This window comes from Streptomyces sp. NPDC005576 (genome assembly GCF_042871745.1).
Classification (GTDB): Bacteria; Actinomycetota; Actinomycetes; order Streptomycetales; family Streptomycetaceae; genus Streptomyces.
In genome coordinates, this window is the sequence record NZ_JBIAJC010000002.1 from 57,672 (window position 1) to 115,342 (window position 57,671).

General features: G+C 70.8%; 50 protein-coding genes and 1 pseudogene (2 of these 51 cut by a window edge). 28 read left to right on the forward strand and 23 right to left on the reverse strand.

Annotated elements, in window-relative coordinates; genetic code table 11:
* The 5 genes from ACFYPN_RS03545 to ACFYPN_RS03565 all read right to left on the reverse strand — a co-directional run.
* A protein-coding gene (locus ACFYPN_RS03545) for a SpoIIE family protein phosphatase (protein ID WP_358760499.1) crosses the window boundary here: on the reverse strand, positions 1–217 show its 5' portion. Its footprint begins 1,697 nt before the window's first position; the window shows 217 of its 1,914 coding nt (coding positions 1–217); its start codon is at positions 215–217; its stop codon lies off the left edge, out of view.
* A 471-nt stretch (positions 218–688) separates the two neighbouring features.
* On the reverse strand, positions 689–1,375 hold the full coding sequence (locus tag ACFYPN_RS03550; RefSeq protein WP_389296605.1) for a DUF402 domain-containing protein: 687 nt from the start codon (positions 1,373–1,375) through the stop codon (positions 689–691).
* Positions 1,376–1,483: 108 nt separating this feature from the next.
* On the reverse strand, positions 1,484–2,887 hold the full coding sequence (locus tag ACFYPN_RS03555) for a class II fumarate hydratase (RefSeq protein ID WP_389296606.1): 1,404 nt from the start codon (positions 2,885–2,887) through the stop codon (positions 1,484–1,486).
* A gap of 221 nt (positions 2,888–3,108) precedes the next feature.
* Positions 3,109–4,413, reverse strand: coding sequence for a M18 family aminopeptidase (locus tag ACFYPN_RS03560; RefSeq protein ID WP_389296607.1), 1,305 nt, complete (start codon positions 4,411–4,413; stop codon positions 3,109–3,111).
* Positions 4,414–4,995: 582 nt separating this feature from the next.
* Complete coding sequence (locus ACFYPN_RS03565) at positions 4,996–6,672, reverse strand: fumarate hydratase (protein WP_358760503.1); 1,677 nt, start codon at positions 6,670–6,672, stop codon at positions 4,996–4,998.
* A gap of 203 nt (positions 6,673–6,875) precedes the next feature.
* Between ACFYPN_RS03565 and ACFYPN_RS03570 the strand changes: the two genes are divergently transcribed.
* Positions 6,876–7,574: a DUF1707 domain-containing protein gene (locus ACFYPN_RS03570; RefSeq protein WP_358760504.1), complete on the forward strand. Its 699-nt coding sequence runs from the start codon at positions 6,876–6,878 to the stop codon at positions 7,572–7,574.
* Between the two features lie 255 nt (positions 7,575–7,829).
* The gene (locus ACFYPN_RS03575) at positions 7,830–8,204 is read left to right on the forward strand and encodes a WhiB family transcriptional regulator (protein WP_358760505.1); all 375 of its coding nucleotides are present in this window, start codon (positions 7,830–7,832) and stop codon (positions 8,202–8,204) included.
* 106 nt (positions 8,205–8,310) lie between these two features.
* On the opposite strand, the gene glpX is transcribed toward ACFYPN_RS03575, so the two are convergent.
* Entirely contained in the window at positions 8,311–9,342 is a 1,032-nt protein-coding gene (gene glpX / locus ACFYPN_RS03580) for a class II fructose-bisphosphatase (RefSeq protein ID WP_358760506.1), read from the reverse strand.
* Between the two features lie 156 nt (positions 9,343–9,498).
* On the opposite strand from glpX, the gene ACFYPN_RS03585 reads away from it, so the two are divergent.
* Entirely contained in the window at positions 9,499–10,017 is a 519-nt protein-coding gene (locus ACFYPN_RS03585) for a DUF4245 domain-containing protein (protein WP_358760507.1), read from the forward strand.
* Positions 10,018–10,202: 185 nt separating this feature from the next.
* Here the strand turns inward: ACFYPN_RS03585 and ACFYPN_RS03590 are convergent, their stop codons facing one another.
* From ACFYPN_RS03590 to ACFYPN_RS03605, 4 genes are all read right to left on the reverse strand, one after another.
* The gene (locus ACFYPN_RS03590; protein WP_358760508.1) at positions 10,203–10,793 is read right to left on the reverse strand and encodes a malonic semialdehyde reductase; all 591 of its coding nucleotides are present in this window, start codon (positions 10,791–10,793) and stop codon (positions 10,203–10,205) included.
* Positions 10,794–10,907: 114 nt separating this feature from the next.
* Positions 10,908–11,159 (reverse strand): exodeoxyribonuclease VII small subunit, encoded by a 252-nt coding sequence (locus tag ACFYPN_RS03595; RefSeq protein WP_358760509.1) that lies wholly within the window; start codon positions 11,157–11,159, stop codon positions 10,908–10,910.
* Positions 11,160–11,237: 78 nt separating this feature from the next.
* Positions 11,238–12,449 (reverse strand): exodeoxyribonuclease VII large subunit, encoded by a 1,212-nt coding sequence (gene xseA / locus ACFYPN_RS03600; RefSeq protein ID WP_358760510.1) that lies wholly within the window; start codon positions 12,447–12,449, stop codon positions 11,238–11,240.
* A gap of 98 nt (positions 12,450–12,547) precedes the next feature.
* Complete coding sequence (locus ACFYPN_RS03605) at positions 12,548–13,942, reverse strand: APC family permease (RefSeq protein ID WP_389296608.1); 1,395 nt, start codon at positions 13,940–13,942, stop codon at positions 12,548–12,550.
* 163 nt (positions 13,943–14,105) lie between these two features.
* Here ACFYPN_RS03605 and ACFYPN_RS03610 point away from each other — a divergent pair, with 163 nt between their 5' ends.
* Together ACFYPN_RS03610 and ppgK are read left to right on the forward strand one after the other, a co-directional pair.
* Positions 14,106–15,095: a 4-hydroxy-3-methylbut-2-enyl diphosphate reductase gene (locus ACFYPN_RS03610; protein WP_358760512.1), complete on the forward strand. Its 990-nt coding sequence runs from the start codon at positions 14,106–14,108 to the stop codon at positions 15,093–15,095.
* Between the two features lie 164 nt (positions 15,096–15,259).
* Positions 15,260–16,003: a polyphosphate--glucose phosphotransferase gene (gene ppgK, locus ACFYPN_RS03615; RefSeq protein WP_358760513.1), complete on the forward strand. Its 744-nt coding sequence runs from the start codon at positions 15,260–15,262 to the stop codon at positions 16,001–16,003.
* A gap of 393 nt (positions 16,004–16,396) precedes the next feature.
* Here ppgK and ACFYPN_RS03620 read toward each other — a convergent pair.
* Positions 16,397–16,928: pseudogene (locus ACFYPN_RS03620) on the reverse strand (DUF6542 domain-containing protein); the annotation flags it as partial.
* Positions 16,929–17,235: 307 nt separating this feature from the next.
* Here ACFYPN_RS03620 and ychF point away from each other — a divergent pair.
* Entirely contained in the window at positions 17,236–18,324 is a 1,089-nt protein-coding gene (gene ychF / locus ACFYPN_RS03625; RefSeq protein WP_389296609.1) for a redox-regulated ATPase YchF, read from the forward strand.
* 121 nt (positions 18,325–18,445) lie between these two features.
* On the opposite strand, the gene ACFYPN_RS03630 is transcribed toward ychF, so the two are convergent.
* Entirely contained in the window at positions 18,446–18,838 is a 393-nt protein-coding gene (locus ACFYPN_RS03630) for a DNA-binding protein (RefSeq protein WP_358761274.1), read from the reverse strand.
* A complete protein-coding gene (locus tag ACFYPN_RS03635) occupies positions 18,838–19,089 on the reverse strand; it encodes a hypothetical protein (RefSeq protein WP_358761275.1) in 252 nt (83 codons plus the stop codon). Before ACFYPN_RS03635 ends, ACFYPN_RS03630 begins: the two co-directional genes overlap by 1 nt.
* 158 nt (positions 19,090–19,247) lie before the next feature.
* On the opposite strand from ACFYPN_RS03635, the gene ACFYPN_RS03640 reads away from it, so the two are divergent.
* Entirely contained in the window at positions 19,248–19,523 is a 276-nt protein-coding gene (locus ACFYPN_RS03640; RefSeq protein ID WP_389296610.1) for a hypothetical protein, read from the forward strand.
* An 811-nt stretch (positions 19,524–20,334) separates the two neighbouring features.
* On the opposite strand, the gene ACFYPN_RS03645 is transcribed toward ACFYPN_RS03640, so the two are convergent.
* A complete protein-coding gene (locus ACFYPN_RS03645) occupies positions 20,335–20,604 on the reverse strand; it encodes a hypothetical protein (protein ID WP_358761277.1) in 270 nt (89 codons plus the stop codon).
* A 512-nt stretch (positions 20,605–21,116) separates the two neighbouring features.
* Here ACFYPN_RS03645 and ACFYPN_RS03650 point away from each other — a divergent pair.
* From ACFYPN_RS03650 to ACFYPN_RS03660, 3 genes are all read left to right on the forward strand, one after another.
* A complete protein-coding gene (locus ACFYPN_RS03650) occupies positions 21,117–21,320 on the forward strand; it encodes a cold-shock protein (RefSeq protein ID WP_358761278.1) in 204 nt (67 codons plus the stop codon).
* A 335-nt stretch (positions 21,321–21,655) separates the two neighbouring features.
* Complete coding sequence (locus ACFYPN_RS03655; RefSeq protein WP_389296611.1) at positions 21,656–23,167, forward strand: DEAD/DEAH box helicase; 1,512 nt, start codon at positions 21,656–21,658, stop codon at positions 23,165–23,167.
* 221 nt (positions 23,168–23,388) lie between these two features.
* Positions 23,389–23,700, forward strand: a complete 312-nt coding sequence (locus ACFYPN_RS03660) for an SCO5918 family protein (protein WP_358761280.1) — start codon at positions 23,389–23,391, stop codon at positions 23,698–23,700.
* Between the two features lie 105 nt (positions 23,701–23,805).
* Here ACFYPN_RS03660 and ACFYPN_RS03665 read toward each other — a convergent pair whose 3' ends face one another.
* The 6 genes from ACFYPN_RS03665 to ACFYPN_RS03690 all read right to left on the reverse strand — a co-directional run bounded on the left by ACFYPN_RS03665 (position 23,806) and on the right by ACFYPN_RS03690 (position 28,785).
* Positions 23,806–24,165 (reverse strand): hypothetical protein, encoded by a 360-nt coding sequence (locus ACFYPN_RS03665; protein ID WP_358761281.1) that lies wholly within the window; start codon positions 24,163–24,165, stop codon positions 23,806–23,808.
* 66 nt (positions 24,166–24,231) lie between these two features.
* The gene (locus ACFYPN_RS03670) at positions 24,232–24,354 is read right to left on the reverse strand and encodes a hypothetical protein (protein ID WP_389296612.1); all 123 of its coding nucleotides are present in this window, start codon (positions 24,352–24,354) and stop codon (positions 24,232–24,234) included.
* A 200-nt stretch (positions 24,355–24,554) separates the two neighbouring features.
* Complete coding sequence (locus ACFYPN_RS03675) at positions 24,555–25,115, reverse strand: hypothetical protein (RefSeq protein WP_358761283.1); 561 nt, start codon at positions 25,113–25,115, stop codon at positions 24,555–24,557.
* A gap of 143 nt (positions 25,116–25,258) precedes the next feature.
* Positions 25,259–26,497: a hypothetical protein gene (locus ACFYPN_RS03680; protein WP_389296613.1), complete on the reverse strand. Its 1,239-nt coding sequence runs from the start codon at positions 26,495–26,497 to the stop codon at positions 25,259–25,261.
* Positions 26,498–26,569: 72 nt separating this feature from the next.
* Entirely contained in the window at positions 26,570–27,985 is a 1,416-nt protein-coding gene (locus ACFYPN_RS03685; RefSeq protein WP_389296614.1) for a PP2C family protein-serine/threonine phosphatase, read from the reverse strand.
* Complete coding sequence (locus ACFYPN_RS03690) at positions 27,982–28,785, reverse strand: alpha/beta hydrolase (protein ID WP_358761286.1); 804 nt, start codon at positions 28,783–28,785, stop codon at positions 27,982–27,984. The genes ACFYPN_RS03685 and ACFYPN_RS03690 overlap by 4 nt, the downstream gene beginning before the upstream one ends.
* A 486-nt stretch (positions 28,786–29,271) precedes the next feature.
* Between ACFYPN_RS03690 and ACFYPN_RS03695 the strand changes: the two genes are divergently transcribed.
* The 6 genes from ACFYPN_RS03695 (at position 29,272) to ACFYPN_RS03720 (ending at position 36,670) form a co-directional block, all read left to right on the forward strand.
* On the forward strand, positions 29,272–30,024 hold the full coding sequence (locus ACFYPN_RS03695; protein ID WP_358761287.1) for a GntR family transcriptional regulator: 753 nt from the start codon (positions 29,272–29,274) through the stop codon (positions 30,022–30,024).
* Positions 30,025–30,437: 413 nt separating this feature from the next.
* Positions 30,438–32,237: a purine-cytosine permease family protein gene (locus tag ACFYPN_RS03700; protein ID WP_389296615.1), complete on the forward strand. Its 1,800-nt coding sequence runs from the start codon at positions 30,438–30,440 to the stop codon at positions 32,235–32,237.
* A gap of 207 nt (positions 32,238–32,444) precedes the next feature.
* A complete protein-coding gene (locus ACFYPN_RS03705; protein WP_358761289.1) occupies positions 32,445–32,645 on the forward strand; it encodes an SPOR domain-containing protein in 201 nt (66 codons plus the stop codon).
* Positions 32,646–32,865: 220 nt separating this feature from the next.
* The gene (locus ACFYPN_RS03710; protein WP_358761290.1) at positions 32,866–33,267 is read left to right on the forward strand and encodes an NUDIX domain-containing protein; all 402 of its coding nucleotides are present in this window, start codon (positions 32,866–32,868) and stop codon (positions 33,265–33,267) included.
* Positions 33,268–33,433: 166 nt separating this feature from the next.
* The gene (locus tag ACFYPN_RS03715; protein ID WP_358761291.1) at positions 33,434–33,874 is read left to right on the forward strand and encodes an ATP-binding protein; all 441 of its coding nucleotides are present in this window, start codon (positions 33,434–33,436) and stop codon (positions 33,872–33,874) included.
* Positions 33,875–34,063: 189 nt separating this feature from the next.
* Positions 34,064–36,670: a SpoIIE family protein phosphatase gene (locus ACFYPN_RS03720; RefSeq protein ID WP_358761306.1), complete on the forward strand. Its 2,607-nt coding sequence runs from the start codon at positions 34,064–34,066 to the stop codon at positions 36,668–36,670.
* 96 nt (positions 36,671–36,766) lie between these two features.
* On the opposite strand, the gene ACFYPN_RS03725 is transcribed toward ACFYPN_RS03720, so the two are convergent.
* The 3 genes from ACFYPN_RS03725 to ACFYPN_RS03735 form a co-directional block, all read right to left on the reverse strand.
* Positions 36,767–37,480, reverse strand: a complete 714-nt coding sequence (locus ACFYPN_RS03725) for a PspA/IM30 family protein (RefSeq protein ID WP_358761292.1) — start codon at positions 37,478–37,480, stop codon at positions 36,767–36,769.
* A gap of 113 nt (positions 37,481–37,593) precedes the next feature.
* Positions 37,594–39,741, reverse strand: coding sequence for a TPM domain-containing protein (locus ACFYPN_RS03730; protein WP_389296616.1), 2,148 nt, complete (start codon positions 39,739–39,741; stop codon positions 37,594–37,596).
* Positions 39,742–39,862: 121 nt separating this feature from the next.
* Positions 39,863–40,030: a hypothetical protein gene (locus tag ACFYPN_RS03735; protein ID WP_389296617.1), complete on the reverse strand. Its 168-nt coding sequence runs from the start codon at positions 40,028–40,030 to the stop codon at positions 39,863–39,865.
* 313 nt (positions 40,031–40,343) lie between these two features.
* Between ACFYPN_RS03735 and ACFYPN_RS03740 the strand changes: the two genes are divergently transcribed.
* The 12 genes from ACFYPN_RS03740 to ACFYPN_RS03795 all read left to right on the forward strand — a co-directional run.
* Positions 40,344–40,823, forward strand: coding sequence for a MarR family winged helix-turn-helix transcriptional regulator (locus ACFYPN_RS03740; protein WP_389296618.1), 480 nt, complete (start codon positions 40,344–40,346; stop codon positions 40,821–40,823).
* Positions 40,820–42,301, forward strand: a complete 1,482-nt coding sequence (locus tag ACFYPN_RS03745; protein ID WP_389296619.1) for an MFS transporter — start codon at positions 40,820–40,822, stop codon at positions 42,299–42,301. Before ACFYPN_RS03740 ends, ACFYPN_RS03745 begins: the two co-directional genes overlap by 4 nt.
* Positions 42,302–42,428: 127 nt before the next feature.
* Positions 42,429–42,983, forward strand: coding sequence for an isochorismatase family protein (locus tag ACFYPN_RS03750; protein WP_358761297.1), 555 nt, complete (start codon positions 42,429–42,431; stop codon positions 42,981–42,983).
* Positions 42,984–43,331: 348 nt separating this feature from the next.
* Positions 43,332–45,767 (forward strand): ABC transporter family substrate-binding protein, encoded by a 2,436-nt coding sequence (locus ACFYPN_RS03755; RefSeq protein ID WP_358761298.1) that lies wholly within the window; start codon positions 43,332–43,334, stop codon positions 45,765–45,767.
* Positions 45,768–46,123: 356 nt separating this feature from the next.
* Complete coding sequence (gene typA / locus ACFYPN_RS03760; RefSeq protein WP_358761299.1) at positions 46,124–47,995, forward strand: translational GTPase TypA; 1,872 nt, start codon at positions 46,124–46,126, stop codon at positions 47,993–47,995.
* 817 nt (positions 47,996–48,812) lie between these two features.
* Positions 48,813–49,841, forward strand: coding sequence for an ABC transporter permease (locus ACFYPN_RS03765; protein WP_358761300.1), 1,029 nt, complete (start codon positions 48,813–48,815; stop codon positions 49,839–49,841).
* Between the two features lie 98 nt (positions 49,842–49,939).
* A complete protein-coding gene (locus tag ACFYPN_RS03770) occupies positions 49,940–51,736 on the forward strand; it encodes an ABC transporter substrate-binding protein (RefSeq protein ID WP_358761301.1) in 1,797 nt (598 codons plus the stop codon).
* Between the two features lie 105 nt (positions 51,737–51,841).
* Complete coding sequence (locus ACFYPN_RS03775; RefSeq protein WP_358761302.1) at positions 51,842–52,819, forward strand: ABC transporter permease; 978 nt, start codon at positions 51,842–51,844, stop codon at positions 52,817–52,819.
* 10 nt (positions 52,820–52,829) lie between these two features.
* Positions 52,830–53,891 carry an ABC transporter ATP-binding protein gene (locus tag ACFYPN_RS03780; protein WP_358761303.1) on the forward strand — a complete coding sequence of 354 codons (1,062 nt, stop codon included), beginning with the start codon at positions 52,830–52,832 and terminating at the stop codon, positions 53,889–53,891.
* 14 nt (positions 53,892–53,905) lie between these two features.
* Positions 53,906–55,006, forward strand: coding sequence for an oligopeptide/dipeptide ABC transporter ATP-binding protein (locus ACFYPN_RS03785; protein ID WP_358761304.1), 1,101 nt, complete (start codon positions 53,906–53,908; stop codon positions 55,004–55,006).
* Between the two features lie 237 nt (positions 55,007–55,243).
* Positions 55,244–56,881, forward strand: a complete 1,638-nt coding sequence (locus ACFYPN_RS03790) for an ABC transporter substrate-binding protein (protein WP_389296620.1) — start codon at positions 55,244–55,246, stop codon at positions 56,879–56,881.
* 154 nt (positions 56,882–57,035) lie between these two features.
* Positions 57,036–57,671 carry the 5' portion of an ABC transporter permease gene (locus ACFYPN_RS03795; RefSeq protein ID WP_358762451.1) on the forward strand. Its footprint extends 288 nt past the window's final position, so 636 of the gene's 924 nt are visible here — the first part of the coding sequence; it begins with the start codon at positions 57,036–57,038; the stop codon falls past the right edge of the window.

Here is a 57,671-nt window from a genome sequence, read left to right on the forward strand (position 1 = left end):
ACCGGAGCCGGTCGCCCTCGCGCCGCGACACCGCCTGCGGGTCGGGCACGCCGACGGCCGGGGCGGCGGCGGAGGCTCTGGGAGCTCCGGCGGGTCCCGGGATGGCCGCGGGTGCGGCGGCGCCCGCCGCGGCGTCCTGCTGCCTGGGCCGCGTGCGTTCCTGCGGCCGGGCGGCGAGAGGCCGGTGGCCTTCGTGGGAGGTGGGATGCTCCGTCACGCGTGGGGTTCCGTCCGTCCGGGCCGGTTGGATGAGGCAGTCACCTCGTGGGGCGACACTCTGCCCCGGTGAGAGCGGTGGGAACAACGGCGCTCACCCGCGGCCGTCGTGCGCGGGGCCGAAACCGTGCGCAAGCGCGGCCGGGCGCTGACAACGTTCTCACGGTGCGCCGAGTGCGTGGCGGGCGCGGTCCGTATGTTCGCGGTGCCCGGCCCGCACACGGTCCCGGCCGGGCGGAACGGGCCGGCCGGGAGGGCGGCCGTACCGGTGTGTCCACCCGCTCGTGCGAGCACCACGCCTCCACCCCCTCGTAGTGGCGTCCGCCGCCGTGCGGCCCCGTGCGGGGTGGTACGGCGCGTGCGGTATCGCCTGTGACTTTCGGTCAGGACCGGTGAACCGTACGTGGGTTGTCCCGCACGGACCCTCGGGAGGCTGATCCTACGGGCGCCCCCCACGGGTGATTCAAGAGTCTCACGACGGTGTACGCGCGCGGGTGCGGTCCCAGTCATCCGGAAGCGCCGGGACGGGCCAGGCCGGATCGGGTCGCCAGTGCTCCCAGCCGTCCCGGAACGGGGACCCCCACGCATCGATCACCGAGACCGCCGCACGCCCCGCCCGGCGCACCCGCCCGGCCGTCCCGGGGTCCATCAGACCGACCCGCTGGGCCTGTGCGAACTCGTCCTCGTCGAGCCACTTCCAGCTCCGGTCGGGGCTCACCGAGATGTCGAGGAAGTGGTCCTCCGAATCGACGCCGGAACTCCAACGAGTGAGAGGCTCTTCGAAGTTGACATACCAGTTGCGGAAGACCCAGCCGCGGTCCCAGAAGAGCCAGACCGACCAGGGCTCACCGGGCCGGGCCAGCTTCAGTACGCCCATGCCCCACCAGGTGTACCGGTCCGTGGTGCGCGGCACCGTGTAGCGGGTGGCGAGGGGTTCCGTGTGCACCTCGGCGCCGCTCGCGAGCACCGGCCGTACGCACTCGGTGCCCGGAGCCATCCATACGGCGAGGAGGTCCTCGGTGTCCTGGACGACCGTGACCGGACGGCAGATGCGCAGCGGTGTCGCGTCCGCGGGCCCGTCGTCGCTCCCCTTGTCCCGGTAGCGCCAGAGGATGTGGTCCCCGGGCGCCCAGCGTGTGTGCTCTCCCGTACCTGCCATGAACAGATCTTACGGACGCCCACGCGCGGGCGCTGCGATACGGATCACCCGGCACCCCGCACCCCGGACGGGTCGTCAGACATGTCCGGGGGCCCGTCCGGGGCGGCCTCACGGCCTGGTCATGCGCAGGACGTCCAGCGCCTCGTCCAGCTGCTCCACCGTCAGGTCGCCGCGCTCCACGTACCCGGAGGCGAGGACGGTCTCGCGGATCGTGGTGCCGTCGGCCAGCGACCTCTTGGCGACCTTGGCGGCCTCCTCGTACCCCAGGTACTTGTTCAGCGGCGTCACCACCGAGGGGGAGGACTCCGCGTAGGCACGCGTCCGGGCGGGGTCGGCGGTGATGCCGTCCACCGTGCGGTCCGCCAGCAACCGCGAGGCGTTGGCGAGCAGGCGTACCGACTCCAGCAGGTTCTTCGCGATGACCGGCATCATGACGTTCAGCTCGAAGTTGCCGGCGGCGCCGGCTGCCGCGACCGTCGCGTCGTTCCCCGTGACCTGCGCGGCGACCATCAGCACCGCCTCGGGGATCACCGGGTTCACCTTGCCCGGCATGATCGAGGAACCCGGCTGGAGGTCGGGCAGCGCGATCTCGGCCAGCCCGGTGCGCGGTCCGGAGGCCATCCACCGGAGGTCGTTGCAGATCTTGGTCAGCGAGACCGCGACCGTACGCAGCTGTCCCGAGACCTCCACCAGCCCGTCCCGGGCGCCCTGTGCCTCGAAGTGGTTGCGGGCCTCCGTCAGCGGCAGTCCCGTCGCCCCGGCGATCTCGGCGATCACCGCGGCGGAGAAACCGGGCGGGGTGTTGATCCCGGTGCCGACCGCCGTCCCGCCCAGCGGGAGTTCGGCGAGCCGGGGGAGGGAGGCGCGCAGGCGCTCGATGCCGTAGGAGATCTGCGCCGCGTACCCACCGAACTCCTGTCCAAGGGTGACGGGCGTCGCGTCCATGAGGTGGGTACGCCCCGCCTTCACCACCTGCGCGAACTCCCTGGCCTTGCGCTCCAGGGAGGCCGCCAGATGCTCCAGGGCCGGGACGAGATCGGCGGTCACGGCGGCGGTCGCGGCGATGTGGATCGAGGAGGGGAAGACGTCGTTCGAGGACTGCGAGGCGTTGACGTGGTCGTTGGGGTGCACGTCGCGGCCGAGCCGTTCGGTGGCGAGGGTGGCGATCACCTCGTTGGTGTTCATGTTGGACGAGGTCCCCGACCCGGTCTGGAACACGTCCACCGGGAAGTGGTCGTCCCACCGGCCCTCCGCGACCTCGGCGGCGGCCCCGCGGATCGCCTCGGCCACCTCCGGGTCGAGCACCCCCAGACCGGCGTTGACCTTGGCGGCTGCGGCCTTGATCCGGGCCAGTGCCTCGATGTGGGCACGCTCCAGACGCTGGCCGGAGACGGGGAAGTTCTCCACCGCCCGCTGGGTCTGCGCGCGCCACTTGGCGTCCGCCGGGACCCTCACCTCGCCCATCGAGTCGTGCTCGACACGGAATTCCGCCGGGTCCTGTGCTTCGGTCATGTTGTTCGAACCTCCTGTGCGGTTGAGCTGTGCGGTTGAGCGCGCGCCGTCGCGGGGCTATTCCCCTCGCCTTCCCCCCGCCCTCCCACAGCCACCCTCTCCCGCGCCCGTACCCCGCGCGCACGCGGCACGCGCGACGCACGGGACCCGGGACCCGGGACACGGCGGGTACGGCGGATACCCGCAGGGTGCGGGGGCCCAGGGCGGCGCACGCCCTTCGCTCAGGCGGCCGTCAACACGGCGCGCAGGGCCGCCGCCAGGTGGGCCGGATCCTGCGCCCCGCACAGCTCGCGCGCCGAGTGCATGGAGAGGCCGGGCACCCCGACGTCCAGCGTGGTCACGCCGAGCCGGGCGGCGGTGAGCGGGCCGATCGACGTACCGCAGGGCATCGCGTTGTTGGCCGCGAAGGACTGCCACGGGACCCCGGCCCGTTCGCACGCCTCGCGGAAGAGCGCCACCCCGGTGCCGTCGGTGGCGTACCGCTGGTTGGTGTTGACCTTCACCGTCGGGCCGCCGTTCGGCAGCGGGAGGTGACCCGGATCGTGGCGCTCCTGGTAGTTGGGGTGCACGGCGTGGGTCATGTCGGCCGAGACGCAGAAGGAGCCCGCCAGCGACCGCGCCCACTCCTCGGCGCCGCCCCCGCGCGCTGCCACCGCGCGGGAGAGCACCCGCTCGAGCAGCGGGCTCTGCGCGCCGGTCTGCGAGGCGCTGCCGACCTCCTCGTGGTCGAAGGCGGCCAGCACCGGGATGTACCGGGGCTGTTCGACGGATATGGCGGTGTCCACCAGCGCCGTGACGCCCGCGTGCACGGAGACCAGGTTGTCGAGTCGGGGCGCGACCACGAACTCCTGACCGAGGCCCAGGTATCCGGGCGGCTGGACGTCGTGCAGCATCAGGTCCCAGCCCAGTACGTCCGCCGGGTCCTCACCGGCCGCCGCCGCCACCCGGCGCAGCAGCGCACCCTCCTCGGGGGCGCCGAGCGACCACACCGGCGCCAGATGGCGCTGCGGGTCCAGCAGCGCGCCCTCGTTGACCTTCCGGTCGAGGTGGATGGCGAGCTGGGGTACGCGCAGCAGCGGTTCGTCGATCCGTACCAGCAGGTCGCGCGGGGTGCCGGGGGTGCCGCCCCGCAGGGTGAGCCGGCCGCTGATGCCCAGGTCGCGGTCGAGCCAGGTGTTCAGCGGCACCCCGCCGTAGATCTCGACGCCGATCTGCCGCCAGCCCGCCGTCCCGGTGTCGGGGTTCGGCTTCACCCGCAGGTTCGGGGAGTCGGTGTGACAGCCGACGATCCGCAGCGGCGTGTGCGCGGGCGCGCCCTCGGGGACGTACCACGCGATCAGCGCGCCGGCGCGGGCGACGTAACTGCCGCCCGTCGTGCCGCTCCAGTCGTCGGTGCCCCGCAGTTCGCGGAATCCCGCCTTCGCCAGGCGCGTCGCGGCGCTCGCCACCGCGTGGTACGGGGAGGGGCTGGCGGCGATGAAGGCCAGCAGGTCGTCGGTGTGGCTTCGGTGGGGGGCCGGCGTCATGCGTCGTCCGCCTTTCCGGTGGGGTGCGACCGCGAGGGTGGGGGCACGGGGGGCTGTGGCGATCTCCCCGCCGCTCGCGGTACGCGGGTGCGTCCGGCGCACACGGCCGTACGGGCGGTGAGGGCGCCCGGCGGATCGGGGCCGGACGGGCCCCAACCCACCGCAGACCACGGGGGCCGCGCAAGCCCGGCGCGGGGCCCGCTGCGGGAAAGGGGCGGTGGTCCGGGCGCCGGCCCGCACCTCTCCCGGGGGAGCGCGGGGTGGGAGGAAGCGAGGGGACACGAGAACCCCCCGCCCTCGTGACCGGCCGAACCCGCTGTCCGCGTGCGCCGGACGCCCCGGCGCGTGCCCGCGCCGCCGGGAGTGGCGATCCACCCGCGCGCCGCCGCTCCGCCGGCCCGGGAGAACGGCCGTCACCCGTCGTCATGACCCGAGATTGGCTTGATTTCGCCGGTGGGTTCCGGTGGGTTCCGGTGGATCCCGAGACGCTCCGGAGAAACGGACGGGGGCGCCCCGACCGGAGAGTTCCGGCCCGGACGCCCCCGGGTGGGCCTGGGGATCAGGCTCCGTGGACTCCGCGGATCAGGCGAGGCCGGGACCGCGCACGGGGATGCTGGTGAAGGTCGGCGCCGGAGCGGGTTCGGTGAAGAAGTCGTTGCCCTTGTCGTCCACCACGACGAACGCGGGGAACTCCTCGACCTCGATCCGCCAGACCGCCTCCATGCCGAGCTCCTCGTACTCGACGACCTCGACCTTCTTGATGCAGTCCTGCGCGAGGCGGGCCGCGGGGCCGCCGATCGAGCCCAGGTAGAAGCCGCCGTGCGTGCCGCACGCGTCGGTGACCTGCTTGCTCCGGTTGCCCTTCGCCAGCATCACCTTGGAGCCGCCCGCCGCCTGGAACTGCTCGACGTAGCTGTCCATCCGGCCGGCCGTCGTCGGGCCGAACGAACCGGAGGCGTACCCCTCGGGCGTCTTCGCCGGGCCCGCGTAGTAGACCGGGTGGTCCTTCAGGTACTGCGGCATCTCCTCGCCCGCGTCCAGCCGCTCCTTGATCTTGGCGTGCGCGATGTCGCGCGCCACGACCAGCGGACCGGTCAGCGAGAGGCGGGTCTTGACCGGGTACTTGGTCAGCTCGGCGAGGATCTCGTCCATCGGACGGTTGAGGTCGATCCGCACCACGTCATCCGAGTCGGCGCTCTCGCTCAGGTGCTCGTCCGTGGTGTCCGGCAGGAAGCGCGCCGGGTCGGTCTCCAGCTGCTCCAGGAAGACGCCCTCGGCGGTGATCTTCGCGGTCGCCTGGCGGTCGGCGGAGCAGGAGACGGCGATGGCCACCGGCAGCGAGGCGCCGTGCCGGGGGAGGCGGACCACGCGCACGTCGTGGCAGAAGTACTTGCCGCCGAACTGTGCGCCGATCCCGATCTTCTGCGTCAGTTCGAAGACCTTCTCCTCCAGCTCCTTGTCCCGGAAGCCGTGCCCGGTGGGGGAGCCCTCGGCGGGCAGCTCGTCGAGGTAGTGCGCGGAGGCGTACTTGGCGGTCTTCAGAGCGAACTCCGCCGACGTACCGCCGACCACGATCGCCAGGTGGTACGGCGGGCAGGCCGCGGTGCCCAGCGAACGGATCTTCTCCTCCAGGAACTTCATCATGGAGGCCTCGTTCAGGACCGCCTTCGTCTCCTGGTAGAGGAAGGACTTGTTCGCCGAGCCGCCGCCCTTCGCCATGAAGAGGAACTTGTAGGCGCCGCCGTCGGTCGCGTACAGCTCGATCTGCGCCGGGAGGTTGGAGCCGGTGTTCTTCTCCTCCCACATGGTGATCGGGGCCATCTGCGAGTAGCGCAGGTTGAGCTTGGTGTACGCGTCGAAGATGCCGTGCGACAGCGCCTCCTCGTCACCGCCCTCGGTCAGCACGTTCTGCCCGCGCTTGCCCATGACGATGGCCGTGCCGGTGTCCTGGCACATCGGGAGCACGCCGGCGGCGGCGATGTTGGCGTTCTTCAGCAGGTCGAGCGCCACGAACTTGTCGTTCGAGGACGCCTCCGGGTCGTCGATGATCCGGCGCAGCTGCGCGAGGTGGGCGGGGCGCAGGTAGTGGGAGATGTCGTGCATCGCCTCGGCGGCCAGCGTGCGCAGCGCCTCGGGCGCCACCTTGAGGAACGTACGGCCGTCGGCCTCGAAGGTCGAAACGCCTTCGGAGGTCACCAGCCGGTACGGCGTGGTGTCCTCTCCCACGGGGAGCAGATCGGAGTACGCAAACTCTGGCATTTCGGCCATTCCTCACTTGGTGACAGCGGCTGACCTCCCTTGGGCAGCGCACCCACCAGCGTAGGGCTCGGGAGGACGGCCGGGCTTGTGAGGTAGGGCTCACCCGGCACGGTGCCCCGGGAGGACCGGACCGCTCGCGCCCGGCGTCATCGATCCGAACGGCGGCCTAGTCGCGATCTATCGCGTTTGGGTACGCTGGGCCGGTGGACCTCGAAAAGCAGCCTCAGCAGTCCCCGCGGCCGACGGCCACGGCCGCCGCCCCGCCCTCCGGGCCCTCCGGCTTCCGCGCGTCCGACGCCGACCGCGACCGGATCGCGGACATCCTGCGCGAGGCCGTGGCCGAAGGCCGGCTCACCGCCGAGGAGCACGCGGAGCGGGTGGAACTCGTCTACCGCGCCAAGACCGTCGGCGAGTTGGAACCCCTGGTGAGCGATCTCCCCGGGGTCGGGACCCCTTCCGCCCCGGGCCGGGCGGCCGGAAGCCCCTTCGTGTACGAGCCGGGTGTCGCCTCCGCCGACGCCGAGAAGCTCGTCGCTGTCTTCAGCAGCGCGACGCGCAGGGGCCGTTGGCGGGTCGGCGGGCGCACTCACGCGTTCGCGCTCTTCGGCACGGTGGAGATCGACCTGACCGAGGCGCTGTTCGGGCAGCGGCTCACGGTCATCAACGCGACGTCGATTTTCGGCAATGTAGAAGTCAAGGTCCCGGAGAACATCACCCTGCGCGGCAGCGGTACGGGGATCTTCTCCAACTTCGAGGTGGTGAACACCGAGTCCCCCGACCCGGAGGCGCCGGTCGTCGTCGTCAACGGCTATGCGGTCTTCGGAAACGTCGAGGCCAAGCCCAAGCGGGGCAAGCTGATCGAGAACCTCCAACGCCAGCTGCGCAAGCACCTCGGCCACTGAGCGAACACCCGTGGCGTATCCGCCGACGGGTGCGCGGCGGGCGTGCGGCAGGCGTGCGGCAGGCCCTCGGCGGAGGAACAGGGGCGGGGTGAGGCGGGGTGAGGCGGGGTGCGAGGGGCACTATCCGGCCAGAGCCGGGGGTGAGCCCTCTTGCATGCCCCGTTCGGCGGTGCCACTCAGCGCATAGCCGTGCGTACAGCGGGTAAAGAATCCTGCATCGTCTCTCGCTCGCGAAGCCGTCGTCAGGAGTAGACCGTGCTGCAACTGCCTCATCACTCCGTGCAGGTCGCCGCTGTGCCCTCTCAGCGCACTCCCGCACGGGAGGACCAGGCGGCCCCCTGGCATTCCGAGGCCGTGTGCCGCCGGGACGAAGCCGGGCTTTTCTTCGCTCCGTCGAAGGAGCCGACAGCCGCCCGGCTGTCCCGTGAGGACGCCGCCAAGCGGGTCTGCGCCCGCTGCCCCGTCATGGTGGAGTGTCAGGAGCATGCCCTGATGCAGCCGGAGCCGTACGGGGTCTGGGGCGGCCTCACCGCAGCCGAACGCCGGGTCGTGCTCGCCCGCAGGCGCCGGCGCGAGATGGAGCTCAAGGCGGCGGCGGCTGCCAAGGGGTCGATCGCCGCCGCCGGCTGACCCACGGACGACGCGAAGGGGCCACCCACCGGTGGCCCCTTCGCGCACCTCCGGGGCGCGGCCCCTGCTGCACGGGTTCTACCGCACGGCTTCCACCGCGCGGTCCCTACTGCGCCCGGTCGAAGTCGATCGCGCTGTACGCGCGCAGCTTCGACAGCCGGTGGGTGGAGGAGATGGTGCGGATCGTGCCCGATTTCGACCGCATCACGATCGACTCGGTGGTGGCGGTCTCGGAGCGGTAGCGCACCCCGCGCATCAGCTCGCCGTCGGTGATTCCGGTGGCGACGAAGAAGACGTTGTCGCCGCTGACCAGGTCGTCCGTGGAGAGCACCCGGTCCAGGTCGTGCCCGGCGTCCAGGGCCTTCTGGCGTTCGGCCTCGTCCTTGGGCCAGAGCTTGCCCTGGATGACCCCGCCCAGGCACTTTATGGCGCAGGCGGAGATGATGCCCTCGGGCGTCCCGCCGATGCCCATGAGCAGGTCGATGCCGGTGCCCTCGCGGGCGGCCATGATCGAGCCGGCCACGTCGCCGTCCGAGATGAACTTGATCCGGGCGCCGGTGTCCCGGATCTCCTTCACGATGCCGTCGTGGCGCGGGCGGTCGAGCACGACGACGGTGACGTCCTCGGGGGAGGAGCGCTTCGCCTTCGCGACGCGCCGGATGTTGACCGCGACGGGCGCGTTGATGTCGACGAAGTCGGCGGCCTCGGGCCCGGTCACCAACTTGTCCATGTAGAAGACGGCCGAGGGGTCGAACATCGCTCCCCGGTCGGCGGCGGCCAGTACCGCGATGGCGTTGGGCATGCCCTTGGCGTTGAGCGTGGTGCCGTCGATCGGGTCCACGGCGATGTCGACCTCGGCACCGGTGCCGTCGCCGACCCGTTCGCCGTTGAAGAGCATGGGGGCCTCGTCCTTCTCCCCTTCGCCGATGACGACCACACCGTTCATGGAGACCGTGGAGACGAGGGTCCGCATGGCCTTCACCGCGGCCCCGTCGGCGCCGATCTTGTCGCCTCGCCCGACCCAGCGGCCGGCGGCCATGGCGGCGGCCTCGGTCACCCGGACGAGTTCGAGGGCGAGGTTGCGGTCGGGGGCCTCCGGAGAGACCTCCAGCTGGGACGGCAGATGGTGCTCGGGCATCGGAGCACGCCTTTCTGTACGACGACGACCGGAAATGAGCGCGCTTCGACTCTATCGGTAGCCCGATAAAATGAGCAGGGCGCCCCACGGATGAGCGCACGGTGTCGGGCCGGGGGCCCGGACGGCCGCCGGTGGCGCGCATGCCACCATGTATCCGTGGCAAGCAAGCGAGGCAAGCAGACAGTCCGGGACATGTTCCTGTCGATGGTGTTGATCGTCGCCGCGGCCGGCGTCATCTACGTCTTCGTTCCGCACGACGACAAGGCCGACCCGGTCCGGACCGTCGACTACCGCGTCGAGCTCGCGACCGCGCGCCGCGCGGCCCCGTATCCGGTGGCCGCCCCGTCCGGCCTTCCCGAGGGCTGGAAGGCGACCTCCGTCTCGTACAGCGGTACCGAGGGCAGCAGTTGGCACCTGGGCTTCATCGACCCGGACGGCAGGTACGTCGCGGTGGAGCAGTCCACGACGCCGGTGAAGGCGTACGTCCCGGACGTCAGTCAGGACGCCGAGGACACCGGCCGCACCGAGACGGTGGCGGGCCAGGAGTGGCAGTACTGGAAGGGCGCGAAGTACGACGCCCTGGTCCTGCACGCCGAGGGCTCCACCACGGTGGTCACCGGGTCCGCCCCCAAGAAGCAGTTGACCGCGATGGCCGCCGCGCTCACCACGTCCTGACGCCGGCTCCGCGCGCCCACCGCGCGGGACCGGGCGCCTTGGCGGGCGGCGCCTTCGCCCCGGCCGTCGCGGCCGTCGTCCCCGAGACCGGAAAAGCCCGGAACACCTGAGGTGTTCCGGGCTTTTCGGTGTGCTGGGGCCAGTGGTGGTGGGCGGTTCGGCCCGTTCCGGCCGGATCGGTCAGGTCAGACGGTGGTGACGACCTCGTCGTACGACAGGCGCGGCAGACGCGGGAACCAGGCGTCCTCGCCCGGCTTGCCGATGTTGACGACCATGAGCAGCTTGTGGTCGCTGTCCAGGAACTCCTTCTCGATGCCCGCGGCGTCGAAGCCGGTCATCGGGCCGGCGGCCAGCCCGGCGGCGCGGACGCCGACGATGAAGTAGGCGGCCTGCAGCGCGGCGTTGAGCGCGGCGGACTGCTCGCGGACCGGGCGCTCGGAGAAGAAGGCGTCCTTGGCCTGCGGGAAGTGCGGCATGAGCGCCGGGAGTTCCTCGTGGAACTCGTTGTCGGCGGCGAGGATCGCGACCAGCGGCGCGGTGAGGGTCTTCGGGCGGTTGCCCTCGGCCATGTGCTCGACGAGGCGGGCGCGGCCCTCCTCGGAGCGGACCAGGACGACACGCAGCGGCGACTGGTTGAAGGCGGTGGGGCCGAACTTGACCAGCTCGTAGATCGCCTGGACCTGCTCGTCGGTGACGGGCTCGTCGGAGAAGGTGTTGGCGGTGCGGGCCTCGGTGAACAGGAGGGCCTGCGCGGCGGGGTCAAGGGCGAGGGACATGGGAACCACCTTCAGGGCGTACGGGATCGAGCGACGGGGTCACCGTAACCGAGAGGTATGTTAACTTTCAACTAAGCGTGGTCCAGGGTGACGCACACCACAGAGCCGCAGGTCCTACTCGGCCGAAGGCGCGGCGGCGCCGTCCTCCGGACCGGCCAGAGCCGCGTCGAGGCGGGCGCGGGCGCCCTCCAGCCAGCGGCGGCACACCTTCGCCAGCTCCTCGCCGCGCTCCCAGAGGGCCAGCGACTCCTCCAGCGTGGTGCCGCCCGCCTCCAGTCGGCGCACGACCTCGATCAGCTCGTCGCGCGCCTGCTCGTAACCGAGCGTGCCGGTCGCACCGGCGGTGGTCGTCCCGTCGTCCGTCATGCCGTCCACTCTATGTGCGCGCACCGACAGCGGGCCCGGGCCGGAGCCGGGAGCGTCCCCGCGCCGCCCCGGCGCCACTCACCCCTCCACCCGTACCGCGAACTCGCCCTCCGACACCCGGGCCCGGAGCACCTCGCCGGCGGCGCCGGCCTCCTCGGGGGCGCGCACCACGTGGCCGTCCGCCCGCTGGAGCACCGCGTAACCGCGTTCCAGGGTGGCCGCCGGGGAGAGCGAGACCACCCGGGCGAGGGTGTGCGCGATCTCCGAGTCGGCCCGGTCCAGCAGATGGCCCAGCACCCGGCGGCTCCGGCCCGCCAGAGCCTCCACCTCGGCGGTCCGCTCGTCCACCAGCCGCTGCGGACGCTCCATCGACGGCCGGCCGAGCGCCTGCGCCAGCCCCCGCTCCTCGCGCTCCAGCAGACCGCGTACGCTCCGCCGCGCCCGGTCGCGCAACTGCTGGACGCGGTCCAGCTCCTCGCCCACGTCCGGTACGACCTTCTTCGCCGCGTCCGTGGGTGTGGAAGCGCGCAGGTCCGCCACCAGGTCCAGCAGCGGGGAGTCCGGCTCGTGCCCGATCGCCGACACCACCGGCGTACGGCAGGCGGCGACGGCGCGGATCAGCGCTTCGTCCGAGAACGGCAGCAGGTCCTCCACGCTGCCGCCACCCCGTGCGACGACGATCACGTCCACCTCGGGCATGGCGTCCAGCTCCTGCACCGCCCGCACCACCTGGTTGACCGCGTGGACCCCCTGCACCGCGGTGTTGCGCACCTCGAACCGCACGGCCGGCCAGCGGCGGCGCGCGTTCTCCAGCACATCGCGCTCGGCGGCCGACGCCCGCCCGGAGACCAGCCCGATCAGCTGCGGCAGGAACGGCAGCGGCTTCTTCCGGTCCAGCGCGAAGAGCCCCTCCGAGGCGAGCGACTTCTTCAGCTGCTCCAGCCGTACCAGCAGCTCGCCGATGCCGACCGGACGTATCTCCGTCGCCCGGAGCGAGAGCTGGCCGCGCGGGGCGTACCACTCCGGCTTCGCCAGGACCACGACCCGCGCGCCCTCCGTCACCACGTCCGCGATCCGGTCGAAGACCTGCCGGAAGCAGGTCACGCTCACCGAGACGTCGTGCGCCGGGTCCCGCAGCGTGAGGAAGACGACACCCGCGCCGGGCCGCCGCGAGAGCTGCGTGATCTGCCCCTCGACCCAGATCGCGCCGAGCCGGTCGATCCAGCCGCCGATGAGCCGGGACACCTCACCGACGGGCAGCGGGGCTTCCGCGGACGTGTTGAGAGCCATACGGGCGAGCGTAACCGTCACCGCGGACACCGGGCCCGTTCACGCACCGGGCCGGCCACCCGGGCCGGGGTCCGCGCAGCCCCGCGCACCGTGCCCGTTCACCCGGCCGGCGGGACACCCCCGCCGGTGCCCCTCGCGTCCTCGTCGACCCCGGTACGCCGGCCGCCCTGCACCGCCACCACCACGAGGCCCACGGCGAGCCAGCAGGCGCCGACCACCTGCGCGCTCGTCGTCGCCTCCACGATCACCGCCACCAGCGCCGCCGTGCCCAGCACCGGCACCACCAGATGGCGCCACCAGCTCGGCTCACCCTCCATCCGGCGCACCACGAACCAGCCGACCACCGACGCGTGCAGCAGCACGAACGCGGTCAGCGCGCCGATGTTCACCACGGACACCAGATGGTCGAGCCCGTCGTCCCGCCGGGCCGCCCACACCGCCGCCACCAGCGTCACGACCGCCGCGCAGAGCACCGCCACCCTCGGCACCCCCGACTTCGCGTCGATCCGCGCCAGGAACCGCGGCAGCCGCCGCTCCCGCGCCATCGCGAAGACCAGCCGCCCCGCCGCCGCCTGCCCGGCCAGCGCCGCGAAGGCCGCCCCGATCGCCTTGCTCGCCGCGACCAGGTCGTGCAGCCAGGTCCCGACCGACGCGTCCACCGCGTCGTAGAACGCCGACCCCTGCGCCGCCGGATCGGCCGCCAGCCCCGCCGAGGAGACCGGCTCCAGCAGCGCCGCCAGATACGACTGCACCACGAAGAGCGCCCCCGCCATCACCAGGCAGAAGAGCACCGCCCGCGCGACCTTCGCGGAACCGCCCGTCACCTCCTCGGCGAACGAGGCGATGGCGTCGAACCCCAGGTAGGAGAGGACGGCCACCGACACCGCGCCGATGACCGCGGTCGTCGAGAACCCGGAATCGCCGGTCAGCGGCGTCAGCCAGCCGCGCTGGGCGCCGTCGCGGACCAGCACCACCACCGCCGACACCACGAACACCAGCAGCACCGCGATCTCCAGCGCCAGCACCGCGAAGCCGACCCGCGCGGCGGCCCGCACCCCCCACAGGTTGAGTGCCGTGGTCAGCACCACCGCGATGGCCGTCCACACCCACCGCGACACCTCCGGGACCAGCGCGTTCATCGCGATTCCGGAGAAGAGGTAGGCGACGGCCGGGATCAGCAGATAGTCGAGCATCGCCATCCACCCGGCGATGAACCCGGGCACCTCGCCCAGCCCCTTGCGGGCGTACGTGAACACCGACCCGGCCTTCGGGGCGACCCGCACCATCTGCGCGTAGCTGAACGCCGTGAACGCCATCACCACCGTCGCCACGACGTACACGAGCGCGACCGCGCCGCCGGACTTCGCGTCCAGCGTGCCGAACACCCCCACCGGGGCCATGGGCGCGATGAACAGCAGCCCGTAGACCACCAGGTCCCTGAACCCGAGCGTGCGGCGCAGTCCGCGCCGCGTACTGCTTCCCGTTCCCGGCATCGGCCCTCCATGGTGTCCGGCGGTGCGCGGTCGATGGTTCCCCCCGGCGGGCCGTTCCCGCGTCCTTCCGCGGACGCGCGTTTGTGCCCCGTACCCGTACTCGTGGATCAAGGCCCAGTCTCCCGACCGGACCGAGCCCGCGCCTGTTCGGTACGGCCTTACGATGGGACGCATGACTGCCACCCCTGCCCGCCGTGTCCTGCTCGCCGCTCCCCGTGGCTACTGCGCGGGCGTGGACCGTGCCGTGATCGCCGTCGAGAAGGCCCTGGAGCAGTACGGGGCCCCGGTCTACGTGCGCCACGAGATCGTGCACAACAAGTACGTCGTGCGGACCCTGGAGAAGAAGGGGGCGATCTTCGTGGAGACCACCGCGGAGGTCCCCGAGGGCTCCATCGTGATGTTCTCCGCGCACGGCGTCGCGCCGACCGTCCACGCCGAGGCCGCCGAGCGCCGGCTCGCCACGATCGACGCCACCTGCCCGCTCGTCACCAAGGTCCACAAGGAAGCCGTCCGCTTCGCCAAGGAGGACTACGACATCCTCCTGATCGGTCACGAGGGCCACGAAGAGGTCATCGGCACCAGCGGCGAGGCCCCCGACCACATCACGCTGGTCGACGGCCCCGACGACGTCGCCAACGTCTCCGTCCGCGACGAGTCGAAGGTGGTCTGGCTCTCCCAGACCACGCTCTCGGTGGACGAGACCATGGAGACGGTCGACGCGCTGAAGAACAAGTTCCCCCACCTGCTCTCGCCGCCCAGCGACGACATCTGCTACGCCACGCAGAACCGCCAGGTCGCCGTGAAGAAGCTGGCGGAGGACGCCGAACTGGTCATCGTCGTCGGCTCGAAGAACTCCTCCAACTCGATCCGCATGGTCGAGGTCGCACTCGACGCCGGAGCCCCCGCCGCCCACCTGGTCGACTTCGCCTCCGAGATCGACGAAGCCTGGCTGGAAGGCGTCACCACGGTCGGCCTCACCTCCGGCGCCTCCGTCCCCGACGTCCTCGTCGAGGGCGTGCTGGAGTGGCTCGCCGAGCGCGGTTACGCGGACGTCGAGACGGTGAAGACGGCCGAGGAGTCGATCACCTTCTCGCTGCCCAAGGAGCTCCGCCGCGACCTGCGCGCCGAGGCCGCCGCGCTGGCCCGGCAGTAAGTCCCGTAACACCCGGACGCGGTCGGCCGGAGCGTCCAGGCGTGTCCGGCCCGAGCACCTGAGCGCGTCCGGCCGGAGCGTTCCGGCCGCATTCCGCAGGACCTTTACGTACGTACCGGCCGCTCGGGACGTGCGAGGTGCTCGCTGCCCTTACCGTGGTGCCCATGGAGATCTTCGGCGTGGACATCGGCGGTTCAGGGATCAAGGGCGCTCCCGTGGACCTGGAGCGTGGGGACTTGGCGCAGGAGCGCCACAAGGTGCTGACACCGCACCCGGCGGTACCCGAGGGTGTGGCGGACTGCGTGGCCGAGGTCGTCAGTCACTTCGACTGGTCCGGACCGGTCGGCATCACCTTCCCCGGCGTGGTCACCGACGGCGTCACCCGTACCGCCGCCAATGTCGACAAGGGCTGGGTCGACCTGGACGCCCGCGCGCTGCTCTCGGAGCGGCTCGGCTGTCCCGTGACGATCCTCAACGACGCGGACGCCGCGGGCGTCGCCGAGATGACCTTCGGCGCGGGCAAGGACCGCAAGGGGACGGTGATCACGCTCACCTTCGGCACCGGCATCGGCTCCGCCGTCTTCACCGACGGGAAGCTCGTGCCCAACACCGAGCTGGGTCACCTGGAGCTCAACGGCCACGACGCGGAGAAGCACGCGTCGACCAAGGCCAAGGAGGACAACGACCTGAGCTGGGAGCACTGGGCGCACCGGGTGCAGAAGTACCTCGCCCACGTGGAGATGCTGTTCTCGCCGGAGCTCTTCATCATCGGGGGCGGAGTGAGCCGCAAGGCGGACAAGTTCCTGCCGCTCATCAAGCACGTACGGGCCGAAATGGTCCCGGCCCAGCTGCAGAACAACGCCGGCATCGTCGGCGCGGCGATGGCGGCCCGCGCGGCGGGGAAGTAGTCGGCCGGATTCGCTACGGACAGGGGCGGCCCGGCCCGGTTCGCGCCGGCCCGATTCGCGCCGGCCCGAGCCGCGCCGGCCCGAGCCGCGTCGGCAGGGCCCGTCGGCCGCCTCCCTCCGCAGTGCGGTGCGCTCCTACGTGCTCCTACGCCTGCGGGGTGCGGCGGGCCGTGCCCTGTCCGACGGGACCTCCGTGCGCCCCAGAGGCGGGGTGCGGCTTCGCCGGACGGGGGCGCCTGCCCCGGACGGGCCGGTCCCCGGCACGCGCCCCGTCCTCCGGGAGCCCGTCGCCGGGCCCGAGCCGGTCCTCCGGGAGGCCGCCGGTGCTTCCGTTCCGGTCCCCGGGCCCGGGATGCGCGGCGGGCCGGAGCGCCTGCACGGCGAGCAGGAGCTGCCGCTGCCGCATCTGCCGGACCTTCCGTACGGTCGCGATGACCCCGGCGACCAGGGTGCCCCCGTACAACCAGCCGGCGTGCACCGCGAGCGCGGTGACGACCGCCATCAGCCGTCCGCCGAACCCGCCGTCGCCCCCGGCCACCGGCAGCACGCCGACGGCGAAGGCGATCGGCACGCTGATCGGCGCGGTCACCAGGTCGGCGGGCCGCACCCAGAGCGCCGTCAGCGCGCTGACGGGCACGAACAGCACCCCGTAGACGAGCGTGGACGCGTCGAACAGCAACCAGTCCAGGCAGGCCAGTACGAACATCACGGCGGTCGCGAAGAGCCCCGCACCGATGCCGGTCAGCCGAGGGTCGGGGAATCTGCGCAGCGCGAGCACCACGGGAGGCACGGTCCGCCGCGCGCCGGGCGCGCCGACCACCCGGTAGACGGCCGAACTCTCGGCGAGAGGGGCGCCACCGCCCGGAGGGACCGGGGCCGCCGGGGGCTGCCTGCGCTGCGGGGGACGAGTCCTGTGCTGCTCCACCCGGACAACGTAGGTCGGTGAACCGGGTGAATCAGGCATTGAACACGCGCTTTGGCCGAGCTTGGGGCTGCGTTCGACGTCACACGGCCGAATGAGGACCCTGTTCGGTGCTCCCGACGACGACTCCTGGAACCCACGGGTGAGCACCCCGCCCCTCCCGGCGCGCAGCCGGCCCTCCGCCGGACCCGTGACGGCACGGCCTGCCCCGCCCGTAAACTGGAGAATCGGTCCGCTGCCGGGCCCGGCCCGGCACGCTCCGCCCCTGTGCCCCGCCCCCACCCCGTCCTCACTCCAGGAAGTCGCCAACGTGTCGCTCACGATCGGAATCGTCGGTCTGCCGAATGTCGGCAAGTCGACCCTGTTCAACGCCCTGACCAAGAACGACGTACTGGCGGCCAACTACCCGTTCGCCACCATCGAGCCGAACGTCGGCGTGGTCGGCGTGCCCGACCCCCGGCTGAACGTGCTCGCGGGGATCTTCAACTCGCAGAAGATCCTCCCTGCCACGGTCGACTTCGTGGACATCGCCGGGATCGTGCGCGGCGCGAGCGAGGGCGAGGGCCTGGGCAACAAGTTCCTCGCGAACATCCGTGAGTCCGACGCGATCTGCCAGGTCATCCGCGCCTTCAAGGACGAGAACGTCGTCCACGTCGACGGCAAGGTCTCGCCCAAGGACGACATCGAGACGATCAACACCGAGCTGATCCTCGCCGACCTCCAGTCCGTCGAGAAGGCCGTCCCGCGCCTCACCAAGGAGTCCCGCCTCCAGAAGGAGAAGGTCGCCGTCCTGGCCGCGGTCGAGGAGGCCCAGAAGATCCTGGAAGCCGGCCAGACCCTCTTCGCCGCCGGCATCACCGCCGCCACGGAGAAGGGCCGCCTCCTCCACGAGCTGCACCTCCTCACCACCAAGCCGTTCCTCTACGTCTTCAACGTCGACGAGGACGAACTGGTCGACGAGGACTTCAAGAACGAGCAGCGCGCCCTGGTCGCCCCGGCCGAGGCCATCTTCCTCAACGCCAAGATCGAGTCCGAGCTCATCGAGCTCGACGACGACGAGGCACTGGAGCTCCTCCAGTCCATGGGCCAGGAAGAGCCCGGTCTCGCCACCCTCGGCCGCGTCGGCTTCGCCACGCTGGGCCTCCAGACCTACCTCACGGCAGGCCCCAAGGAGACCCGCGCCTGGACGATCAAGAAGGGCGCCACGGCCCCCGAGGCGGCCGGTGTGATCCACACCGACTTCCAGAAGGGCTTCATCAAGGCCGAGATCATCTCCTTCGCCGACCTGGTCGAGACCGGCTCCGTCGCCGAAGCCCGCGCGAAGGGCAAGGCCCGCATGGAGGGCAAGGAGTACGTCATGCAGGACGGGGACGTCGTGGAGTTCCGCTTCAACGTCTAACGCTTCGTCAGGAGACCTGCCCAGTACGCCTGCTGGCGGTCCAGGCAGGTCTCTGTTCGTGTGGAGTCCATGCCTCTGAGTCGTTGGAGGCGGGTCTGTGCGGTGCGACCGCGGCCGGTGTTCAGACCTTGACGACCTCTACGGTAGGCCCGCACAGGAGCGTCAGGTCCTCGGGGTCGGAGGTCAGGACGGTGACCGGCCGGGGCGAGGTGCGGGCGATGACAGCGAAGGCGGCGTCGATGGCGTACTTGTGGCCGTGGAGACGGTGGGTGCGCAGAAGGGCGGCGGCTTGGTCGGTGATCTCCTTGGTGACGTCATGGACGTCGACGCGGGAAAGGACCCACCTGATGCGTGCGGGGTGGATGCGCTCGTAGTCGGCCTCAAGAGTGGTCATGGCGCTGGTGGCGACACGGACGCCCTCCTCAGACGCTGCTTGGACCAGAGCCGCGACGGTGCGGTCCTTGCGGTAGAGCTTCGAGAGGCCTTCGCTGTCGAGCAGGAGGGTGCCGGGCATCAGGCAGCGGCCCCGCCGACCCGCCGGTGGTCGTGGCGCAGCAGCGCACGGGCGGCCTCGACCTCCTCGCGGGTGAGGGCTTCGTTGTCGGTCTCGAAGTTGGCGACGATCTCCCGGAGCTTGTCCATGGCGATCCGCTGTTCGAGAGCTTCGGCGACGTAGGCGGAGAAACCGCCGGGTCCGACGTGGGCGCGCGCGGCTTCGGCGAGATCCTCGGGCAGGCTGATGGAGTACTTCTTGCTACCGCTCATGGTGCCGATGCTACCAACGGTCGTACGATGTCGCAGGGAAAATGGCGGTGCCAGGCTCCCGCACCCGATGACGTACGTCCGTGAACACCCCACCCACGACGTGTCGCACTGCGATCATTGATCCATCTTTGAGTGAGCGGCACGAATTGGGGAGCACCATGGCGTGGGCCTACGCGGAACTGGCCAAGGAAGCAGCCAAGCGCGGCGGTCCCACCGCGCTGCGCGCTTTCTACACCGGGCGGGGCATCATCATCGGCGGCGCCATCACCAGCGCCTCCATCGCGGGGACCGTCGCCTACGACAAGTGGAGCAAACGCCGCAGCGCTGCTGCTGCCGAAAGAGCGTCTGACGTTACAGCGGAAACTCCAGCCGCTGGCGACACCCGGAACGGGCAGCCTGCCGATAGCTCCCGTACGGACCGACTCATGCAGTGAGCGAACAGGCACCCAGCGGCGGCATTGGAACGGAAACCAGCGCGAGCGCCGAATTCGCCGCCCGCGCGGTCGTCGCGTGCTGGACCTGATCACCCAGGAGCGGGTGGGCAAGGCGGTGGTCGACGTCGCCGAGGAGAAGCCACAAGTCGGTCAAGGTCCGTGCCGGCCGGCGGCGTGGCATTACCGACGACGGCACGGTGCGGCTGGTGCATCCGCGGCCGGCAGGCGTCCGTGCGGCGTTCTCTCGACCTGACCGCAAGGGACCTGGTCCGGCCACGGGTCTACGGCCCGTGGCCGGCAGGACTGCCGTCGGCCACGGGCCTCGGCGAGCTGACCGTGTCTACCGGATCAGATCCCGCTCTCGTCGTCCTCCTTCCACGGGCGGGGGCTGGTGGGTCGATGCGGGCTGTGCGACGAGTCCCAGAAGTGGGGATGCGAAGTGTTGGCTTCACTGGTCTCCCACCAGTCCTGGCCCCGGTCCCCGGCGTTTCCGCTGCCGTCCGCCGTCCTCGGTGTGAACGTGCTCGCTCCGGGGGCAAGGTCCGGGTCGGTGAGCGGTGGGCCTCCGGGGGCCGGGGAGCGGGGCGGATGGGGGCCGGTGGTGTTCCCCTCGTTCGAAGGTTCGTCCTCGCGGACATCGCCGGAAGCCAGACCAAAAGCCCCCGCGATCTCGTCGGCGGCCTCGTCCAGCCCTCCGTTTTCAAGGACCTCATGACGCGGTGTGCGAGCACCAGGTACCCGTCCATTTCCGGCTTCAGGCCCGCCTCCAGGCCCGCCTCCGTCAGCAACAGCCGCAGTCGGTCCGAGACCCCTACTTCCTCCTCGCGGTCGAAACCCCCCCGCCGCGGTCGTCCCCGCCCCACTGCGGACCCCCGACGGTCGCTCCGTTCCGTGCGTCCACGGGTGGGACGAGCAGGTGGCGGAAGAGCTCGGGTACTTCCTCGTCGTTCGCCGCCGCCGAGACCCGGGTGAGCGGGCCGATCATGTCCACCGCCTTCTCGATCTCGTTCTCATGGCGGGCGAGCCACCCCACCACCGCGCTGTCCGCGCTCTTGACATCGTCCCCGTCGTCCGCGATCAACGCCGCAAGATTCAGTGAGCCTCTGGGGTCGAACCCTGGTGATTCCGCGCGGGCCCGCAGTGCCCCCACGGCCGAGGGCGCCGACCCCGCTCGGCCCACCCGCTCCCACTCGGGCGAAATCGGCGTGTTGGCTGGTGGTGGCTTCGGATGGCAGGAAGATACCGCCGGGAAATAGTGCTCTCCCGGCCGCGGACGGAGAGCGCCCCTCCTGAAACCATGCGTTCCGGGCGGGGCAATATCTATGGCCGTGAGGAAAGAATTTACCGTGCCATGCGGGGAGTGTTTGTGTTGCACCCGGCAGAGTGAAAATTATTCGCCGTACCCGGGCCGTTACTTCGTGCTACTGTCGATCCCAGTTGCAGTTGCGGTACCCAAAAACTTCAAGCGCCTCCGCCGAAATGTCGGCCACTGGAAGCGCTTTTATTGCCGGTCATTTTCCGGTCGGGGCATCATCGCGGCGACCCGGGTACCTGGCATCGCGGATCCCGGCGTATCCCCAAAGGAGACATGACGTGGCATCAGGAACTGTGAAGTGGTTCAACGCGGCCAAGGGTTTCGGCTTCATCGAGCAGGAGGGTGGCGGCGCTGACGTGTTTGCCCACTTCTCGAACATCGCCACCCGTGGCTTCAGCGAACTGATCGAGGGCCAGAAGGTCATCTTCGACATCGCGCTGGGACAGAAGGGCCCGATGGCGGAGAACATCGTTCCGGCCTGACGCTGTCGCGTACTCCGTGGCTGGGGCCCGCGTCCCTCGGGATGCGGGCCCCAGCCACGGACATGTGTACCGCGGTGGTCGTCCTGAGCGCCACCTGCATTTTCTTCTCCGGGCTCCGTGCTTCTACGGGGCTGTGAGCGGTCGACGTCCAGGATTCACGTCCCGGGTGACGGGCTCATCCCGTCGCCTTCGTCCCGCGCCGCATTCACTACGCATCTGCACGACGCAGCTGTTTCTCTTTCGCATTCCCATTCGGCCCGTTCCTGTGATTCCCTGCACTGCTTTTCCGTTGCGGGAATTCCTTGGTACGCGCCGTGTATCAAGGAAGGTTCTCGATGAACCCCACACGTACGAACAGTCGTTCCACCAGCCGCAACCGGACCGACTCCCTCGCTTCCGGCTCCGACGCCGGTTCGCGGCGGGGCGCCCGCTTCGGCTCATCAACCCCGAGCCGTTCAGGGGGCCCGAGCCGGTCGGGCGGACAGGGTCGGCGCCCCGCGGCGGTGCAGGGAGAGTTCGCCCTGCCGACGACGGTCACTCCCGCGCTGCCCGCGGTCGAGGCGTTCGCCGACCTCGATCTGCCGAAGCCGCTGCTGGCAGCGCTGACCGCGCAGGGCGTGAGCGTTCCGTTCCCGATTCAGGGTGCGACCCTGCCCAACACCCTTGCGGGCCGTGATGCCCTGGGGCGCGGGCGCACCGGCTCCGGCAAGACTCTCGCTTTCGGCCTCGCGCTGTTGGCCCGCACCGCCGGTCAGCGCGCCGAGCCCCGTCAGCCGCTGGCGCTGGTCCTCGTGCCGACCCGTGAGCTCGCACAGCAGGTGACCGACGCGCTCACCCCCTACGCCCGCTCGGTGAAGCTGCGCCTGGCCACCGTCGTCGGCGGAATGTCGATCGGACGGCAGGCCAACGCGCTGCGGAGTGGCGCCGAGGTGGTCGTGGCGACTCCGGGCCGGCTCAAGGACCTCATCGACCGCGGTGACTGCCGGCTGAACGAGGTCGCGATCACTGTCCTGGACGAGGCCGATCAGATGGCCGACATGGGCTTCATGCCCCAGGTCACAGCGCTCCTGGACCAGGTCCGCCCGGAGGGGCAGCGCATGCTGTTCTCCGCCACCCTGGACCGCAACGTCGACCGGTTGGTCCGCCGCTACCTCACCGACCCGGTCGTTCACTCCGTCGACCCGTCAGCGGGCGCGGTCACGACGATGGAACATCACGTGCTGCACGTCCACGGCGCCGACAAGCACCGCACGACGACGGAGATCGCGGCACGCGACGGCCGGGTGATCATGTTCCTGGACACCAAGCGGGCCGTGGACAAGCTCACCGAACACCTGCTGGCCAGCGGGGTGCGGGCTGCCGCACTGCACGGCGGGAAGGCGCAGTCGCAGCGCACCCGGACCCTGACCCAGTTCAAGTCCGGACACGTCACCGTGCTCGTGGCCACGAACGTCGCGGCCCGCGGCATCCACGTCGACAACCTCGACCTGGTCGTCAACGTCGACCCGCCGACCGATCACAAGGACTACCTCCACCGCGGTGGCCGTACCGCGAGGGCAGGGGAGTCCGGCAGTGTCGTCACCCTGGTCACGCCCAACCAGCGCCGCGACATGACCCGCCTCATGATCGCCGCCGGCATCGTGCCCCAGACCACCCAGGTCCGCTCCGGCGAAGAGGCGCTCGGCCGGATCACCGGCGCCCAAGCCCCCTCCGGCATCCCCGTGACGATCACCGCCCCGGTGACCGAGCGGCGTCAGCGCAGCGCGTCCTCACGCGGCCGGCGCAGCCCCGCCTCGGCCGCCCGGCGCGTGACCGTGCGCCAGTCCTCCTTCGACGCGGCGGCCTGAGAGTTCCGTGCTCCGGCCGCGGGCCGTTCACCTCGCCCGTGACCCGGCGGTCCTTCGGCGCCGTGCGGGGGCGGACACCGCGGGTCGCGGCACCGGTTGGTGCCCCGCCCGCGGTCGACGGACACGGCTGGCCCCAGGCGTTCTCGTGCTTGTCCGCGGAGCCGTCTCCCCTGCGGCAGAACCACTCCACCTCCTCTTCGCCCCTCTCCCTGTGAGGCACCATGCGCTGCGTCATCGCCCGCTTCCCGTTCGACCTCACCAGGAGCGGCGTCCTGGAGTCCATGAAGGGCGTCAAGCCCGAGCACGCTGCCGGCGAGACCGTGATCATCGGTCGACGCACCTACCCCGTGAAACAGGTCGGCGAGGTCGTCACACGCCAGGACCGCCGTGACTTCAGTGCGGGCGAAGTCCTGCGGGCCATGAGCCAGCTCGGCTTCACCTGCCGCGAACTGCCCCGAGCCGGCATGCTCCAGCCGGTTCGCACACCGATGCAACACGCGTCCGCGATGCTCGGCGCCCCTGAGGCAGCCTGACCGACCGGCAGGCGCGAGGTATTCAGCAGCGAGCAGTGAGGGTCCGACCGGGTGCACCGGTCGGACCCTCACTGCGTGTCGCGGTGTTCTTGGCGCGGTGGTGGGTCAGTGGTCGGAGTAGCTGAAATCGCCCATCGTCCAGGCGCTGACGTCCTCGATCGCCACCCGGTACATGCCGCCCGTCTCCGGGATGCCCACCGTGCCCTGCAGAATCCGGGCCACGTGGAAGTGCAGATGAGTGGGCGGTCCCTCCTCGGTTTCCGCAGAGCTGAACACCCCGGAAAAGCCGCTCAGACGGGCCGAGTCGGCCAGGACCTCCGACACCCGCTGCCTCCAGACGGCCTCGGGAGCCAGCCGGCCCGTGATCACGGCACCACCGGCGACCACGGTCACGGGCATCTGATTGCTGCGCCCGGACTCCACCAGGGCGGCAACGTCAACAAGCAGCGCGTCAGGCTTCGACATGGGGCCGATTATATTCGCCGACCAGAGGGCCGCTCCGTGCGGTGCCTGTTCCGGGCAGGACGGCGCTCAGGTCGTGTCGCCGACGGCACGCGGGTGTCTGCGGGCGGCGGACAAGAGGTTGGCGCCGTGGTCGGCGTCCCGGCGGGTGGAACCGGTGCCGTACCGGACCCGGCCCACCGTGGACGACATGCTCGATCAGGCTGCCGTTGAAGTCGGTGATGAGGAGAACCACCGACCGGGCCCCGAGCTGCCTCCGCCACGTCGCGACTGTGATGTCGACGGACTCCTCCTTCCCGCTCTCGTGCTCGCCGCAGAAGGCACCCGTCGACACGACTCCTTCTGGCGAGCACGAGAAGTCGAAGGCGCGCCGGTGCTGCGCCGCGGGACTCTCAGACGTTCGTCCAGGCTTCGAGGAAGGCCTTCCGGCCATGGGGATCGTCCGCCCTCCGGTCGGCGTGCAGGACGTGCCAGGCGGTGAGTTCGAGATCCCGCAGCCAGAGTTCTCCGGTGACCTGTGTCTTGAGCTCGGGGAGATGGTCGGATTCGGCGAGGGCCTGGCCGATGACCTTCCCGGCCGCGACACGCTGCGGCGGAGTCATCTCGTCGACTGCGGACAGGATGTCCCGTGCCAGAGCGGTCCCTCTGCCCGCCAGGGCTTCCAGCACGTCCGCCTTGATGGTCGCCGGCAGCAGGTAGGCGGTACCCGAGGACCTCCACAGGTCCGCCCAGAAGCGTTCGCCGGTCCCGGTGGGAGCGGGGAGCGCGGCCAGCAGTCCGAGGAGGTGGCCGGTGGCCGCGTAGCCACCGGAGTGCGCGGCCGCGACGACTGCGATTCCGGCGACGCGCTCCACATCGAGATGGCCTGCTCCGAGGTCCGGAGTATGGGCCAGTTGGTGTTCCAACTGGCCCATGAGGGAGGCGGACACGTGGGGGCGGACTTCAGGAAGCATCGGTGCTCCTTGCGGTGGGCGAGCGGTGGTGCCGTTCGGAAGCCCTGATCTTTCCCCGTGGCCGACCCGCCTACTCGGCCGTGAGTGGTCTCTCGGTGGTGGGTGTACGGGACCGCACACCGGGGGAGAACGAGGGGCGGCCCTCACCGGGCGCCGGCGGATGGCGGGTGGACCTCGGCATCGTCCTGGTCCCCGAGGTCCCCGAGGTTGCCGGAGCCGCCGAGGTCTTCGAGCATCGGCCCGAAGGCGGAGTCCTCCTCACCGGGAACCCTTGGCAGGAAGCCCTCGGAGACCGTACGGGCGGCAACGGCCAGGAGGCGTTCGAGAACCTCCTGCTCGGTGGCCCGCGGAAGCCCGAGGGCGCCGAGGAGGCGGTCGCGGACCTCCGGGTGGTCGGGGTGGTCGTCGAGGTGGTCGGAGCCGAGGGCCGGAGGCCGGAAGCCGGCCAGGGCGTCGTGCCAGGACGGAAGGACGAGGACGAGGGTCAGGGCCTCGGCCAGGGACTCGGCGATGAGGGACGCGCGGCCTTCCGAGTCGGTGTGGAGGACGGGGCGAGGGGCGCCGGGGGAGGCCGGGCCGCAGAGGTAGTGGGTGCCACCCGCGTTGCAGCCGGCGACCGGGGTGACGGGAAGGCCGTTGGGCAGGGCGATCGACTCGACCGGGTCGGTGCGCGCGAGGTCGAACTCTCCGTCGCAGGACAGGTGGGAGACGGCCTCCGGATGCGCGGCGATCCTGCGGAGGAGCGCGTCCTCCGAGAGGGCGTCCGGGTTGAGGGCGGTGATGACCGTCGCGGTGAGGGGACGGCCGGCGAGGACGTGGCGCACGGCGTCGAGGGGGACGGGGCGCTCGTAGTAGTCCTCGAAGTGGTCCTGGACGGCCTCGGGGGAGCGGTCGGTGAGCAGGCGGAAGAGCCGGCCGGAGCCGTCCGGGTCCTCGCTGCCGGGCGGGAAGTCGATGGACGAGCCGGTGCGCCACTGCGAGTCGCCGGTCGTCCGCCACAGGCAGGCGGTGACGGACGGGATGTCGCGGTCCTCGTCGCGGAAGGCGGGTTCGTCCAGGAGCGGGCGCAGCGCGGCGGGCACCTCGTCGATGACGCCGGGCCAGACCTGCTCGTCGCCGTTCGCGTACGGGCTCATCTTCGACTCGTGGTCGAACCCGCGTATGAGTACGCCGGCCGACGTGAAGAGGACGGAGAAGTCGTTCCCCGAACCGTCGTCCATCAGGGCCGCCTCCTCGCCCGGGCCCCAGGCGGCATTGAAGGCGTAGTGGCAGAACCGGGGATCGCCACCGATCGTGGCGTCCAGCACGGCCAACGCGTTCAGGTGGCAGCGGAGTTCGGCGGGATCCGGAAGGCGGGCGGCGATCTCGTGCACGGTGTCCATGGCGCCATGCAAGCACCCCCCACTGACGCCTCGGTGCGGCCGGCGGCCCGGGGCGCGGTGCCCCGGTTCGGCTCAGGCGGATGCCGCCGCGCTCGGGCCCGGGGCGCCCGGAGCCGGCACGCCCAGCGCGAGCAGTGCCGTGTCGTCGTTGAGGCCCTCGCCGAAGCTCTTCAGGAGGCCGGTCAGGGCCTCGATGAGGGCGTGGACGGGCCTGCCCGCCTGGCCCGCGGCGAAGTCGCGCAGCGCGTCGTCCCCGAACAGGCCGGTGCAGTCCTGGCCGGTACGGGCCTCGGTGAGGCCGTCGGTGTAGAGCAGGAGGGTGTCGCCGGGGCCGAGGCGGGTGTCGGCCGTGACGAAGGGCGGGTCGGGCAGGATGCCGACGACGAGGCCGCCCGGGGTGGGGAGGAAGTCGGCGCGGCCGTCGGCGCGCAGGACGAGTGCCGGGGGGTGGCCGCCCGAGGCGAGGTGGACGGAGACCTGTCCGTTGGCGGGGTCGGGTTCGAGTACGCCGAAGACGGCGGTGCAGTAGCGGGGGTCGAGGCCGCCCGAGTAGCGCTCGTACAGCACCGTGTTGAGCGTGGAGAGGGCCGATACGGGGTCCGGGTCGTGCAGGGCGGCGGCGCGCAGGGTGTGGCGGGTCAGCGCGGTGATCGCGGCGGCCTGGGGGCCCTTGCCGCACACGTCGCCGAGGAAGAAGGCGAAGCGGGTGCCGTCGACGGGGAAGACGTCGTAGAAGTCGCCGCCGAGCCGGTCGGGGGAGGCGGTGTGGTAGTGCGCGGCGGCCTCCATGCAGGGGACCGGTGGCAGGGTGTCGGGGAGCAGCGCCTGCTGGAGTACGGCGAGGGCGTCCTGGAGCCTGGTGCGGTCGGACTGGGCGCGCCGGGTGGCCTCCTCGGCCGCTCTGCGGGCGCGCAGGAGTTCCTCCTCGTAGGCGCGGCGGTCCCGGGCGTCGAAGACCGTGATGCGGATCAGCAGGGGTTCGCCGGTGCTGTCGTGCTTGACCACGCCCGACACGAGCACCGGCATCCGGCCGCCGCCGGCCCGTTCGGTCCGCCTGACGTCGAGGGCGATGCCGCTGATCTCGCCCCGCATGCTCAGCAGGGGCGCGAAGTGGGTCTCGTGGTAGAGCCTGCCGCCGACGGTCAGCAGGTCCACGAACCGCATCCGGCCCACCACCGCGTCCCCCCGGAGGCCCAGCCAGTCCAGCAGTGTGCGGTTGATCTTCGCGATGGTGCCGTCCATCAGCGTCGACAGATATCCGCACGGGGCGCTCTCGTACAGCTCCTCGGCGCTGGGCTCCAGCAGGGCGGCGAACGTCGCCTCGTAGGCGGAGGCGGAGGCGGAGGTGCGAGCATGTGCGGAGCCGGAGCCGGAGCCGGAACCGGAGCCGGAACCGGAACCGGAACCGGAACCGGAACCGGAGGCGGCCTCCGTGCTGGGAAGTGGGTCGGGAGGCGGGTCGGGAGCCTGCCCGGCCGGGCCCGTCATCCCAGGCCGGCCAGGAACTCGGTGATCGCCGCGTTCGTGGCCGAGGGCGCAGACAGCTGGGGGCAGTGGCCCGTCGCGTCGAGGGTGACGAGCTTGGAGCCGGGGATGGCCCGGTGCACGTAGGCGCCGACCTCCGGAGGCGCGATCATGTCCTGGGTGCAGTCCAGCACCAGCGTCGGTACCGTCACGCCCGCCAGGTCCTCGCGGCTGTCGGAGAGGAACGTCGTGCGGGCGAAGACGCGGGCCATGTCCGGATCGGTGGCGCAGAAACTGCGGGTCAGCTCGTCACCCAGTTCGGGCCGCTCCGGGTTGCCCATGATCGCCGGGGCCATCGCGGAGGACCAGCCCAGATAGTTCAGCTCCAGCGAGGCCAGCAACTCGTCGATGTCCTCCGCGCTGAAGCCGCCCCGGTAGTCGACGTCGTCGACGTACCGCGGGGAGGGGGTGACCAGCACCAGCGCTCCGATCCGGTCGGGCGCCGCCTTCGCGGCCAGTACCCCGATCATGGCGCTGACCGAGTGCCCCACGAACACCGCCCGATCGAGATCCAGCTCCTCGCAGACGTCCACCACGTCGCTCGCGTAGCCGTCCAGTGACGAGTAGCGCTCCTCGCTCCAGGCGGAGAGGTCGGAACCGCCCGAGCCGACGTAGTCGAACAGCACCACCCGGTACGTGTCGACCAGCGCCGGAACGGTCAGGCGCCACAGGTTCTGGTCGCACCCGAAGCCGTGGGCGAGCACCACCACCGGGCCCTGCGGGTTGCCGGTGACAGTGATGTTGTTCCTGCGCCGGATGTCCATGGGAACCATCCTCCCAGCACCCGCCCCGCGCTACGACCCGGCGGACGGACCGGCGCACGGACCGGCCCCGGGGGCAGCCGGACGCCGACCGGGGCAGGCCGCCCGGGGCCGCCGCCCTCCCGCCGCGCCCCTCAGCTCCGCGATCCCCGCCGGCTTCGCCGGGTCCACCGAGGCGCTCCGTCGCGCGCGTGGCGTCGGTCGGCTCTCCGCCCCGCGCACACTCCCCGCACACGGCGGTCGCGGACCCGGGCCCTCCCGTCCGGGCGGCGGGCGGCACGGAGGCACGTGTCACTTGGTGCTCTTCGCGGGGCTTGCGGGGGGCGTGAAGTGGGCAGAGACCTGCGGGAAGAGCTGTGGTGATGGCGTCCGGGTCATGCGGCGGGAACACCTGAATCACCACTTCGAGTGAAACTCTGGCCAGTGCTTGTTTTGTGCCACTCACGGTTGCGACTCTGTAGCGGTCTGTCAACGTGTTGGGAGTGGCCAGTGACTTTCGGTGAGCAGCCTGCCTATCTGCGCGTGGCGAGCGATCTGCGGGAGAAGATCGTCAAGGGTGCGCTGCCGCCCCATACCCGTCTGCCGTCCCAGGCGCGCATCCGCGAGGAGTACGGCGTCTCGGACACCGTCGCGCTGGAGGCACGCAAGGTCCTCATGGCCGAGGGGCTGGTGGAGGGGCGTTCCGGCTCCGGTACGTACGTGCGGGCGCGTCCGGTGCCCCGCAGGATCGCCCGGTCCGGTTACCGCCCGCAGATCGGGGCCAGCCCGTTCCGTCAGGAGCAGAGCGCGGAGGGCGTGCGCGGCACCTGGGAGTCGAGGAGCGAGCAGGAGGAGGCCGGTCCCGAGGTCGCCGCGCGCCTCGGTATCCAGCCGGGGGAGCGGGTGATGCGCACCCGGTACGTCTTCCGGGACGCGGGTGAGCCGATGATGCTCTCGACCTCCTGGGAGCCGCTCTCGGTCACCGGACGGACCCCGGTGATGCTCCCCGAGGAGGGTCCGCTGGGCGGCTGCGGGGTGGTCGACCGCATGGCGGCGATCGACATCGTGGTGGACAACGTGACCGAGGAGGTCGGCGCCCGGCCGGGGCTGGCGGACGAACTCGGCGACCTCGGCGGGGTGCCGGGTCATGTGGTCATGGTCATCGCGCGCACCTACTACGCGGGCGGACAGGCGGTCGAGACCGCCGACGTGGTCGTCCCTGCCGACCGCTACCGCGTCGCCTACCACCTGCCGGTCAGGTAGTCGCCCGACCCGCCCGCCCGACCCGCCCGCCCAGACCGCCCGACCGCCCCGACCAGCCCGACCGACCCGATCGGCCCGACCGACCCGAACGGCCCTCACCGGCCCGATCCGTCCGACCAGCCGCGCGGTCCGACCAGCCGCGCAGCCCGCCGACCGCCCGTCCCCGTCCCATTCCCCCGTCCCATTCCCCGTCCCCGGCCCGTCCCCGTCCCCGGCCCGTCCCCGCCCGCGACGCGTCCCGTCGCGGGCGGTCGACCGGTGTGCGGTGATGCGCGTCCGCCGGAGGTGACACAGACTTAACCCCCCGTCACCTGCCGTAACCCCCGGGCAATGCCCCGCGACCGCGGCCCGTCATGTCCGGCTCCTACCTTCCGGTCCGTCGCCGCACCAACGGACCGACGGACGGGAAGCCCATGACGGACATCGCACCACCCACCACGGCCGAGACCCCGCACCCCTCGTCGCCGCTCCCGGAGTCGCAGCAGGACGCGCCCCGGCCCGCCGAGGGCGCGTCCGGCTCCGGTGGGCCGGCCCGCAGTTACGCGGCGCTGGCCGCCGACGAGAGCCGCGAGGATTATTCGCTGCGTTACGCCCCGCACTCCTTCCGCCGTTGGTCGCCCGGGACGGTCGCGGGTACGGCGCTCGGGGGCATCGCCTACCTCGCGGATTTCGCGATCGGCGCGTCGATCGTCTTCACCTACGGCTTCACCAGTGGTTTCGCGTCGATCCTGACCGCCGCCGCGATCATCTTCCTCACCGGCATCCCCATCGCCCGGGCCTGCGCGAAGTACGGGCTGGACATGGATCTGATCACCCGGGGCGCCGGCTTCGGCTACTTCGGCTCGACGCTGACCTCGCTCATCTACGCGTCGTTCACCTTCATCTTCTTCGCGCTCGAAGGTTCGATCATGGCGCAGGCCATGCACCAGGCGATCGGGCTCCCGGTCCAGCTCGGCTATCTGCTCACCACGCTGATCGTGATCCCGATCGTGTTCCGGGGCATGGGCGCGCTGGCCAAGGTGCAGGCGTGGACCCAGCCCGTCTGGATCATCGGCATGATCCTGCCGTTTCTGGTGCTCGCCTTCGAGGCCCCGGACGCCTGGGGCTCGTTCAGTTCCTTCGGCGGTACGGAGGGGGCCGGTGCGGGCTTCTCCTGGCTCGGGTTCGGTCTCGGCACCGGGGTGGCGCTCTCACTGATCGCGCAGATCGGCGAGCAGGCGGACTACCTGCGCTTCATGCCCGCCAAGACCGAGGCGAACAGACGGCGCTGGAACCTCGCGGTGCTCGCCGCCGGACCCGGCTGGGTGATCATCGGCGCCGCCAAGCAGCTCGGCGGCGCGTTCCTCGCCTTCGTCGCGCTGGAGGCGGTCGGCACCACGCACGCGCTGGAGCCGATCGCCCCGCAGATCGAGGCGCTCAAGCCCTGGCTCGGTGGCTTCGCCCTGCCGGCCGCGGCGGTCTTCGTCCTCGTGTCGCAGGTGAAGATCAACGTGACGAACGCCTACAGCGGCTCGCTCTCCTGGTCGAACTTCTTCTCCCGTCTCACCCACCGGCACCCCGGCCGGGTCTGGTACATCTTCCTCAACCTCGCCATCGCGCTCACGCTGATGGAGATGAACATGTTCGCGGCCCTCAACAAGCTGCTGGGCTTCTACTCCAACGTCGGCATCGCCTGGATCGCCGCCGTCGCCGCCGACCTGGTCATCAACAAGCGGATCGGGCTCAGCCCGCCGTACATCGAGTTCAAGCGGGCGTACCTCTACGCGGTGAACCCGGCGGGCTTTGGTGCGATGGTGATCGCCTCGACCGTCTCGATCCTGGCATTTTTCGGCCTTTTCGGTCAGTACCCGGAAGCCTTCTCGACCTTCATCGCCGCAGGGCTCGCGGTCACGCTCTGTCCGCTGATCGCCTGGGCGACGAAGGGCAAGTACTACCTGGCCCGGCCCAATCCGGTGAACGGTCCGGACGTGGTGGTCGAGGACATCACCGCCACCCACACCTGTGCGGTCTGCGAGACGGCGTACGAGCTGCCGGACATCGCCGACTGCCCCGCCCACGCGGGACCCGTCTGTTCGCTCTGCTGCTCACTGGACGCCACCTGCGGTGATGCCTGCCGGAAGGCGCCCGCTGCCGGACCGGTGCTGATGCCGCTGCCCACGGTCCGGGCGGCCGGTTCCGTCCCGGCAGCACGGCCGGGCTCGCGGCCGGTGTGACCTACTCCCGCGAGGCGCGGTAGGGTCCCGTTCCCTCCTCCGGGGGCGCATCCGGACGGATGCGCCCCGTGTATGGCCGGTTCCGTATCCCTTTGTGCGATTACGCATTCGCTGAGTGAAGGTCAGGCGTACGCTCCGGCATATGCGCACAGCGATTTCCTGGGGATCGTCCTATGAGATGTGCAGACCGGTGGGGAGAGGGGCAGCATGCTCGGGAGGAGCACGATGAGTGACAGCGCGACTGTCCTCCCGTGGCTGGTGATACGGCAGGACATCAACGGCAGTACGTACCGTGTCGGCCGCTACGCCACGCAGGAAGAGGCGCAGAAGGTCGCGGACGGGTTCGACACCCGGGAGCACCAGCAGCTCTACTGGGTCGAACGCGCGGGTGAGACCGCCCGCCCCTGAACGACCCGCGTCCCCGGCGGCCGGGCGCCCTCCCTGACCAGGGGGTGCCCGGCCGCCGTCGTACGCCCCGACGGTGCCGCGGACATGCCGTCGACGCCCGGCGTGCGCAGCCTGCACGCCCGAACCGGTGTGCGCCCCCGGGCTCGGAACGCGCCTGCGCGCGGAGGTAAGGTCCGCCCTGACCGGCCTGATCGCCAGGCCGGGGAACGAAGGCGGAGCGATGCCGGCCCTGATCGACACGGTGGCGTGGGTACGAGTGGAGAGCGGCAGGATTCTCTGCGCGCGGTCGAAGGGGAAGGACGTCTTCTACATCCCCGGCGGCAAACGGGAAGCGGGGGAGAGCGACCTCCAGACCCTGCTGCGGGAGGTCGAGGAGGAGCTGGCGGTGACCCTCGATCCGGCGACCGTCGTGCACGCGGGTGTCTACGAGGCGCAGGCGCACGGGCACGCGGACGGCGTGGTGGTCCGGATGAGCTGCTACTACGGGGACCACGAGGGCACTGTGGTCGCGAGCAACGAGATCGACGAGGTGGCCTGGTTCACCTACGCCGACCGGCCGCTCGTCGCCCCGGTCGACCAGGTGCTCTTCGACGATCTCCACGCGGCCGGCGTGCTGGCCTGAGCCGCGGCGGCGAGCGGGCTGGAGGACGACCCCATGCACCCGTACGACCCATGGGTCACGATCCGTGGTAGGTCGTAGCGAATCCTGGGTATGTCGGACAGGCCGGGTATGCCGGGTATGTCAATGTTGACCCCTCGCGTGATGAATCCGCTGTCGGCCCCGGGAAGTGATCGGCGTGATCGATACCGAAGGCGGCAGCGCCGAGTGGTCCTTCCCCGCTGAGCCGGGCTCCGTGCGGGGCGCGCGGAACGCGGTGCGCGAGACGCTCCGCGCCTGGGAGCTCGGTCCGCCGGTCATCGACATCACGGTGCTCCTCGTCAGCGAGCTGGTGACCAACTCGCTCCGGCACGCCACCGGCCCCATCGGGGTCCGCCTCGTACGGCCCGGTGACACCCCCGCGGACGTTCCGGACGCCACGGCCGACGGTCACGGCCTGCTGGTGGAAGTGTCCGATCCGCTTCCGGAACTTCCCACCCGGCGCAGGGCCGGCCCGGACGACGAGGGCGGCCGGGGGCTCCAACTGGTGGCCTGTTCCGCACGCCGGTGGGGGACCCGTAAAGGAAAGAGTGGCAAGACGGTGTGGTTCGAGCTGCCTCTGTCTGGTTAGGAGTGGAGGGGGAGCACAGCGATCACCTGAGGTCGGGGCCGCCGACGAGAAGGACTGAGACCTTGCTGTGATCGTGAACGCCGTGTCGGGAGTGGCCGTAGTGCTGAATACTGCGCACATGACCGGTCCGGTGTGTGAGCTGGAGGGGACGGTCGCGTGAGCGAGATACCTGGGACAGCGGGCGACATCGTGTGGCAGAGCAGCCCGCCTGGCTCGATATACGAGTACATCAGGGTTGCCTCCTTCTCGATCGGCCCGGACGGCCTGATCGAGCAATGGAGCGGAAGGGCCGCCGATCTCTTCGGCATGGGCCCGCACGAGGTGATCGGCCGTGATCCCGTGGAGGCATTCATGCCTCCCGAGCTGCGCCGCAGCGGGCACCGGCAGATCCGCGAGATCCTGGACGGCAAGGAGTGGACGGGCCTCGTCCCGTTCCGGGTACCCGGCGAGCGCGAGGTACGCGGGCTCGCCGAGGTCTACGTCATGCCCAGCGTGACGGCCGCCGGGGAGCGGACCGCACTCTGCATCGTGGTGGACGTGCGCGCGCTGCGTGGCATCGAGACGGACCTCGCAGCCTCGCAGGCGATTTTCGGCCAATCCCCCTTCGGGTTCGTACTGTTCGGCAAGGACCTCTCCGTGGTCCGTGCGAACGAACGATTCGCCACCGTGTTCGGCGGCATGGCCGCCGACCACCGGGGGCGCCGGGCCGAGGACTATCTGTCCCGCCCCGAGGCCGACCGTCTGACGGAGACCCTGAAGCGTGTGCTGGCCACCGGGGAGTCCGTCACCGACCTCCGGCTCATCGGGACGGTCCCCGGCGACACCGACCGACGCCACTGGTCGATGAACCTCTACCGGGTGCACACCGGATCGGGACGGCCCACCGGCGTCGCCGGACTCGCCACCGACGTCACCAGCCGGCACATCGCCGCCCGCGAGGCAGCCAGTGCCCGGCGCAATCTCCGGCTGCTCAACGAGGCCAGCGCCCGCATCGGCAACTCCCTCGACCTGGAGACCACCGCCCGCGAGCTGCTCGACGTCGCCGTTCCCGGCTTCTGCGACCTCGCCACCGTCGACCTCTTCCCCGCCGTGCTCACCGGCGCCGAGGCCCCGCCCGCCGGCGGCCCCGCGGCCGAGCCCGGTGCGGCCTCGCCCGAACTGCGCCGGGTCGCCCAGGCCAGCGCGGTCTCCGACGCCCACCCCCGGGTGCCCGGGCAACCGGGCGCACAGGTGCCGGGCGCGCGGTCGGGCGATCGGGCGGCCGACGAGCGGCCGACGGGCCGGGCCGGGCCGGACGCGGGAGAGCCCGCCCTCGGAGCCGTCCACCGGTACCCGCACGCCTCCGCCGGCGCCACCGCCCTGCGCACCGGGCGCGTCCACGAGGCGCCCGGTGACGGCCTCGGGTTCGTCCGGTCCACGCTCGCTGTGCCGATGGTCGCCCACGACACCGTGGTCGGGCTCGTCCGCTTCTCCCGCGCCAAGGGCAGCGAACCCTTCGGCGAACGCGACCGGGACCTGGCCGGCGAACTGGCCGCACGCGCCGCCGTCTGCATCGACAACGCACGCCTCTACCGCCGCGAGCACGAACGCGCCCTGATCCTCCAGCGCAGCCTGCTCCCGCCGGGCGCCCCCGAGGCGGCGGGCCTGGACATCGCCTGTCGCTACCTCCCCGGCAACGCGGCCACCGAGGTCGGCGGCGACTGGTTCGACGTCATCGAACTGCCCGGACACCGCACGGCGCTGGTCGTCGGCGACGTCATGGGGCGCGGGCTGCGCGCCGCCGTCGCCATGGGCGAACTCCGCACCGCGGTGAGGACTCTCGCCCTGCTGGACCTGGAGCCCGCCGAGGTGCTCTCCGCGCTGGACGAGGTCGCCCGCGGCCTCGGCACCCCCGGCGGCGGCGACCGGCCCGAGGGCGGGGGCACCCAGTGGCCTTCCCGCGCCCTCCAGAAGTCCCGCGAGGCGGACCTCTCCGAGGTCTACCTCGCGACCTGCGTCTACGCGGTCTACGACCCGGTCACCCGGCGCTGCACCTTCGCCAACGCCGGCCATCTGCCGCCGGCCGTCGTCGAACCCGGCCAGGAGGCCCGGCTCCTCGACGTACCGCCGGGGATGCCGCTCGGCGTCGGCGGCGAACCCTTCGAGGAAGTGGTGGTCGAGCTCGCCGAGGGCTCCCTGCTCACCCTTTACACGGACGGCCTCGTGGAGTCGCGCAACCATCCACTGGACGAAGGTCTCGAGGCGCTCCGTACCGCCCTCACCGGACCCCGGATGCGGCTGGAGGCTGCCTGCGACCACGTGCTGACCGCCCTGGACACCCGGCACGGCGAGGACGACATCGCGTTGCTGATGGCCCGCATCCAGGGGCTGCCCGAGGAAGCGGTCGGCGACTGGACACTGCCCCGGGAGCCGCGTTCGGTCGGCAGGGCCCGCGAACTGGCCCGCCACCGGCTGACCGAGTGGAACCTGGACGACCTGGTGGACACCACCGAACTCCTGGTCAGCGAACTCGTCACCAACGCCCTTCGCTACGGAGAGGGCGAGATCCGGCTCCGGCTGCTGCGCGACCGCACCCTGGTCTGCGAGGTCTGGGACGCCGGCCTCGTCCAGCCGCGCCGCCGCCGTGCCCGCGACACCGACGAGGGCGGCCGGGGGCTGCAACTCGTCGGGCTGCTCAGTGCTGCCTGGGGGTCACGGCGCACCCCTCTCGGCAAGACCGTCTGGTTCGAGCTGGCCCTGCCGGACGGGCAGCCCGCCGCCGAACTCTCGGTGGAACAGCTGCTCAGCATGTACTAGGGCCGGCGCGCGGCCAGGCACGTACTTACACGAGGAACGCGAGGGACGAACCGGCGGAAAGGGGCGGGGTGGGAGCGTCTGCTGCCCCGCCCGCCCTCAGGAGGGGGTCTTCAGCGCGGCGAGACGCGCCTCGACCTCCGCGCTGTCGCCCAGGGAGTCCAGCTGCTCGAACTGCGCGTCGAGCGAGGAGGCGGCCAGCTCCTGCTTGCCCACCGCCTTCGCCTCCTCGCGGCGTACCTTCTCCTCGAAACGGTTCAGCTCGCTGGTCGGGTCCAGCACGTCGGTGGACTTCACCGCGTCCATCATCCGGTTCTGGGCCTGCGCGGACGTGGCACGGGCCACCAGTTCGTCCCGCTTCGCCTTCAGCTCCCCGAGCTTCGCCTTCATCCGGTCGAGCCCCGCCCTGAGCTTGTCGACCACCTCGGTCTGCGAGGCGATCGTCGGCTCGGCCGTCCGCGCCTCCTTCTCCGACTGGAGCTGGCGGCCCAGGGCGACCTTCGCGAGGTTGTCGAACTTGTCAGCCTCCGCCGCCGCGCCGGCGGCCCGCAGCTCGTCCGCCTTGCGGCTGGCGGCGAGCGCCTTGCCGCCCCACTCCTTCGCCGCCGCCACGTCCTCCGCGTGGTCCTGCTCCATCAGCCGCAGGTTGCCGATGGTGGCGGCGACCGCCTGCTCGGCCTCCGCAATGTTGTCGGTGTAGTCGCGGATCAGCTGGTCCAGCATCTTCTGCGGGTCCTCGGCCTGATCGATGAGCGCGTTGATGTTGGCCTTCGCGAGCTGGGTGACTCGGCCGAGAATCGTCTGCTTCGACATGGGAGCTCCTCTCATGGAGTGGGAACGGTCGGACGGGTGGGCGGCGCGGCTGTGGGCGCGCGGGGGGTGGTCCAGAGGCGGTGCGGGGGTGGTGCGGGGCGGTGCGAGGGTGGTCAGAAGCGGCCACCGCCGCCTCTGCGGCCGCGCGTTCCCCCGCCACCGAAGCTGCCGGGCCCCGCGCCGCCGAATCCACCACCGCCGAACCCGCCGCCACCGCCGAGCCCCCCTCCGAACCCGCGGCCACCGCCCCGCCCGCCGCCTCCGAGGATTCCGCCGAGGAGGATGCCGCCCAGCACCGCCCCGCCCATGCCGCCGCCCCCGCCCCGCATCCCGCCACCCGGCCCGGAGCGGCTGTCGAAGGCGCGTACGTCCTGCTCGGCCAGGGCCTGGGCCTGGCCGGCCAGCGCGTCGGCGCGCTGTGCTTCGGCGAGCGCGCGCTGCGGGTCGCCGCCGGCGGCCAGCTGCCCGGCCTGCTCCGCGTGGCGCTGGGCCTCCGCGAGCCGGGTACGGGCCTGGCTGCCGACCGCGCCCCGGTGCGTGGTGATGTAGTCGGCGGCGGCCGAGATCGCGGAGCGGGCGGTCAGCATCGCCTGGTCCAGCAGCGGACGGGCCCGGGCGTTGCCCTGGTCCCGTTCGCGGGCCCCGGCCAGCGACTCGTCCAGGACCGCGTCCGCCTCCTCCAGCCGGCGCAGCGCGTCGATCGGGTCGTACGGTCCGGCCGCCACCTCGCCGCGCACGTCCCTCAGCACCGCCTCCGCCCGGCCGATCCGCCCTTGGAGGTCGGCCGTGGACACGCCCTGCGCGGTGCCTCGCAGCAGCCCGTGCGCGTCGGCGAGATCCGTCTCCATCTCGTTGAGGGCGGCCGGGATGCGGGACGCCGCCTCCTCGACCTCGGCAGCCCGCCGCTCGACGGCGTCCACCAGAGTGGCCGCCTGGCGCACCGCGCTCTCCGCCGCCCGTACGAACACGGCGGCCTGCGCGTTGTCGCCACCGTCCACCGCCTGGCGGGCCTGGTTGAGGGTGGAGGTGGCGAAGAGCAGCCGCTCCTTGGCCTGTTCGACGTCGTCCGCGACGGGGGCGGCGGCCGACGGCGCGTACCGGGTGCGCAGCGCCTCCAGCGTCGATGCCGCCGTCGCGGTGCGGCCGGCGAGGCCGCGGAAGGTCGCCTCCACCTCCGCCAGCGCCTGCGGGGCGTTCTGTTCCAGAGCCCGCAGCCGGTCGAAGTCGGCCGACACCGCGTCGAGCTGCTCGTCGGCCGCGGTGCAGCGGCTGATGATCTCCTCCAGCATCCGGCGCTGGGCCGGCTCGTCCTCCGGGATCGCGTCGTCCAGTTGCTGGCGCAGCCGGAACGACGCGGTCAGCTCACTCTTGGCACGTGTCACCGCCGCGGCGAAGGGTGCCGCCGCCTCCTCGCCGAACTGGGCCGTGGCGAAGCCGAGTTCCTCCTCGCTGGTGCGCACCGCGTCGTCCGTGTCCACCAGCAGCTCCTTGGCCCGGGCGTCCAGCTCGGGCAGCGGGGCCGCTGGCTCGGCGGGCGCCTGGGCGCCCGGCGCCCCGGTGCCCCAGCCGGCGGCGGCCGGTGTCGTACGGGCCCGCGCGCGCCGCTTGCGCCGGGAGAAGGCGTAGGCCGCGACGAGGAGCACGGCGACGAGCAGGACCGCGGGAAGCAGGAAGTCACCGGCGTCCGTACCGCCCGACCCGCTCGACCCGGGATCGGCCGTGCCGGGGGAGAGGGAGGGGGAGGGCACCGGCTCGTCCGCGAGCACGGCCGCGTACCCGTTCGCCGCACCGATCGCCGCTCCCGCCCAGTCGTTCACCCGCAGCGCCGGCACGATGGCGGTGCTCGCCACCTCCCTCAGCTGCGTGTCGGTGAGCCGGGACCCCTCGTCCACGGAGTACGCGTACTGCCGGTCGTGGGTGGCGACGGCCAGCAGCACGTCGTCCTGGCCCAGACCGTTGCGGTCGGCGGTCTCGTCGGCCCAGTTCTGCGAGGAGCGGCCGGAGAAGTCGCGTACGTAGACGACGAAGAGCTGCACCCGCCGCTTGTCGAAGAGTGAGTCGAGGGCCGCCTCCACCTCCCCGGTACGGTCCCCGAGCGCGCCGGTGCGGTCGGTGATCTGCCCGTCGCGGGAGAGCGTGACGGGGTTGTCGGCCCGCGCCGGAGCCGCGGTCCCTGCGGCCAGCCAGCAGGCCGCGAACAGCACGCCGAGCAGCGCCCGGCAGGGCCGGGAGCTGCGGATACGACTCGGAAGAGGCGTCACATCCAGGAGGCTATGACCAGGTTTCGCACCCCGCGACCCGAGCATGGGACGGGCCGCCGGGCACGAGGCCCGCGGGGCCGGTCGGGGGACGGGGGCGTGTGCAGTACCCGCGCCGCGGGCGTCACCCGGTCCGACGGCTGCCGCGCAAGGCATGGCCCGCGCCCCTCACGAGGAGGCCGGTCAGGAGCAACAGGCTGGAGAGCAGGCTCACCGACGGAGTGTTCCCGAACGTACTGCCGCCCCGGATCAGCAGGACCGTGCCCCGGGTGAGCAGGGCGACGGCCACCACGAGCCGGCCCCAGCCGTAGAGGTGTACGCGGTGGACCCGTCCCCCGGTGGAAGGGGAGTACCCAGCCCCGGGCGATCGCGGCCGCTCCGGAGGCGCCGATGAACAGGGCGAGCGCGACGGTCGGTATGCCTACGGAGAACCTCATGGTCGTCCGGCCGACGGTGTGATCATGGCACCCGCCGCGGCGGCCCTCCATGGGCTGCGCGGGTCCCCACGAGGCGATGGGGCGGGAGGCCGGCGAAGGCCGGATCGCCGAGATCCATTTCGACAGGCAAACTTGCAAGATGCTCTACCCATCTTCTACCGTGCACATATGCCCGATACGACCGAAAACCCAGCCGCCCGGCCCGCCATGCCCCCCGCGGACGACTCCGCTCCGGACGTGCTGGCCGTGCGGCTCGCGGCGGTCGTGGGCCGGTTGCTCCGCAAGTTGCGCACCGAGTCCGCGGAGAGCCTGCTCACCCCGTCGCAGCGGTCGGTCCTGGCCCGGCTGGAGAGCGACGGACCCGCCACCACGGCGGCCCTCGCACGGGCGGAGTACGTACGTCCGCAGTCCATGCGGCTGACGCTCGCCGCGCTGGAGAGCCAGGCACTGGTCGACCGGGCCCCCGACCCCGAGGACGGGCGGAAGTCGCTGGTCTCGGTCAACGACGCCGGCCGGGCCACCCTCGCCGGGCTCCGGGCGGCCAAGCACGACTGGCTGACCGAGGCGCTCACCGCGGAGTGGGACGAGGCGGAACGGCAGGCCGTCGCGGAGGCGGTCACACTCCTCGGCCGGCTGGTCGAGCGGTGAGCGCCGCGCGCGGCGCGCAGGCCACGACCCCGCCGGCCCTACCCGCGGCGGCGACCGGAACCCACGGTCCCGCCGCCCCGGTCAAGGGCACCGCGCCCCCGGCCCCGGATGCCGGGACCCCCGGCTTCGGCGCCCGGCTCACGGCGCCCCTGCTGATCGGCTCGCTGGTCAACCCGCTCAACACCACCATGATCTCGACCGCCCTGGTCGCGATCGGGCACAGCTACTCCGTGGGCGCGGCCGGTACTGCCTGGCTGATCTCCGTCCTCTACCTCACCAGCGCCGTCGCGCAGCCGGTGCTCGGCAAGCTCGCCGACTCCGTCGGCCCGCGCCGGGTCTTCGTCGCCGGGCTCGTCGTGGTCCTGGTCTCCGGACTGGTCGGCGCCTTCGCCCTCTCCTTCACCTGGCTGCTCGTCTCCCGGCTGCTGCTGGGCATCGGCAGCGCCGCCGCCTACCCGGCCTCGATGTCGATCCTCCGCCACGAGGGCCTGCGGGTCGGCCGTACGCCACCGCGCCCGGTCCTCGCACGGCTCTCGTTCGCCGCGGTCGGCAGCACCGCTGTCGGCCCGACGCTGGGTGGGGTGCTGGTGATGCTCGTCGGCTGGCGGGGCATCTTCGCGGTCAACGTGCCCGTCGCGCTGATCGCGCTCGTCACCGCGATCCGGTGGATCCCGGCCGACCGGCCCCGTGCGCGCGCCGAGGACGGCAGCCGGCCGAAAACCGCCATCGACCCGCTGGGCATCGGGCTCTTCTCCACCGCCCTCACGCTGCTCGCCTTCTTCCTGCTCGACCTGGCCCACCCGCAGTGGTGGCTGCTGCTGCCCTTCGCGGTGGTCGGTGCCGCGCTGGTCCGGTGGCAGCTGCGGACGGCCACCCCCTTCATCGACCTGCGGGCGCTCGTCTCCAACGGCCCGCTCACCCGTACCTACCTGCGGCACGGCCTCGGCTACCTGCTCGTCTACTGCGTGATGTACGGACTGACGCAGTGGCTGGAGGAGGTCCGCGGGTTCTCCTCCGGCGAGACCGGGCTGCTGATGCTCCCGATGTCCGTCGCCGCCCTGGCCTGCTCGCTCCTCGGGGCGCGTACGAAGGGCATCCGGGGGCCGCTCACGCTGGCCTGCCTGCTGCTCGCCGCGGGTGCCGTGCTGCTGGGCTTCCTCTCCGGGAGCTCCCCGCTCGTCCTGCTGCTGCTCGCGGGCGCCTGCTTCGGCGTCCCGCAGGGGCTGATCGGTACGAGCAACCAGGCGGCCGTCGCCCAGTTCTCCCCGGCCGAGTCCATCGGCTCGGCCGCCGGGCTCCAGCGCACCGCGCAGTACATCGGCGCGATCACCGCCTCCAGCATGATCGCCCTCGCCTACGGCCGGGCCGCCACGGACGCCGGCCTCCACCTCATGGCATGGATCGCCGCCGGGCTCGGGGTACTGCTGATCGTCCTGACCCTCATCGACCGGGCGTTGCGCACCCCGCACGCCCCCTGAGGCCGCGCGCCCCCGACGGGCCGCCGCACCCACGGGCCACACGCAACCGACCGACCACACGCACCCGACCGACCGCACCGCCGGGCCCGCAGCGACGGGCCGCACCACCCCTCAAGGAGTACGTCCCATGACCGCCACCACCCTCGACGCGAAGACCGCGCTCGTCGTCATCGACCTGCAGAAGGGCATCCTGGAGCTGCCGATCATCCACTCCGGCGAGGAGATCGTCGCCAAGGCGGCCGAGCTCGCCGAGGCTTTCCGCGCCAAGGACCTGCCCGTCGTGCTGGTCCGGGTCACCGGCGGCGCCCCGGGCCGAACCGAGGCCGGCCACGGCGGCGGCGGCCGGCCGCCGGCCGACTGGGCCGACCTGGCCCCCGGCCTCGGCCGCCAGGACAGCGACATCGTCGTCGCCAAGCAGCGGTGGGGCGCCTTCTACGGCACCGACCTGGACCTCCAGCTGCGCCGCCGCGGCATCACCCAGATCGTGCTGCTCGGCGTCGCCACCAGCATCGGTGTCGAGTCCACCGCCCGCTTCGCCCACGAGTACGGCTACCACGTCACCGTCGTGACCGACGCGATCAGCGACATGGACGCCGGCTCCCACGCCAACTCCGTCGAGAAGGTCTTCCCGCGCCTCGGCGAGACCGCCACCACCGCGGAGATCATCAAGCTCCTCGGCTGACCCCTCCCCGCACACCGGCCGTACGCGCTCCCTCCCCGCGTGCGGCCGGCACACGCGCACCCGTGCCCCGGGCCCCGGCGAAACGTCGGATCCGGGGCACGGGTGCGTCCGGAGTGAGCCCGGTGGCCGGCGCGACCGTCCGGCCCCGGCCGGCCGTACGCCCGTACCTCCGCGCGGGTGAGGTTTCCCGGTCGGCCGACGTGTCGGTGACGACCCACGCGCGCAGGCGCTTTCAGTGGGGAGGCGCAATCGGTGTGATCAACCGCTAATGCCACCAGATCATCAGGTAACTGTCATCCGGTCCATTCCGGTACGGGGTGGTCCGTTCCGGCCCCGGAGGTACCAGCCATGTCCCACGTCGGCGTCCCGCGCGGGACCGTCCGCAAGCGCCGCACCCTCGCGCTGTTCGCCGCGGGTGTGCTCACGATCCCGGCGCTGGCCGGCTGCGACTCCGGCGGGGAGAAGACCACCGCCCGGGTCCCCCAGGACATCGGCCCGGCCGCCCGCGGGGCGATCGCCCAGGGATCCACCCTGAACTGGGCCGTCGACGCGGTGCCCGCCACCCTCAACACCTTCCAGGCGGATGCGGACAGCTCCACCACCCGGATCACCGGCGCGCTGCTGCCGAACCTCTTCCCGCTCGACGCGGCGGGAGCGCCCAAGCTCAACCCGGACTACCTGGAATCTGCGAAGGTCATCGACCGGGAACCGAAGCAGGTCGTCCTCTACAAGCTCAACCAACGCGCGGTCTGGAGCGACGGGCGGGAGATCGGCGCCCCGGACTTCGTCGCCCAGTGGCGCGCGCTGAACGGCAAGGACACCGCGTACTGGACCGCGCGCAACGCCGGGTACGAGCGGATCGAGAAGATCGAACGCGGCCACGACGACCTCCAGGTCCGGGTCACCTTCGCGAAGCCGTACGGCGACTGGCGCTCGCTCTTCTCCCCGCTGTACCCGAAGGAGGTCATGGGCTCCCCGGACTCCTTCAACGACGGCGCGCGCACCACCCTGAAGAACACCGCCGGCCCGTTCAAGCTCCGCTCCGTGGACAAGGACAGCAAGACCGTCACCGTCGTCCGCGACCCCCGCTGGTGGGGCGGTGGGGCGAAACTCGACAAGATCGTCTTCCGGGCGGTCGCTCCCCGGGACCGGGGCGAGGCGCTCGCCGAGGGCACGGTGGACGTGGCCGACATCGACGGCCACGACGCACAGCGCATCCGCCTCGCCGCCCGCGACGACGGCCGCAACGGCCGCCCGCTCACCCACGGCCCCCAGGCCGACCTCACCCCCGCCGCCGCCCTGCGCTCCTGGGCGCTCGCCCACGGCTCCGACGAGGAGGCGGCCGAGATCGCACAGGCGTCCCGGGAGAAGGCCAAGGAGGCGATCGAGGCGTACGAGGCCGAGCAGGCGGGCCTGCGCTCCTACGTCGTACGCAAGTCCCTGGAGCCCGCGTACACCCAGCTCGCGCTCAACGGGGAGTCGGGCCCGCTGGCCGACGAGCGGGTGCGCCGGGCGGTGGCCCGCGCGCTGGACCGCCAGGAGATCGCCGACTCGGTCCTGAAGCCGCTGGGACTGCCCTCCGAGCCGCTCGGCAGCCACCTCGCCATGCTCGGCCAGCCCGGCTACACCGACAGCAGCGGCGCCATCGGCGACCAGGACACCGCGGAGGCCCTGGCCCTGCTCGCCGACGCGGGGTGGACACCGGGCGGCGCCCGGAAGCCCCAGGGCACCGAGGCCGGCAGCGAAGCGGAGAGGCCCGGAGCCGGGAAGACGTCGGCATCGGCCGACGCCGACGCCGACGCCGAGACTGACGCCGACGCCTCGGACGACGCGGACGAGGCGGACAGCGCGGACGGCGCGGCGGGCGCGCAGGGAACGGACTCCACGAAGCCCGACTCCGACAGCACCGCCCGGAGCACCGGCAAGGCGGCCGACACGGAAGGTACCGGGACGGCCTCCGAATCCGACGGCTCCGACAAGACCGCCGCCGACGAGACCGATCCCGACAAGACCGCCGCCGACGAGAAGGCCGACGCCGGCAAGGCGGGGCGCTACGTCGTCGGGGAGGACGGCAAACCGGGCGACGACGACTCCGCCGCCCAGGCCTCCCTCCGGGACCGGAAGGCCGGGGGTGCCCCCGGGCTGTACGCACCGGTCGGCACCGCCGCCCCCGCGGGCACCGCGGCCCCGGCCCGGCACGCTGCCGTACGGAGCCGGATCGGCAAGAACGGCAAGGCGCTGAGCCTGCGGTTCGTGCTCCCCTCGGGCGCGGAGTCGGCCTCCCTGCGCAAGGTCGGCGAGAAGATCGCGGCGATGCTCGACTCCGTCGGTATCTCCACGGTGATCACCAAGGTCTCCGACGCGAACTACTTCAAGGACTACATCGCCTCCGGCGCCTACGACCTGGCCCTGTACTCGTGGCCGGTCAGCGCCTACCCCGCCACGGACGGCCGTCCCATCTTCGCCAAGCCGGTGCCCGCCTCGGACGGTTCGCTCGTCGTCGAGCAGAACTACACGCGGGTCGGCACCGACTACATCGACCAGCTCTTCGACCGGGCCGTCGCGACGCTGGACGAGAAGGCGTCCCGGGACCTGATGAAGCAGGCGGACGCCCGGATCTGGGCCGCCGCGGGCTCGATCCCGCTCTACCAGCGCCCCCAGCTGGTGGCGGTCGACAAGAAGCTCGCGAACGTCGGCGCCTTCGGCTTCGGGACGCCGCGCTACCAGGACATCGGGTTCAAGGACAAGAAGGCCGCGGGCGCCCCGGCGCGCTTGACCGAGTAGCCCCGGACCCACGCCCGAGGCCCGTACCGACCCAGAGGAAAAGTGCCCGCCGGACCCCTCCGGCGGGCACTTCCGCGTGCGGTGGGGGACGGAGACCGGGGGTCCCGGGGCGAGGGTCGGGCGGGGGCCGTGAGGGCCTCAGCGGGCCGTCGGGGGTCGGTTCGCGGTCCCCCGGTGCCTGAATATCCGTTGAATCCTCGGGGAAGAGCGGTCTCGCGGATCGGCCCGGGAAGCCCCCCGTGCGGCTGGCCCGTACCATGGGACAAGCCGTGGCGTGTCAGCCCGGCGGGGCGTACGAGGACCTGAGACGGACTGCGACGCCTGATCCCACGATCCGAGAGAAGCGCATTCCACCCATGCCCACGCGCCACGACATCCGTAACGTAGCCATTGTCGCCCACGTCGACCACGGCAAGACCACGCTGGTCGACGCCATGCTCAAGCAGGCCGGCGCCTTCGCCGCGCACGCCGCCGAGAGCCTCGACGACCGCATGATGGACTCGAACGACCTGGAGCGTGAGAAGGGCATCACGATCCTCGCCAAGAACACGGCGGTGAAGTATCACCCCAAGGCCGGCGGCGAGCCGATCACGATCAACATCATCGACACCCCCGGCCACGCCGACTTCGGCGGTGAGGTCGAGCGAGGCCTGTCGATGGTCGACGCGGTCGTCCTGCTGGTGGACGCCTCCGAGGGCCCGCTGCCGCAGACGCGCTTCGTGCTCCGCAAGGCGCTCGCGGCCAAGATGCCGGTCATCCTCTGCATCAACAAGACGGACCGCCCCGACTCCCGCATCTCCGAGGTCGTCGACGAGACGTACGACCTCTTCCTGGACCTGGACGCGGACGAGGAGCAGATCGAGTTCCCGATCGTCTACGCCTGCGCCCGTGACGGCGTCGCCTCGCTGACCAAGCCCGCGGACGGCACCGTCCCCCCGGACAGCGAGGACCTGGAGCCGTTCTTCACCACCATCCTGGAGCACGTCCCCGCTCCGGAGTACGACGAGGCCGCGCCGCTCCAGGCCCACGTCACCAACCTGGACGCCGACAACTTCCTCGGCCGTATCGCGCTCTGCCGCGTCGAGCAGGGCGAGCTGCGCAAGGGCCAGACCGTCACCTGGATCAAGCGCGACGGCACGCACCAGAACGTCCGCATCACCGAGCTGATGATGACGGAGGCGCTCACCCGCAAGCCGGCCGAGGTGGCGGGTCCCGGCGACATCTGCGCCATCGCCGGTATCGGCGACATCATGATCGGCGAGACGCTGGCCGACCCCGAGAACCCGATCGCGCTGCCGCTGATCACGGTCGACGAGCCGGCCATCTCGATGACCATCGGCACCAACACCTCGCCGCTCGTCGGCAAGGGCGGCAAGGGCCACAAGGTCACCGCCCGCCAGGTGAAGGACCGTCTGGACCGCGAGCTGATCGGTAACGTCTCGCTCCGCGTCCTCGACACCGAGCGCCCGGACGCCTGGGAGGTCCAGGGCCGCGGTGAGCTCGCGCTGGCCATCCTGGTCGAGCAGATGCGCCGTGAGGGCTTCGAGCTGACCGTCGGCAAGCCCGAGGTGGTCACCAAGCAGATCGACGGCAAGACGCACGAGCCCATCGAGCGCATGACCATCGACTCGCCCGACGAGCACCTGGGCGCCATCACCCAGCTCATGGCGACCCGTAAGGGCCGCATGGAGACCATGACGAACCATGGCTCCGGCTGGGTCCGCATGGAGTGGATCGTCCCGTCCCGCGGCCTCATCGGCTTCCGTACGGAGTTCCTCACCCAGACCCGCGGCACCGGCATCGCGCACTCCATCTTCGAGGGCCACGAGCCGTGGTTCGGGGAGCTGCGCACCCGTCACAACGGTTCGCTCGTCGCCGACCGCTCCGGCACGGTCACGCCGTTCGCCATGGTCAACCTCCAGGAGCGCGGCATCATCTTCACGGAGGCCGGTACCGAGGTGTACGAGGGCATGATCATCGGCGAGAACTCCCGCGCCGACGACATGGACGTCAACATCACCAAGGAGAAGAAGCTCACCAACATGCGTGCGGCTTCCGCCGACACCACGGAGAACGTGGTGCCGGCCCGCAAGCTGTCCCTGGAGCAGTCCCTGGAGTTCTGCCGCGAGGACGAGTGCATCGAGGTGACCCCGGAGACCGTGCGCATCCGCAAGGTCGTCCTGGACGCCAAGGAGCGCGGTCGCACCGCGTCGCGCGCCAAGCGCTGATCATTTCCGGCACTGATCATTTTCGGCCACTGGCCGGTGCACGTCAGGGACGGGTTTGAGCCCGCTCCGATGCGTTGACATGAGGCCCGGCCTCCCGCAGACCTTGCGGGAGACCGGGCCTTCGTCAATTGATTTTCGTCACTTCGGTGTCCGGTTATCGGGCGTTGCTCTCCGGAACCTGTGTTAACAGTCCGTTTCGGGGGTGTCTGTCTGGACTCAGTTTGTCCGGATTTCGGTCACACGGCCTGTATCGATGTTGTCAAACCGAGACCCTTTAAGTGTGGTTTATGGCCCGGTCGTACTTAATAGTTGGCTCCATTGAGCTCGGGTCAATGGGTCAAGCACTGTGGGGAGTGCCGACTCACGAGCACACGGGGCACCGTTCTTACCGCCGTCAGGGGTGTCGGCGGACGAGCTGGTGCCGTACTGATTACGTGGACTCAGAGGAGGAACCCATGTGCGCTGCCTTCGGCACCGATGGGGGCTCGCCGTTTTGGACGGCGAGCCGGAACGATTTGGTTCATGGCGGCTCGCCCGGTCCCCTTGGCGGCCGCGGCCTCGGCTGACGCGCCTCAGACCCGTCCAACCGCTCAACTCGCGTTCCCAGGAGTGAAACCCACTCCCGGTGGCGCTCCTTTCGACCGCTGCGCGCCGTGGGGTGATCTCCGTCAGGTGCTGGTCGTGCCGTCGTGCGCCTGTCCGGTGCGCGGTCGGCTGAGGGGCCGCCACACAGCAGGCACGACGCGGTGAGTGCATCTGAACTCCACCGCGCAGCCTGTCAGGGCGCCGGTACCCGACATCTGTGAATGGACACATCATGACCAGTCCAATCGAGGCCGAGGACGCCACGGCCTCTGTCGCCTTGGACAAGACCGCGGCGACGACCGCGGCCGCCGAGGCCCCCGTCGGCCGCTCCCCGGGCCAGCTCATGTGGATGCGCTTCAAGCGCGACCGCACGGGAATGGTCTCCGCGGTGGTGGTGATCCTGTACTTCCTGATCTCCGCCCTCGCGCCGGTGATCGCGAACCTGTACGGCAAGAACCCCTACACGCTCTACGCCCAGGAGCCGGACTACCCGTTCCTGCTGGACGACTTCGCCATGCCGACCGGTACCTTCGGCGGTGTCTCGGGGGACTTCTGGTTCGGCGTCGAGCCGAACCTGGGGCGTGACGTCTTCACCATGCTGCTGTACGGCATGCGGACGTCGCTGTACTTGGCCGTCGTGCTCACCGTTCTCAGCGTGGTCACGGGTGTCCTCGTCGGCATGGTCGGCGGCTACTTCGGCGGCAAGGTCGACTACTGGCTGGGCCGGATCACGGACTTCTTCCTCGCCTTCCCGAGCCAGCTCTTCTTCATCGCCTTCATGCCCGTCGTGACCGCGCTGTTCGTCTCCCCCGCGGACGAGACCCCCACCTACCTGCGCGCCGTCGCGATCATCCTGGTGATGTGGTTCCTCGGCTGGATGGGCATGGCCCGCCTGGTCCGCAGTTCCGTACTCACGCTCCGGGAGCGGGAGTTCGTCGAAGCGGCGAAGGTGTCCGGGGCGTCCCGCTGGCGGATCGTCCGCAAGGAGATCCTGCCGAACATCGTGACGCCCATCCTGGTCCAGGGCACCTACATGCTGCCCAGCGCCATTCTGTCCATCGCGTTCCTCTCGTTCGTCGGTGTCGGTTTCGTCGAACCCACACCTGACTGGGGCCGGATGTTCGCCATCGGGTCCAAGATCTACGAGCAGGACCCGTCGTTCATGCTCTTCCCGGGCCTCGCCCTGGTGATCTTCGTCCTGGCCTTCAACCTTCTCGGTGACTCGGTCCGCGACGCGTTCGACCCCAAGACCGGACGATGACGTCCAAGGGCGGGGACGGCTGCCGCCCCCGCGCCGGGCAACCGGTTGCTCAGGCAGCACTTCTGGATAACAAACCGACAGGTAGGTACACCAGCATCATGAAGTCCATCCGATCACGCTCTACGCGTGTCATAGTCGTCGCCGCTGCGGCCGGCTCCCTGGCGCTGACTGGTTGCTCTTCGAACGACAGTGGCAAGGGCAAGGACGAGTCGAAGACCGCGAAGGACGCGGCCGCCCAGTCCAAGCCCGTCGAGTACGCCGACGCGGCCGGCTCCACGGGCCCCGCGGAGGAGCTGGCGGGCGCCACGTCCGGTGGCACCATCGGTGTCTACCTGCAGTCGGACCTGACCCACCTCGACCCGGGCCAGATCTACGTCAGCGACGCCGGTCAGTTCGCCAACCTGGTGCACCGCAAGCTGACGAACTACCAGGAGGACGCCCAGGGCAACCTCACCGTCGTCGGTGACGTCGCTGCGGACTCCGGTGTCTCGTCCGACGGTGGCAAGACCTGGACGTACAAGCTGAAGGACGGCATCAAGGACGAGGACGGCAACGTCGTCACGTCCAAGGACGTCCGTCACACCATCGAGCGCCTGTACTCGAAGGTCATCTTCGACGGCCCGACGTTCATCCAGACGTGGCTCTCGGGCTCCGACTACCGCAAGGCGCTGCCGGACGGCCCCTACAAGGGCAAGCACCTGCCGGACTCGGTCCTGGAGACCCCGGACGCCCAGACGGTCATCTTCCACTTCGACAAGCCGCGCCCGGACCTGCCCCAGGCCCTCGCCATGGCGGGTTACGCGATCGTCCCCGAGAAGGACGACACCAAGGAGGCGTACGACAAGGCGCCGAAGGCCCTTGGCCCGTACAAGCTGGTCGAGTTCAAGGCCGGCAAGTCCATGAAGCTGGTGAAGAACACCAACTGGGACCCGAAGACCGACGCCGTGCGTCACCAGTACGTCGACGGCTACAACTTCACCACCACGGTCGAGCAGTCCAGCCAGACCAAGCGTCTGATCGCCGACCAGGGCGAGGCCAAGAACTCGATCCAGTTCACCACCTCGGTCGACCCGGCGCAGATCAGCGACGTCGTCAGCGACCCCGCGGTCAACAAGCGCACGATCAAGGGCTACCAGCCCTACGTGTGGCAGATGTCGTTCAACCTGACGCGTCTGAAGGACAAGAAGGTCCGCGACGCCATCACGTACGCCATCCCGAACCAGGCCATGATCCAGGCCGACGGTGGCAAGTACGGTGGTGAGCTGGCCGGTGGCCTGTTCGCGCCGACCCTGCCCGGCTACGACCCGGCCTACGACCCGTTCGGCAAGAAGAAGACGCCGAACGGCAACCTCAAGAAGGCCAAGGAGCTCCTCGCCGAGGCGGGCGTGAAGGCCGGCACCAAGATCACGTACGCGTACTCCAACACGCCGCGTGGGCAGAAGCAGCAGGTCATCGTCAAGGACGCGCTGGAGAAGATCGGCTTCGACGTCCAGGCCAAGGAGATCGACTCCGCGAGCTTCTACGAGCAGATCGGCAAGCTCGACAACCCGTACGACATGTACGCCACGGGCTGGGGCCAGGACTGGTCCTCCCCCTCGACGGTCGTCACCCCGGTCTACGACGGCTCGCTGGTCGCCGACGGCGCCTCGAACTACTCCCACATCAATGACCCGAAGGTCAACGCGCTCATCGAGAAGGCTCTGACCCAGGAGCCCACCGAGGCCGCGAAGACGTGGGAAGAGGCGCACCACTACATCGTGGAGCAGATCAACCCGGCCGCCCCGATCTACTACTCGAAGCAGCTCCAGCTCTTCGGCTCCAACATCGGTGGCGCCCGCTACAGCACCAACTCGAGCTACATCGACATCAACGACCTCTTCCTGAAGAAGCCGTAACGGGACACCGCTCCTGATCCGTGGGGGTGCGCGCCAGGCGGAGCGCACCCCCACGGACCCGCCCCACACAACCCCCGCCGCTTCCGAAGAGAGCAGCCTCCCGCGATGCTTCAGTTCCTCGTCCGCAGGTTGATCGGCGCAGTCGTCATCATGTTCCTGATCGGCGCCTTCACGTTCTTCCTGTTCTACACAATCCCCCAGGACTTCGCTCAGCTCTCCTGCGGCAAGAACTGCACGCCGGAGAACATCGCGGTCATCCGCGACAACCTCGGCCTCGACAAGCCGATCACGGCTCAGTTCTGGGACTTCATGAGCGGCATCGTCGTCGGCCGTGACTTCCCGGTCGGACACTGCCCCGCACCCTGCCTCGGCCAGTCCTTCAGTACGGGCGACTTCGTCTGGGACTCGATCATGGACCGTTTCCCGCTCACCCTGTCGCTCACCATCGGCGGCCTGGTCATCTTCCTGATCGTCGGGCTGGGCTCCGGCCTGCTGGCCGCCTGGAAGCGCGGCACCTGGATCGACAAGACCGTCAGCGGCGCGTCGATGCTCCTCAGCTCCTTCCAGATCTACCTCCTCGGCCCGATCGTGCTCGGCATCTTCGTCTACAGCACCGGCTGGATGGAGAACCCCAAGTACGTCCCGTTCATGGACAACCCGTGGAAGTGGGCCGTCGGCCTGGTGATTCCGTGGGCCGTCATGGCCACCATCTTCACCGCGCAGTACACGCGTATGGCCCGGTCCACGATGATCGAGCAGCTCCAGGAAGAGCACGTCCGCACCGCACGCGCCAAGGGCATGGCCGCGAGGTACGTCTTCTTCCGGTACGCCTGGCGCGGGTCCCTCGCTCCCATCGTCACGATCCTCGGCATGGACCTCAGCGGCCTTCTCGCGGGCGGCGTGGTCACCGAGTTCACCTTCGACCTGGCGGGGCTCGGGCGCCTCGCGGTGGACTCGTCGCTGACCAAGGACCTTCCGCTGACCATGGGCGTGATGCTGTTCGGAGCGTTCTTCATCCTGCTCCTGAACATCGTCGTGGACATCGCCTACGCCTACATCGACCCGCGCGTGCGCCTCGCCTAGGAGAACGACCGTGACCACACTGACCAAGACCGAAGACACGTCGGCCCCGACCGGGCCGGAGGGCTTCCTCTCGGTACGCGACCTGCGGGTGCGGTTCTCCACCGAGGACGGCATCGTCAACGCGGTCGACGGGCTCTCGTTCGACGTGGAGCGGGGCAAGACCCTCGGCATCGTCGGCGAGTCGGGCTCCGGGAAATCCGTGACGAACCTGGCCGTCCTGGGCCTGCACAACCCCCAGAGCTCCGAGGTGCTGGGCCAGATCGTTCTCGACGGCCAGGACCTCACCGCCGCCTCCGAGAAGGAGATGGAGCGGCTGCGCGGCAACAAGGTCTCCATGATCTTCCAGGACCCGCTGACGGCGCTCTCGCCCTACTACACGGTGGGCCGGCAGCTCGCCGAGCCGTACCGCAAGCACATGGGTGCCTCGCGGCGCGAAGCCAAGGACCGCGCCATCGAGATGCTGACCAAGGTCGGCATTCCGCAGCCCAAGACGCGGTTCGAGGACTACCCGCACCAGTTCTCGGGCGGTATGCGCCAGCGCGCCATGATCGCCATGTCGCTGATGTGCAACCCCGACCTGCTGATCGCGGACGAGCCGACCACCGCACTCGACGTGACCGTCCAGGCCCAGATCCTGGACCTGCTCAAGGACCTCCAGCAGGAGTTCGGGTCGGCGATCATCTTCATCACGCACGACCTCGGTGTCATCGCCAACATGGCGGACGACCTGCTGGTGATGTACGCGGGCCGGGCCGTGGAGCGCGGCAGCGTCCGCGAGGTCCTGCAGGCCCCGCAGCACCCCTACACCTGGGGCCTGCTGAGCTCGATGCCGCGACTCGGTGGAGACATCGGCCAGGCCCTCGCCCCGATCCCGGGGTCGCCGCCGAGCCTTCTCAACCCGCCGTCGGGCTGCCCCTTCCACCCGCGCTGCGCCTTCACCGACAGGGTGAGCGACTCGCGCTGCTCCGGGGAGCGGCCGACGCTTCCCGCCGGGCGGGGTGCGGCTTGCCACCTCACGTCGGAGCAGAAGCGCACCATCTTCATCGACACCATCAAGCCCCGGCTGGGTTAGGGAGACGCAGAGACATGAGTGAAAACGTCACTCTGCCTGAACAGCAGGGTTCCACGGACGAAGTGCGCGAGCGCCGCGAACTGCTCTCCGTCGAGGGCATGGAAATGCACTTTCCGATCTACAAGGGTTTCCCCTTCAAGCGCCAGGTCGGCGCGGTCAAGGCGGTCGACGGCATCGACCTGACGGTGTACGAGGGCGAGAGCCTCGGCCTCGTCGGTGAGTCGGGCTGCGGCAAGTCGACCACCGGCCGGATGATGACCCGGCTGCTGGAGCCCACCGGCGGAAAGGTCCTCTACGAGGGCAAGGACATCACCCACGCCAGCCGCAGGGAGCTGGCCCCGATCCGGTCCGAGATCCAGATGATCTTCCAGGACCCGTACTCCTCCCTCAACCCGCGGCAGACCGTCGGCACCATCATCAAGAGCCCGATGGAGGTCAACGGCATCAACCCGCCCGGCGGCCGTGAGGCCCGGGTGCGGGAGCTGCTGGAACTCGTCGGTCTGAACCCCGAGCACTACAACCGCTTCCCGCACGAGTTCTCGGGCGGCCAGCGGCAGCGCATCGGGGTGGCCCGGGCCCTCGCCCTGAAGCCGAAGCTGATCATCGCGGACGAGCCGGTCTCGGCCCTCGACGTGTCGATCCAGGCCCAGGTCATCAACCTGCTGCAGAAGGTGCAGCGGGAGATGGGCATCGCCTTCGTCTTCATCGCGCACGACCTCGCCATCGTGCGGCACTTCTCCGAGCGCGTGGCCGTGATGTACCTGGGCAAGGTGGTGGAGGTCGCGGACCGCGACTCCCTCTACAACCGCCCCCGGCACCCGTACACCCACGCCCTGCTCTCGGCCGTCCCGGAAGCGACGGTCGACAGCGGGCAGAAGGAGCGCATCCGGCTGGAGGGCGACGTGCCCTCCCCGATCGCGCCCCCGTCGGGGTGCCGCTTCCGTACGCGCTGCTGGAAGGCCCAGGACAAGTGCGCCACGGACGAGCCCCCGCTCGTCCAGATCTCCGGCAACCGCGAGGGCCACCTCACGGCGTGCCACTTCCCCGAGGACCCGACGGTCGAGCGGACGAAGGACATCATCATGGACCCGGCGCTGGCCGCGCTGGAGGACTGAGTACGGCACCCGTACGACGGGCCCGTGTGCGGGGAACGCTTCGGCGTTCCCCGCACACGGGCCCGTCGTCGTTGCGCCGTCCGGGGAAGGGACACGAGGCCGCACGACGGCATCCTGAGCGCCCGGTGCCGTCCGGGGCCGCGAATCCCGCCCCGTACGGGCGATGTGAACGTGCGACACCGGTGCACATGGGTTCCGATGGGCTGAGCTACCCACAGGACTCAGAGGAGGCACTTCATGCGCGGAGCCACACAGGCCAGGTGGGCCGCATGCGCGGTGGCCGTAGCGCTCACCGCGACGGCCTGCGGTGGGGGCGGCGACAGCGGTGGCGGCGGCGGCAGTGGCGCCGACGGGATCGTGAGTTCCTCCTGGGGCGACCCGCAGAACCCGCTGGAGCCCGCGAACACCAACGAGGTGCAGGGCGGCAAGGTCCTCGACATGCTCTTCCGGGGTCTCAAGCGGTACGACCCGAAGACCGGCGAAGCGAAGAACATGCTCGCCGAGAAGATCGAGTCCAGCGACGCCACGAACTACACCATCACCGTCAAGAAGGGCTGGACCTTCTCCAACGGCGAGAAGGTCACCGCGAAGTCCTTCGTCGACGCCTGGAACTACGGCGCCGCGCTGAAGAACAACCAGAAGAACGCCTACTTCTTCCAGTACATCGACGGGTACGACAAGGCCCACCCCGAGAGCGGCTCGGCCTCCGCCACCACGCTCTCCGGCCTCAAGACCACCGGTGACCTGACGTTCACCGTGAAGCTGTCGCAGAAGTTCTCGCTCTGGCCCGACACCCTCGGCTACGCCGCCTTCTCACCGCTGCCCCAGAGCTTCTTCGACAACCACGACGCCTGGCTCTCCAAGCCCGTCGGGAACGGTCCGTACACCATCGACCAGTACGCCAAGGGCTCGTCGATGAACCTGCGCCGCTGGAAGGGCTACCCCGGCGACGACAAGGCGCAGAACGGCGGCATCGACCTCAAGGTCTACACCGACAACAACACTGCCTACACCGACCTGACGGCGGGCAACCTCGACCTCGTCGACGACATCCCCGCCTCCCAGCTCACCAACGTCCAGTCCGACCTCGGCAACCGCTACATCAACACCCCGGCCGGCATCATCCAGACCCTCGCCTTCCCCTTCTACGACAAGGAGTGGGACACCGAGAACGGCCGCAAGGTCCGCCAGGGGCTGTCGATGGCGATCAATCGTGACCAGATCACCGACCAGATCTTCCACAAGACGCGGGAACCCGCCTCCGACTGGACCTCCCCGGTCCTCGGCAAGGAGGGCGGCTTCAAGAAGGGGCTGTGCGGCAAGGAGTGCGAGTACGACGCCGCCGAGGCCAAAAAGATGATCAACGACGCCGGCGGCATCCCGGGCGGCCAGCTCAAGATCTCGTACAACGCGGACACCGGCTCCCACAAGGAGTGGGTCGACGCCGTCTGCAACAGCATCAACAAGGCCCTGGACAACAACCGGGCCTGCGTCGGCGGCCCGGTCGGCACCTTCGCCGACTTCCGCAACCAGGTCTCCCAGCAGAAGCTGCACGGTGCCTGGCGCGCGGGCTGGCAGATGGACTACCCGCTGATCCAGAACTTCCTCCAGCCGCTCTACTACACCAACGCCTCGTCCAACGACGGCAAGTGGAGCAACCAGGAGTTCGACGACCTCGTGGACAAGGCGAACGCCGAGACCGACAAGGCCGCCGCGGTGAAGACCTTCCAGGACTCCGAGCAGGTGCTCGTCGGGCAGATGCCGGTCATCCCGCTCTGGTACCAGAACGGCAGCGCCGGCTACTCCGACCGCGTCTCGAACGTCGCCCTGAACGTCTTCAGCGTCCCTGTCTACAACGAGATCAAGGTCAAGTGACCCGCTGAAGCCGGTGGCCGGTGCGGAGCACCCGCACCGGCCACCCGGCTCGGTCCGTCCGGCTCGGTCCGTCGGGGGACCTCTGATCCTCAGGCGCCGGACACCGCCCCGCCGTCCCGGCCCCCGCTTCCGCCCCGACCCCCCGGAGCCCCACATGGGACGTTATGTGATCCGGCGGCTGCTGCAGATGATCCCGGTCTTCTTCGGCACCACGCTGCTGATCTTCCTCATGGTGAACGTGATGGGCGACCCCATCGCGGGTCTCTGCGGCGACCGCCAGTGCGACCCCGCCACCGCCGCCCAGCTGCGCGCCGAGTTCGGCCTCGACAAGCCGGTCTGGCAGCAGTACCTGACCTACATGGGTAACGTCTTCACGGGCGACTTCGGCACCGCGTTCAACGGGCAGAAGGTCACCGAGCTGATGGCCACCGCGTTCCCCATCACCATCCGGCTCACCGTCGTCGCCATCGTCTTCGAGATCATCATCGGCATCAGCCTCGGCGTCCTCACCGGCCTGCGCCGCGGCCGGCCCGTCGACACCACCGCGCTGATCCTGACCCTGGTCGTCATCTCCGTACCGACCTTCGTCACCGGCCTGCTGCTCCAACTGCTGCTGGGCGTGAAGTGGGGCATCATCAGCCCCTCGGTCTCCTCGGCGGCCCCGCTCGACGAACTGATCGTCCCCGGACTCGTCCTCGCCTCGGTCTCCCTCGCCTACGTCGCCCGGCTCTCCCGCTCCTCCATCGCGGAGAACGCCCGCGCCGACTACGTACGCACCGCCACCGCGAAG

Coding starts and splice junctions, on each gene's coding strand:
- ACFYPN_RS03685 (WP_389296614.1), bottom strand. CDS start 27,985: ATGACGGGCCCGGCCGGGCAGGCTCCCGACCCGCCTCCCGACCCACTT.
- ACFYPN_RS03750 (WP_358761297.1), top strand. CDS start 42,429: ATGACCGCCACCACCCTCGACGCGAAGACCGCGCTCGTCGTCATCGAC.
- ACFYPN_RS03630 (WP_358761274.1), bottom strand. CDS start 18,838: ATGCCCGGCACCCTCCTGCTCGACAGCGAAGGCCTCTCGAAGCTCTAC.
- ACFYPN_RS03775 (WP_358761302.1), top strand. CDS start 51,842: ATGCTTCAGTTCCTCGTCCGCAGGTTGATCGGCGCAGTCGTCATCATG.
- ACFYPN_RS03790 (WP_389296620.1), top strand. CDS start 55,244: ATGCGCGGAGCCACACAGGCCAGGTGGGCCGCATGCGCGGTGGCCGTA.
- ACFYPN_RS03560 (WP_389296607.1), bottom strand. CDS start 4,413: ATGACGCCGGCCCCCCACCGAAGCCACACCGACGACCTGCTGGCCTTC.
- ACFYPN_RS03680 (WP_389296613.1), bottom strand. CDS start 26,497: ATGGACACCGTGCACGAGATCGCCGCCCGCCTTCCGGATCCCGCCGAA.
- ACFYPN_RS03705 (WP_358761289.1), top strand. CDS start 32,445: ATGCTCGGGAGGAGCACGATGAGTGACAGCGCGACTGTCCTCCCGTGG.
- ACFYPN_RS03675 (WP_358761283.1), bottom strand. CDS start 25,115: ATGCTTCCTGAAGTCCGCCCCCACGTGTCCGCCTCCCTCATGGGCCAG.
- ACFYPN_RS03660 (WP_358761280.1), top strand. CDS start 23,389: ATGCGCTGCGTCATCGCCCGCTTCCCGTTCGACCTCACCAGGAGCGGC.
- ACFYPN_RS03765 (WP_358761300.1), top strand. CDS start 48,813: ATGACCAGTCCAATCGAGGCCGAGGACGCCACGGCCTCTGTCGCCTTG.
- ACFYPN_RS03785 (WP_358761304.1), top strand. CDS start 53,906: ATGAGTGAAAACGTCACTCTGCCTGAACAGCAGGGTTCCACGGACGAA.
- ACFYPN_RS03555 (WP_389296606.1), bottom strand. CDS start 2,887: ATGACCGAAGCACAGGACCCGGCGGAATTCCGTGTCGAGCACGACTCG.
- ACFYPN_RS03605 (WP_389296608.1), bottom strand. CDS start 13,942: ATGCCGGGAACGGGAAGCAGTACGCGGCGCGGACTGCGCCGCACGCTC.
- ACFYPN_RS03755 (WP_358761298.1), top strand. CDS start 43,332: ATGTCCCACGTCGGCGTCCCGCGCGGGACCGTCCGCAAGCGCCGCACC.
- ACFYPN_RS03700 (WP_389296615.1), top strand. CDS start 30,438: ATGACGGACATCGCACCACCCACCACGGCCGAGACCCCGCACCCCTCG.
- ACFYPN_RS03640 (WP_389296610.1), top strand. CDS start 19,248: ATGGCGTGGGCCTACGCGGAACTGGCCAAGGAAGCAGCCAAGCGCGGC.
- ACFYPN_RS03740 (WP_389296618.1), top strand. CDS start 40,344: ATGCCCGATACGACCGAAAACCCAGCCGCCCGGCCCGCCATGCCCCCC.
- ACFYPN_RS03610 (WP_358760512.1), top strand. CDS start 14,106: ATGGGACGCATGACTGCCACCCCTGCCCGCCGTGTCCTGCTCGCCGCT.
- glpX (WP_358760506.1), bottom strand. CDS start 9,342: ATGCCCGAGCACCATCTGCCGTCCCAGCTGGAGGTCTCTCCGGAGGCC.
- ACFYPN_RS03665 (WP_358761281.1), bottom strand. CDS start 24,165: ATGTCGAAGCCTGACGCGCTGCTTGTTGACGTTGCCGCCCTGGTGGAG.
- ACFYPN_RS03655 (WP_389296611.1), top strand. CDS start 21,656: ATGAACCCCACACGTACGAACAGTCGTTCCACCAGCCGCAACCGGACC.
- ACFYPN_RS03710 (WP_358761290.1), top strand. CDS start 32,866: ATGCCGGCCCTGATCGACACGGTGGCGTGGGTACGAGTGGAGAGCGGC.
- ppgK (WP_358760513.1), top strand. CDS start 15,260: ATGGAGATCTTCGGCGTGGACATCGGCGGTTCAGGGATCAAGGGCGCT.
- ACFYPN_RS03725 (WP_358761292.1), bottom strand. CDS start 37,480: ATGTCGAAGCAGACGATTCTCGGCCGAGTCACCCAGCTCGCGAAGGCC.
- ACFYPN_RS03670 (WP_389296612.1), bottom strand. CDS start 24,354: ATGTCGTCCACGGTGGGCCGGGTCCGGTACGGCACCGGTTCCACCCGC.
- ACFYPN_RS03595 (WP_358760509.1), bottom strand. CDS start 11,159: ATGACGGACGACGGGACGACCACCGCCGGTGCGACCGGCACGCTCGGT.
- ACFYPN_RS03565 (WP_358760503.1), bottom strand. CDS start 6,672: ATGCCAGAGTTTGCGTACTCCGATCTGCTCCCCGTGGGAGAGGACACC.
- ACFYPN_RS03590 (WP_358760508.1), bottom strand. CDS start 10,793: ATGTCCCTCGCCCTTGACCCCGCCGCGCAGGCCCTCCTGTTCACCGAG.
- xseA (WP_358760510.1), bottom strand. CDS start 12,449: ATGGCTCTCAACACGTCCGCGGAAGCCCCGCTGCCCGTCGGTGAGGTG.
- ACFYPN_RS03770 (WP_358761301.1), top strand. CDS start 49,940: ATGAAGTCCATCCGATCACGCTCTACGCGTGTCATAGTCGTCGCCGCT.
- typA (WP_358761299.1), top strand. CDS start 46,124: ATGCCCACGCGCCACGACATCCGTAACGTAGCCATTGTCGCCCACGTC.
- ACFYPN_RS03550 (WP_389296605.1), bottom strand. CDS start 1,375: ATGGCAGGTACGGGAGAGCACACACGCTGGGCGCCCGGGGACCACATC.
- ACFYPN_RS03635 (WP_358761275.1), bottom strand. CDS start 19,089: ATGAGCGGTAGCAAGAAGTACTCCATCAGCCTGCCCGAGGATCTCGCC.
- ACFYPN_RS03690 (WP_358761286.1), bottom strand. CDS start 28,785: ATGGACATCCGGCGCAGGAACAACATCACTGTCACCGGCAACCCGCAG.